The 56,841-nt window shown below is 36.3% G+C and carries 71 protein-coding genes and 1 pseudogene (1 of these 72 only partly in view); 14 read left to right on the top strand and 58 right to left on the bottom strand.

Annotated elements, in window-relative coordinates; genetic code table 11:
• On the bottom strand, positions 1–167 hold the 5' portion of the coding sequence (locus LCM23_RS01175; RefSeq protein WP_224934810.1) for a helix-turn-helix domain-containing protein. 712 nt of this gene lie to the left of the window's left edge; 167 of the gene's 879 nt are visible here — the first part of the coding sequence; it begins with the start codon at positions 165–167; its stop codon lies off the left edge, out of view.
• 386 nt (positions 168–553) lie between these two features.
• Between LCM23_RS01175 and LCM23_RS01170 the strand changes: the two genes are divergently transcribed.
• Entirely contained in the window at positions 554–1,573 is a 1,020-nt protein-coding gene (locus LCM23_RS01170; protein WP_224934808.1) for a beta-carotene 15,15'-monooxygenase, read from the top strand.
• A 62-nt stretch (positions 1,574–1,635) separates the two neighbouring features.
• Here LCM23_RS01170 and LCM23_RS01165 read toward each other — a convergent pair whose 3' ends face one another.
• The 5 genes from LCM23_RS01165 to LCM23_RS01145 all read right to left on the bottom strand — a co-directional run bounded on the left by LCM23_RS01165 (position 1,636) and on the right by LCM23_RS01145 (position 6,668).
• Positions 1,636–2,832, bottom strand: coding sequence for an aminotransferase-like domain-containing protein (locus LCM23_RS01165; protein ID WP_224934806.1), 1,197 nt, complete (start codon positions 2,830–2,832; stop codon positions 1,636–1,638).
• A gap of 35 nt (positions 2,833–2,867) precedes the next feature.
• Positions 2,868–3,644: an ABC transporter ATP-binding protein gene (locus LCM23_RS01160; RefSeq protein ID WP_095370352.1), complete on the bottom strand. Its 777-nt coding sequence runs from the start codon at positions 3,642–3,644 to the stop codon at positions 2,868–2,870.
• Position 3,645: 1 nt separating this feature from the next.
• Positions 3,646–4,443, bottom strand: coding sequence for an ABC transporter permease (locus LCM23_RS01155; RefSeq protein ID WP_224934804.1), 798 nt, complete (start codon positions 4,441–4,443; stop codon positions 3,646–3,648).
• Positions 4,444–4,554: 111 nt separating this feature from the next.
• Positions 4,555–5,544 (bottom strand): ABC transporter substrate-binding protein, encoded by a 990-nt coding sequence (locus LCM23_RS01150; protein ID WP_224934802.1) that lies wholly within the window; start codon positions 5,542–5,544, stop codon positions 4,555–4,557.
• A gap of 29 nt (positions 5,545–5,573) precedes the next feature.
• Entirely contained in the window at positions 5,574–6,668 is a 1,095-nt protein-coding gene (locus LCM23_RS01145; protein ID WP_224934800.1) for an iron-containing alcohol dehydrogenase family protein, read from the bottom strand.
• Positions 6,669–6,977: 309 nt separating this feature from the next.
• Here LCM23_RS01145 and LCM23_RS01140 point away from each other — a divergent pair, with 309 nt between their 5' ends.
• A complete protein-coding gene (locus LCM23_RS01140; RefSeq protein WP_224934798.1) occupies positions 6,978–7,865 on the top strand; it encodes a carbohydrate kinase family protein in 888 nt (295 codons plus the stop codon).
• Positions 7,866–8,300: 435 nt separating this feature from the next.
• Here the strand turns inward: LCM23_RS01140 and LCM23_RS01135 are convergent, their stop codons facing one another.
• The 13 genes from LCM23_RS01135 to LCM23_RS01075 all read right to left on the bottom strand — a co-directional run bounded on the left by LCM23_RS01135 (position 8,301) and on the right by LCM23_RS01075 (position 16,519).
• Positions 8,301–9,077, bottom strand: a complete 777-nt coding sequence (locus LCM23_RS01135; protein ID WP_224934796.1) for a sulfite exporter TauE/SafE family protein — start codon at positions 9,075–9,077, stop codon at positions 8,301–8,303.
• A 68-nt stretch (positions 9,078–9,145) separates the two neighbouring features.
• Entirely contained in the window at positions 9,146–10,273 is a 1,128-nt protein-coding gene (locus LCM23_RS01130; RefSeq protein WP_224934794.1) for an MBL fold metallo-hydrolase, read from the bottom strand.
• 67 nt (positions 10,274–10,340) lie between these two features.
• A complete protein-coding gene (locus LCM23_RS01125; protein ID WP_224934792.1) occupies positions 10,341–10,910 on the bottom strand; it encodes a sulfurtransferase TusA family protein in 570 nt (189 codons plus the stop codon).
• Between the two features lie 50 nt (positions 10,911–10,960).
• A complete protein-coding gene (locus LCM23_RS01120) occupies positions 10,961–11,257 on the bottom strand; it encodes a rhodanese-like domain-containing protein (RefSeq protein ID WP_224934790.1) in 297 nt (98 codons plus the stop codon).
• 71 nt (positions 11,258–11,328) lie between these two features.
• Entirely contained in the window at positions 11,329–11,538 is a 210-nt protein-coding gene (locus LCM23_RS01115; protein WP_289432995.1) for a rhodanese-like domain-containing protein, read from the bottom strand.
• An 18-nt stretch (positions 11,539–11,556) separates the two neighbouring features.
• Positions 11,557–12,036: a DsrE/DsrF/DrsH-like family protein gene (locus tag LCM23_RS01110; protein WP_095370362.1), complete on the bottom strand. Its 480-nt coding sequence runs from the start codon at positions 12,034–12,036 to the stop codon at positions 11,557–11,559.
• 13 nt (positions 12,037–12,049) lie between these two features.
• Complete coding sequence (locus LCM23_RS01105; protein ID WP_224934787.1) at positions 12,050–12,277, bottom strand: sulfurtransferase TusA family protein; 228 nt, start codon at positions 12,275–12,277, stop codon at positions 12,050–12,052.
• A 78-nt stretch (positions 12,278–12,355) separates the two neighbouring features.
• A complete protein-coding gene (locus tag LCM23_RS01100; protein ID WP_095370364.1) occupies positions 12,356–12,613 on the bottom strand; it encodes a metal-sensitive transcriptional regulator in 258 nt (85 codons plus the stop codon).
• A 74-nt stretch (positions 12,614–12,687) separates the two neighbouring features.
• Entirely contained in the window at positions 12,688–13,311 is a 624-nt protein-coding gene (locus LCM23_RS01095) for a M15 family metallopeptidase (RefSeq protein WP_224934785.1), read from the bottom strand.
• A 245-nt stretch (positions 13,312–13,556) separates the two neighbouring features.
• Positions 13,557–14,660, bottom strand: a complete 1,104-nt coding sequence (locus LCM23_RS01090; RefSeq protein ID WP_224934783.1) for a threonine synthase — start codon at positions 14,658–14,660, stop codon at positions 13,557–13,559.
• Positions 14,661–14,732: 72 nt separating this feature from the next.
• Positions 14,733–15,107, bottom strand: a complete 375-nt coding sequence (locus tag LCM23_RS01085; RefSeq protein ID WP_224934781.1) for a RidA family protein — start codon at positions 15,105–15,107, stop codon at positions 14,733–14,735.
• Positions 15,091–15,768 (bottom strand): helix-turn-helix transcriptional regulator, encoded by a 678-nt coding sequence (locus LCM23_RS01080; protein WP_224934779.1) that lies wholly within the window; start codon positions 15,766–15,768, stop codon positions 15,091–15,093. Before LCM23_RS01080 ends, LCM23_RS01085 begins: the two co-directional genes overlap by 17 nt.
• A 187-nt stretch (positions 15,769–15,955) precedes the next feature.
• Positions 15,956–16,519 carry a DNA-3-methyladenine glycosylase I gene (locus LCM23_RS01075; RefSeq protein ID WP_224934777.1) on the bottom strand — a complete coding sequence of 188 codons (564 nt, stop codon included), beginning with the start codon at positions 16,517–16,519 and terminating at the stop codon, positions 15,956–15,958.
• 251 nt (positions 16,520–16,770) lie between these two features.
• Between LCM23_RS01075 and LCM23_RS01070 the strand changes: the two genes are divergently transcribed.
• A complete protein-coding gene (locus LCM23_RS01070; RefSeq protein WP_224934775.1) occupies positions 16,771–17,151 on the top strand; it encodes a hypothetical protein in 381 nt (126 codons plus the stop codon).
• Positions 17,152–17,212: 61 nt separating this feature from the next.
• Here the strand turns inward: LCM23_RS01070 and LCM23_RS01065 are convergent, their stop codons facing one another.
• Together LCM23_RS01065 and LCM23_RS01060 are read right to left on the bottom strand one after the other, a co-directional pair.
• The gene (locus tag LCM23_RS01065) at positions 17,213–17,851 is read right to left on the bottom strand and encodes an O-methyltransferase (RefSeq protein ID WP_224934773.1); all 639 of its coding nucleotides are present in this window, start codon (positions 17,849–17,851) and stop codon (positions 17,213–17,215) included.
• Entirely contained in the window at positions 17,838–18,158 is a 321-nt protein-coding gene (locus LCM23_RS01060; protein WP_224934771.1) for a hypothetical protein, read from the bottom strand. Before LCM23_RS01060 ends, LCM23_RS01065 begins: the two co-directional genes overlap by 14 nt.
• A gap of 170 nt (positions 18,159–18,328) precedes the next feature.
• Here LCM23_RS01060 and LCM23_RS01055 point away from each other — a divergent pair, with 170 nt between their 5' ends.
• Positions 18,329–19,144 carry an STAS domain-containing protein gene (locus LCM23_RS01055; protein WP_224934769.1) on the top strand — a complete coding sequence of 272 codons (816 nt, stop codon included), beginning with the start codon at positions 18,329–18,331 and terminating at the stop codon, positions 19,142–19,144.
• A 120-nt stretch (positions 19,145–19,264) separates the two neighbouring features.
• Here LCM23_RS01055 and LCM23_RS01050 read toward each other — a convergent pair whose 3' ends face one another.
• A complete protein-coding gene (locus LCM23_RS01050; protein WP_224934767.1) occupies positions 19,265–19,681 on the bottom strand; it encodes a carboxymuconolactone decarboxylase family protein in 417 nt (138 codons plus the stop codon).
• A gap of 126 nt (positions 19,682–19,807) precedes the next feature.
• Between LCM23_RS01050 and LCM23_RS01045 the strand changes: the two genes are divergently transcribed.
• Positions 19,808–20,242, top strand: a complete 435-nt coding sequence (locus LCM23_RS01045) for an Lrp/AsnC family transcriptional regulator (RefSeq protein WP_224934765.1) — start codon at positions 19,808–19,810, stop codon at positions 20,240–20,242.
• A 30-nt stretch (positions 20,243–20,272) separates the two neighbouring features.
• On the opposite strand, the gene LCM23_RS01040 is transcribed toward LCM23_RS01045, so the two are convergent.
• From LCM23_RS01040 to LCM23_RS00945, 21 genes are all read right to left on the bottom strand, one after another.
• Positions 20,273–20,560, bottom strand: coding sequence for an SDR family NAD(P)-dependent oxidoreductase (locus tag LCM23_RS01040; protein WP_224935711.1), 288 nt, complete (start codon positions 20,558–20,560; stop codon positions 20,273–20,275).
• A gap of 315 nt (positions 20,561–20,875) precedes the next feature.
• Positions 20,876–21,223, bottom strand: coding sequence for an NUDIX hydrolase (locus tag LCM23_RS01035; protein WP_224934763.1), 348 nt, complete (start codon positions 21,221–21,223; stop codon positions 20,876–20,878).
• A 36-nt stretch (positions 21,224–21,259) separates the two neighbouring features.
• Entirely contained in the window at positions 21,260–21,382 is a 123-nt protein-coding gene (locus tag LCM23_RS25795; protein ID WP_263624086.1) for a hypothetical protein, read from the bottom strand.
• Between the two features lie 31 nt (positions 21,383–21,413).
• Positions 21,414–21,824, bottom strand: a complete 411-nt coding sequence (locus LCM23_RS01030; protein ID WP_224934761.1) for a hypothetical protein — start codon at positions 21,822–21,824, stop codon at positions 21,414–21,416.
• 150 nt (positions 21,825–21,974) lie between these two features.
• Entirely contained in the window at positions 21,975–23,228 is a 1,254-nt protein-coding gene (locus LCM23_RS01025) for an acyl-CoA thioesterase/bile acid-CoA:amino acid N-acyltransferase family protein (RefSeq protein ID WP_224934758.1), read from the bottom strand.
• 8 nt (positions 23,229–23,236) lie between these two features.
• The gene (locus LCM23_RS01020; protein ID WP_224934755.1) at positions 23,237–23,443 is read right to left on the bottom strand and encodes a hypothetical protein; all 207 of its coding nucleotides are present in this window, start codon (positions 23,441–23,443) and stop codon (positions 23,237–23,239) included.
• Positions 23,444–23,840: 397 nt separating this feature from the next.
• Complete coding sequence (locus tag LCM23_RS01015; RefSeq protein ID WP_224934753.1) at positions 23,841–25,100, bottom strand: collagen-like domain-containing protein; 1,260 nt, start codon at positions 25,098–25,100, stop codon at positions 23,841–23,843.
• Between the two features lie 144 nt (positions 25,101–25,244).
• The gene (locus LCM23_RS01010) at positions 25,245–25,892 is read right to left on the bottom strand and encodes a cupin domain-containing protein (protein ID WP_224934751.1); all 648 of its coding nucleotides are present in this window, start codon (positions 25,890–25,892) and stop codon (positions 25,245–25,247) included.
• A gap of 108 nt (positions 25,893–26,000) precedes the next feature.
• Positions 26,001–26,213: a hypothetical protein gene (locus LCM23_RS01005; protein ID WP_224934749.1), complete on the bottom strand. Its 213-nt coding sequence runs from the start codon at positions 26,211–26,213 to the stop codon at positions 26,001–26,003.
• Positions 26,214–26,629: 416 nt separating this feature from the next.
• Positions 26,630–27,220: an ankyrin repeat domain-containing protein gene (locus LCM23_RS01000; protein ID WP_224934747.1), complete on the bottom strand. Its 591-nt coding sequence runs from the start codon at positions 27,218–27,220 to the stop codon at positions 26,630–26,632.
• A gap of 47 nt (positions 27,221–27,267) precedes the next feature.
• Positions 27,268–28,089, bottom strand: coding sequence for an SPL family radical SAM protein (locus LCM23_RS00995; RefSeq protein ID WP_224934745.1), 822 nt, complete (start codon positions 28,087–28,089; stop codon positions 27,268–27,270).
• A 22-nt stretch (positions 28,090–28,111) separates the two neighbouring features.
• Positions 28,112–28,717 (bottom strand): ABC-2 transporter permease, encoded by a 606-nt coding sequence (locus LCM23_RS00990; protein WP_224934743.1) that lies wholly within the window; start codon positions 28,715–28,717, stop codon positions 28,112–28,114.
• On the bottom strand, positions 28,710–29,579 hold the full coding sequence (locus LCM23_RS00985; RefSeq protein ID WP_224934741.1) for an ABC transporter ATP-binding protein: 870 nt from the start codon (positions 29,577–29,579) through the stop codon (positions 28,710–28,712). Before LCM23_RS00985 ends, LCM23_RS00990 begins: the two co-directional genes overlap by 8 nt.
• Positions 29,579–29,956 (bottom strand): GntR family transcriptional regulator, encoded by a 378-nt coding sequence (locus LCM23_RS00980; protein ID WP_224934739.1) that lies wholly within the window; start codon positions 29,954–29,956, stop codon positions 29,579–29,581. The genes LCM23_RS00985 and LCM23_RS00980 overlap by 1 nt, the downstream gene beginning before the upstream one ends.
• Positions 29,957–30,146: 190 nt before the next feature.
• Positions 30,147–31,211 (bottom strand): helix-turn-helix domain-containing protein, encoded by a 1,065-nt coding sequence (locus LCM23_RS00975; protein WP_224935710.1) that lies wholly within the window; start codon positions 31,209–31,211, stop codon positions 30,147–30,149.
• Between the two features lie 169 nt (positions 31,212–31,380).
• Positions 31,381–31,836, bottom strand: coding sequence for a fumarylacetoacetate hydrolase family protein (locus LCM23_RS00970; protein ID WP_251162714.1), 456 nt, complete (start codon positions 31,834–31,836; stop codon positions 31,381–31,383).
• Between the two features lie 38 nt (positions 31,837–31,874).
• Positions 31,875–32,174 carry a DUF2437 domain-containing protein gene (locus LCM23_RS00965; protein WP_224934737.1) on the bottom strand — a complete coding sequence of 100 codons (300 nt, stop codon included), beginning with the start codon at positions 32,172–32,174 and terminating at the stop codon, positions 31,875–31,877.
• Positions 32,175–32,193: 19 nt separating this feature from the next.
• Positions 32,194–32,805 carry a L(+)-tartrate dehydratase subunit beta gene (gene ttdB / locus LCM23_RS00960; protein WP_224934735.1) on the bottom strand — a complete coding sequence of 204 codons (612 nt, stop codon included), beginning with the start codon at positions 32,803–32,805 and terminating at the stop codon, positions 32,194–32,196.
• Positions 32,802–33,716, bottom strand: a complete 915-nt coding sequence (gene ttdA, locus LCM23_RS00955) for a L(+)-tartrate dehydratase subunit alpha (RefSeq protein WP_224934733.1) — start codon at positions 33,714–33,716, stop codon at positions 32,802–32,804. The genes ttdB and ttdA overlap by 4 nt, the downstream gene beginning before the upstream one ends.
• A 569-nt stretch (positions 33,717–34,285) precedes the next feature.
• On the bottom strand, positions 34,286–35,560 hold the full coding sequence (locus LCM23_RS00950) for an SLC13 family permease (RefSeq protein ID WP_224934731.1): 1,275 nt from the start codon (positions 35,558–35,560) through the stop codon (positions 34,286–34,288).
• A 487-nt stretch (positions 35,561–36,047) separates the two neighbouring features.
• A complete protein-coding gene (locus LCM23_RS00945; RefSeq protein ID WP_224934728.1) occupies positions 36,048–36,224 on the bottom strand; it encodes a hypothetical protein in 177 nt (58 codons plus the stop codon).
• A gap of 106 nt (positions 36,225–36,330) precedes the next feature.
• Here LCM23_RS00945 and LCM23_RS00940 point away from each other — a divergent pair, with 106 nt between their 5' ends.
• The gene (locus LCM23_RS00940; RefSeq protein WP_224934725.1) at positions 36,331–36,645 is read left to right on the top strand and encodes a hypothetical protein; all 315 of its coding nucleotides are present in this window, start codon (positions 36,331–36,333) and stop codon (positions 36,643–36,645) included.
• A 35-nt stretch (positions 36,646–36,680) separates the two neighbouring features.
• Here LCM23_RS00940 and LCM23_RS00935 read toward each other — a convergent pair whose 3' ends face one another.
• The 3 genes from LCM23_RS00935 to LCM23_RS00925 all read right to left on the bottom strand — a co-directional run bounded on the left by LCM23_RS00935 (position 36,681) and on the right by LCM23_RS00925 (position 38,297).
• On the bottom strand, positions 36,681–37,295 hold the full coding sequence (locus LCM23_RS00935; RefSeq protein WP_224934723.1) for a DedA family protein: 615 nt from the start codon (positions 37,293–37,295) through the stop codon (positions 36,681–36,683).
• Positions 37,296–37,399: 104 nt separating this feature from the next.
• A complete protein-coding gene (locus LCM23_RS00930; RefSeq protein ID WP_224935708.1) occupies positions 37,400–37,879 on the bottom strand; it encodes a GNAT family N-acetyltransferase in 480 nt (159 codons plus the stop codon).
• The gene (locus tag LCM23_RS00925) at positions 37,872–38,297 is read right to left on the bottom strand and encodes a VOC family protein (protein ID WP_224934721.1); all 426 of its coding nucleotides are present in this window, start codon (positions 38,295–38,297) and stop codon (positions 37,872–37,874) included. The genes LCM23_RS00930 and LCM23_RS00925 overlap by 8 nt, the downstream gene beginning before the upstream one ends.
• A 137-nt stretch (positions 38,298–38,434) precedes the next feature.
• Here LCM23_RS00925 and LCM23_RS00920 point away from each other — a divergent pair, with 137 nt between their 5' ends.
• Entirely contained in the window at positions 38,435–39,277 is an 843-nt protein-coding gene (locus tag LCM23_RS00920) for a hypothetical protein (RefSeq protein WP_224934719.1), read from the top strand.
• A gap of 299 nt (positions 39,278–39,576) precedes the next feature.
• On the top strand, positions 39,577–40,896 hold the full coding sequence (locus LCM23_RS00915; RefSeq protein ID WP_224934717.1) for an alkaline phosphatase: 1,320 nt from the start codon (positions 39,577–39,579) through the stop codon (positions 40,894–40,896).
• A gap of 40 nt (positions 40,897–40,936) precedes the next feature.
• Here the strand turns inward: LCM23_RS00915 and LCM23_RS00910 are convergent, their stop codons facing one another.
• The 5 genes from LCM23_RS00910 to LCM23_RS00890 form a co-directional block, all read right to left on the bottom strand.
• Entirely contained in the window at positions 40,937–41,317 is a 381-nt protein-coding gene (locus tag LCM23_RS00910; protein ID WP_224934715.1) for an SLAP domain-containing protein, read from the bottom strand.
• 600 nt (positions 41,318–41,917) lie between these two features.
• Complete coding sequence (locus LCM23_RS00905; RefSeq protein WP_095370390.1) at positions 41,918–42,127, bottom strand: hypothetical protein; 210 nt, start codon at positions 42,125–42,127, stop codon at positions 41,918–41,920.
• 163 nt (positions 42,128–42,290) lie between these two features.
• Positions 42,291–43,151 (bottom strand): helix-turn-helix domain-containing protein, encoded by an 861-nt coding sequence (locus tag LCM23_RS00900; RefSeq protein ID WP_224934713.1) that lies wholly within the window; start codon positions 43,149–43,151, stop codon positions 42,291–42,293.
• 1,044 nt (positions 43,152–44,195) lie between these two features.
• On the bottom strand, positions 44,196–44,654 hold the full coding sequence (locus tag LCM23_RS00895) for a DUF3888 domain-containing protein (protein ID WP_224934712.1): 459 nt from the start codon (positions 44,652–44,654) through the stop codon (positions 44,196–44,198).
• Between the two features lie 55 nt (positions 44,655–44,709).
• On the bottom strand, positions 44,710–45,126 hold the full coding sequence (locus LCM23_RS00890; protein ID WP_224934710.1) for an NUDIX hydrolase: 417 nt from the start codon (positions 45,124–45,126) through the stop codon (positions 44,710–44,712).
• A 413-nt stretch (positions 45,127–45,539) separates the two neighbouring features.
• On the opposite strand from LCM23_RS00890, the gene LCM23_RS00885 reads away from it, so the two are divergent.
• The 4 genes from LCM23_RS00885 (at position 45,540) to LCM23_RS00870 (ending at position 48,502) form a co-directional block, all read left to right on the top strand.
• Positions 45,540–46,097, top strand: a complete 558-nt coding sequence (locus LCM23_RS00885; RefSeq protein ID WP_224934708.1) for a copper resistance CopC family protein — start codon at positions 45,540–45,542, stop codon at positions 46,095–46,097.
• A gap of 3 nt (positions 46,098–46,100) precedes the next feature.
• Positions 46,101–47,201, top strand: coding sequence for a copper resistance D family protein (locus LCM23_RS00880; protein WP_224934706.1), 1,101 nt, complete (start codon positions 46,101–46,103; stop codon positions 47,199–47,201).
• Between the two features lie 397 nt (positions 47,202–47,598).
• Complete coding sequence (locus LCM23_RS00875; RefSeq protein WP_095370398.1) at positions 47,599–47,883, top strand: autorepressor SdpR family transcription factor; 285 nt, start codon at positions 47,599–47,601, stop codon at positions 47,881–47,883.
• Positions 47,864–48,502 carry an SdpI family protein gene (locus LCM23_RS00870; RefSeq protein ID WP_224934704.1) on the top strand — a complete coding sequence of 213 codons (639 nt, stop codon included), beginning with the start codon at positions 47,864–47,866 and terminating at the stop codon, positions 48,500–48,502. Before LCM23_RS00875 ends, LCM23_RS00870 begins: the two co-directional genes overlap by 20 nt.
• 48 nt (positions 48,503–48,550) lie before the next feature.
• Here LCM23_RS00870 and LCM23_RS00865 read toward each other — a convergent pair whose 3' ends face one another.
• From LCM23_RS00865 to LCM23_RS00850, 4 genes are all read right to left on the bottom strand, one after another.
• A complete protein-coding gene (locus LCM23_RS00865; protein WP_224934702.1) occupies positions 48,551–50,200 on the bottom strand; it encodes an SLC13 family permease in 1,650 nt (549 codons plus the stop codon).
• A gap of 153 nt (positions 50,201–50,353) precedes the next feature.
• Entirely contained in the window at positions 50,354–50,683 is a 330-nt protein-coding gene (locus LCM23_RS00860) for a DUF3870 domain-containing protein (protein WP_224934700.1), read from the bottom strand.
• Between the two features lie 66 nt (positions 50,684–50,749).
• Complete coding sequence (locus tag LCM23_RS00855) at positions 50,750–51,859, bottom strand: muconate/chloromuconate family cycloisomerase (RefSeq protein ID WP_224934699.1); 1,110 nt, start codon at positions 51,857–51,859, stop codon at positions 50,750–50,752.
• A 571-nt stretch (positions 51,860–52,430) separates the two neighbouring features.
• Complete coding sequence (locus tag LCM23_RS00850; protein ID WP_224934697.1) at positions 52,431–53,012, bottom strand: TetR-like C-terminal domain-containing protein; 582 nt, start codon at positions 53,010–53,012, stop codon at positions 52,431–52,433.
• A 160-nt stretch (positions 53,013–53,172) separates the two neighbouring features.
• Here LCM23_RS00850 and LCM23_RS00845 point away from each other — a divergent pair, with 160 nt between their 5' ends.
• A complete protein-coding gene (locus LCM23_RS00845; protein WP_224934695.1) occupies positions 53,173–53,925 on the top strand; it encodes an SDR family NAD(P)-dependent oxidoreductase in 753 nt (250 codons plus the stop codon).
• A 123-nt stretch (positions 53,926–54,048) separates the two neighbouring features.
• Here LCM23_RS00845 and LCM23_RS00840 read toward each other — a convergent pair.
• A pseudogene (locus LCM23_RS00840) lies at positions 54,049–54,469 on the bottom strand (cytidine deaminase).
• A gap of 101 nt (positions 54,470–54,570) precedes the next feature.
• Here LCM23_RS00840 and LCM23_RS00835 point away from each other — a divergent pair.
• Positions 54,571–55,092 carry a P-loop NTPase family protein gene (locus LCM23_RS00835; protein WP_224934693.1) on the top strand — a complete coding sequence of 174 codons (522 nt, stop codon included), beginning with the start codon at positions 54,571–54,573 and terminating at the stop codon, positions 55,090–55,092.
• Between the two features lie 297 nt (positions 55,093–55,389).
• On the opposite strand, the gene LCM23_RS00830 is transcribed toward LCM23_RS00835, so the two are convergent.
• Together LCM23_RS00830 and LCM23_RS00825 are read right to left on the bottom strand one after the other, a co-directional pair.
• Positions 55,390–55,713, bottom strand: coding sequence for a nucleoside triphosphate pyrophosphohydrolase (locus tag LCM23_RS00830; protein WP_224934691.1), 324 nt, complete (start codon positions 55,711–55,713; stop codon positions 55,390–55,392).
• A gap of 97 nt (positions 55,714–55,810) precedes the next feature.
• The coding region (locus tag LCM23_RS00825) for a coiled-coil domain-containing protein (protein WP_224934689.1) at positions 55,811–56,841 on the bottom strand (1,031 nt) is incomplete at its 5' end.

Raw genomic sequence — 56,841 nt, 5'->3', positions numbered from 1 at the left:
AAACGAATATATTCACCAATTGTCCGACCCGTTTCTTGTTTGAATACCCTTATGAGATGAAACTTGGAATATCCTACATTCCTTGTTAAATCATCAAGTTGGATCTTATCTAGTAGATGCGTCTCTATAAAACAAATTGTTTTTTGCGTCGTTTCACTATACTGCACACTCACTCACCTCCCCTTTATTTTACGATAGCTGATTGAGGTTTTTTTGATGGGGATTGCTAAAATAATTATTTATTATCCTACAGGGGGAATTTATTCGATGGTTACTTGTTGCTCATAATGGTATTGTAAATAAATGTTTAAAAAGTAAAATCAATATGAACGTCTTTTATAGAAATCCTTCCCCGTCCGAAAACGCGAAACTCAAAGACTCCTGATCAAACACTTTGAATGACAAAAATGCATTAGTCCCTTTATTTTACGGCTCTGTTTTCTTTTGTACTTTCCTTTCACATCCGTACTTCAATTATCCTGCTCATTCATTTTTTATTTGGAAGCCCCTTCTGTTCATATGGTATAATTTAACTAAATGGGAGTGATAAGACATGAAAACCATAAACAAAGGGAAGTATCTGTGGCTTTTTTTATTACTGGCGGTTCTCTTTTTCAATACCCTTCTGTATCAGACCTCAGTTGGTGCATTGATTCTACCGGCAAATGCGCAAGACGTTGTTTTGGGTTCATTGATTGACTTCATGATCATGTTGCCATTATTTTTCATGTTATATAAAGGGAAGTTTTCTTTAAAATCTGCATTGTTACTTTGTGCGAGTGGCTGCCTTTTGGCAAGATTGATTATACCAGCGGAATTGCTCGCGCCGTATTCCTCTTTTGTATGGGGCGTTATTTTAATCGAGGTTATATTTATTTCTTTAGAACTTTTACTTATTGTAACCTTTATAAAGTATATGCCACAAATTATTAAGGAAGTAAAACAAAGCTCATTACCAACTGTGTTCTCATATTCATATGCTGTTGATCACTACACGAAGAAGTATCAGATTATTCGTATTGTTTGTTCAGAATGTTTAATGTTCTATTATGCTTTTGCTAGTTGGAAAAAAACACCGCGAGAGGGCATAACACTTTATAAAAACTCCAGTTATATTGCTTTTCAGATTATGCTTATCCATGCCATCCTTATTGAAACTATCGCTATTCATTGGTTAATCCATCAGTATTCTATCGTTTTATCAATAATCCTATTTATCAGCAATGTGTATGCTGTTATTTTTTTCATTGGTGACATACAAGCAATGAAATTAAACCCTATTTATTATCAAAACGGCACTCTATACCTATCACTCGGATTAGTGAAACGAGTGGTTATTCCAATTGAAGATATTAAAACACTGATGGAGGAAAAGTCAGTACTTCAAGGGAAATTATCAAAGGATACCGTTGAATTTATGACTAGAGATTTAGAAAAAGTGTACCCAGATATCATTCTAGAACTAAAGGAACCTGTTCATGTAACTTATTTTATGGGATTTAAGAAAGCCTATAAAAAAGTAGCGATTCGCTCTGATTCTCCTTTACAGTTGAAAGAGTGGCTCACTTTATAAATCATCTTCACACCTTCAAACCTAATAAGAGCGTGCACCTCAGGATTGTGCACGCTCCTACCTTATTTATTGATTTCTTCTGCCACTACATGACTTAGAATTTCGATTCCCTTTTTAATTTCCTCTTTACTCGCATAGCTAAATGATAAACGTAAGAAGCTTTTGCCCTCGTCTTGGTGTAAGAAGAAGTATTGGCCCGGTACGTATGCTACGCCTGCTTGTTTCGCTTTCGCAAGCATAGCCGTTGTATCGACCCCAGGCACTTCAATCCACATAAAGTAACCACCTTCTGGGCGGTACCATTTCACACCCTCAGGCATGAAATGAATCAATGCTTCATATAAAATGACTGCCTTTTCTTCATATTTTTCTGTTAGTAAAACAGAACGATGGGCTAAATTCACTTTTTCTAGATAAGCAGACATCACCGACTGGGCAAAGGGATGCTCTAAATCTTTCTTGAACCAGAAAAGCGCTTCTATCCACTCACTATGTGCAGCGATCCAGCCAACACGCATGCCTGGAGCGACTACTTTTGATAGCGAGCCGACATAAAATACACGATCCTCTTCATCTAATGATTTTAATGTTGTTGGACTTTCTCCAAACGCAAGCTCACCGTAGGCATCATCTTCAAGAATGAGAAAATCATACTCTATTGCTAGTTTGATTAATTTCTCCCGCCTAGCGAAAGATAACGTCGTGCCTGTTGGATTTTGGAAGGTTGGAATTGTATAGAGAAGCTTTGGAAGAGGTTCTTCCTTCTTCGTCCTTTCGATTAATATCTCTTCCAATTGTTTCGTGTCCAAACCATCTGCATCAATAGGGATTGTGATGATGTTTTTCGTGTAATTTTGGAAGATTTCCAGTGCCTCCATATAAGTCGGTGACTCGACGATAATGAAGGCATTTTCATCTAATAAAATACGAGCAATAAGATCGATGGCCTGACAAGCACCTGAAGTCACAAGTACTTCATCCTCTTGCACTTCCATCTTTCGTTCGTTCATACGCTCGATCAATTGTGTTCTTAATTGATCAATTCTTGGACTACCAATATAGTGAAGCGGCAAATCTTGTTCTTCTGTCAATAATCGTTCTGTAGCTTCCTTTAATTCAGTTGACGGAACAAGGTTAGCAGCCGGATAACCCGAGTTCAGGCGAATACATCCTTCCGGTACTGCTGACATCCATGACCCTGGAGGTATATTGCTGAGGGCCTGCTTAACGACCTCAGGGAAATAGGCTTCTCTCTTCAATTGTACCAAGCACCTTTCTGTTTTCATTTATAAAATTAAATAGATTTTAAGCTTTCTTCTCGTATTAATGATAACAGTTCTTCTTTGTATTGTGCGAATTGATTTGTCGCTTTCACACTAAAGTCTCTTGGTCTAGCAATATCAATCGGTACCTTTTTCTTCAGCCTTCCTGGTCTAGCTGTCATTACATAAACCGAATCGGCTAGAAAAATTGATTCATCGACATCATGCGTAATAAAGAGAATCGTTTTCTTCGACTTTTCCCATGCCTTTAATAAAACCTCTTGCATAATATTTCTTGTTTGCGCATCAAGTGCACCAAATGGTTCGTCCATTAATAATACCTTCGGGTCATTTGCTAACGCACGAGCGATGGCCACACGCTGTTTCATCCCTCCAGAAAGTTGAACAGGATAGTGATTCTCAAATCCCTCTAATCCAATTAATTGAAGATAATGACGAGCGAGATCATCTCTTTCCTTTTGTTTTGCTCCCTTTAATTTTAAGCCAAAAGAGATATTTTCTTTTACCGTCAACCAAGGATATAGAGTATACGATTGGAATACCATGCCTCTATCTGGGCCAGGCCCATCGATAGGTTGGCCATCTAATAATACCTCACCGGTTGTCGCTTCCTCTAAACCAGCAACAATTCTTAATACGGTTGATTTACCACAACCGGAGGGACCAAGAATCGTAACAAATTCACCATCATCAATGGTAAAGGATGTTTTTTGTAGTGCGGTTGTGTCGCCGCTTTTTGTTCTAAATATTTTATCCACATCTTTAATTTCAAGCTTCGGTGTAGTCATATTACAATCCTTCCTTTCTCATCCATGAAAAAGATTTACGGTAAATCCATTTAAAGATGAGGTCAGTCAATAATCCTAATAAACCAATGATCAAAATACCAACAATAATTTTATCAGGTTGTAGGAATCTTGATGCCTGCATAATCATATAGCCGATTCCACTGGAAGCACCAACAATCTCTGCCACAACTAAATAAGTCCACGCCCATCCAAATGTAATTCTTAATGTATCCACAATCCCAGGCATGGTTGCCGGGAGTATCACTCTCGTAAATACTTGTAACTTAGAGGCACCTAATGTATAAGAAACATCAATCAAATCATTATGCACATTCTTTGTTACATCCATGATCATTAACGTTAATTGAAAGAATGTTCCGAGAAAGATAACACTCATTTTTTGCGTCTCTCCAAGACCAATCCATAAAATTAATAATGGAATAAACGCTGAAGCTGGCATATAACGAATAAAACCTATGAGTGGCTCAAATGCGCCTTGCATAATTCTTAGAGAACCCATTAATATCCCAAGAGGTACACCAATTAAGGCCGCCACTAAAAAACCGACTAATACTCTTGAAAAACTAATGCCTATATCTGAAAGAAGATTTCCATTGCTAAATAAATCTATGCCTGTGGTTAATACCGCTGTAGGTGTTGGTAAAAACAACGGGTTAACGAGCCCAGTATAAGTAATTCCTGCCCATATTCCTAATACAATAAGAAAAGTGATAATGCCGACTGATGAATAAAGGGACTTTGGAATTTCTTTATTCGGGGTTAATAATTTTCCTAACATTTTTTCTCACCCATTTTCTAATTTTTCCTTCTTCAACCAATTACCAGAGATAAAAATAACCTGAGCCTAACCGCTGACTGCTTGCGGTTAGGCTCCGAATAATTCATATCATTACTTGATAAAAGTAGGGTTAATAATATCTTCTGCTGCTGGCTCAGCTGTAATAATCTCTTGTTCTTTATAGAACTTTGCCGCGTTTTCAGTCGATTGGTAAATGCCGCCTTTAGCGTCTTCTGTACCAAATAATTCCTTATTCGCCTCATTATCCAAGAACTTTAATCCTTCTGCCGTTGCAACAAATTCTTCTACATCAATTTTTAAGCCTTTTGCCATTATTTCATTCGCTTCATCTTCGTTTTCTTTCCAGTAGTCCATTGCTTGACCCATGGCTGTTACAAATGCTTGTACATCTTCAGGACGCTCTTCAATGACTTTTTCCGTGAAACTAACTGTATCAACAATAATACCAGGAAGATCTTTCGTAGTTAGTAATACTTTACCGTTAGCTTCAGAACCGTTAGATAACCAAGGCTCCCAAGTAACTGCTGCGTCTACTTTACCAGCCGCAAAAGCCGCTCCTGCATCCCCAGCAGACATTGATACAACTTCAACATCTTCTTCAGTTAAGCCCCCATCTTTTAGTGCGGTTAAAGCTAACATATGACTTGTAGACCCGACTTCAAAAGCAACTTGCTTGCCTTTTAAGTCACTGATTTCTTTCATATCATCTTTGACTAAAATACCGTCTCCACCGTAAGAATCATCCAATAACCATACCACATTTAAAGGAATATCTGATGCAGCTAATGATACTTGCACATCAAGTGCAGTAGCCATTCCATCTATTTGTCCGCTTGCTAGGGCTTGTTTTCTTTCTCCAAGACCTTCAACAATTGAAAGTTCAACATCAATTCCATTTTCTTCAAAGTAACCTTTTTCCTTTGCTAAAAATAGCGGTCCATAACCTGTCCATGTGGGTAAAGTAACTTTTAATGGTTCTTTGTTTTCGCCAGAACCCTCTTCAGATTCACCTGATCCGCCGCAAGCGGCTAATGTCACAGCAAGGACCATCATTGTGATTGCTAAAAACCATTTTTTCATGACTCATTTTCCTCCATTAACCATTCTATTTATTTTCTTAACATGTCTTTTCCATATTCATCTGCTTGCTTGACAGCTGTGATAACCATATCTGGTGTAACAGCAAATGGCATATTCTCCATATCTTCAATAGTCACTGAAACGTCTCCAAGTTCCTGCCACTGTGATTCAGACAATTCAGGCACATTCATTTGCTGTAGTGTATATGGTAGATTCACTTTTTGATAGTAAGCTATTAACTCTTTGATTTCGCTTTCTTCTTCATTTTCCATTGCTAGCATCGCTAAAATACCAAAAGCAACAATTTCACCATGATACGTTTCATGTATTTCTGGGAAGATTGTCAATCCAGAGTAAATGGCATGCGCACCCGCAGTTCGACAATCATCTCCGCCATACCCACTCACACTTCCACTGATTAACAGAATCGCATCAATCATATCTTCAAGCTCAGTTGACAATTCCTTATTTTTCATAGATGCAACTGATTGCTCACCGATTGCTAACATCGTTTTGTATAACTGATTAGCAATAGCAATCGCTGTTTGGTTCCTTGCATTTGGTGTTGCTTTTTTAACTGATGTCTTCGTTTCAAACCACTTAGCTAACGTATCACCAATTCCAGCAATTAAATATCGAACAGGCGAGTGCAAAATAACTGTTGAGTCAACAACAACCATTTCTGGCACCTTCGCATCACGACTGATGGCAAGAAATTCACCTTGTTCACTATATGTAATCCAAATAGGAGTCGTTGCTGCGCATGTCGCTGCAATCGTCGGGAGTGCAACAAGAGGTTTATTTACGTGTGCGGCTACTGCCTTAACAGTATCAATCGCTTTCCCTCCTCCACATACAAGGATGACATCATAGTCGATTGTACTGAGTTCTTCTATTAATCTCTCAACATTTTCTCTAGAAGATTCTCCACCGTACCAAATGGAAGCAGCTAGTGTCATTCCCTCATTATTGAAACTGTCTCTTACATGACTTTCTACTATTTCACGACTCTTTATCCCACCAATAAGGACGACTTTTTCTCCATATTTCTTTACATTACTGCCAATTTTCATAAGTGCGTTTGGCTCTCTTATATACTCTGGTGTACCTACTGTTATTTTCATTAGAAAGAACCCTTTCTATCCAATTGCATAGATATGAATATTTATTAATTTTATTTAATCAATATACGACTTTCCACCTAAGCTGTCAATGAAAAATTGCGATTTCACCCTGATAATATTTGTTGTACCAGTTAGTAGTTAATTAATATAAATAAAGTGATTTTTCTAAGTTCTTATAAAGATAACTTTTTGAAAATAAAAACGAATGGTTTGTGGAAAAAGAGGAGGACATTTTGTGACTTGGAAGGCAGAGATAAATACAAAGTTATAGTATAATCAGCCTTATCAAAAACGATGGGAGACCTGATTGTGAAAAGTAAAGGTGTGATTTCTTTCGGTGAAGTAATCATGGACCGCATTATTTCACCTAATAGCCAATCATTCATGAAAGTAGGAGGAGCAACCGCCAATGTAGCCATCCGTCTAGCTAGGAAAAGTGTTCCTACCTTTTATATGACAAAAATAGGTACTGATGAGCATAGTCAATATGCCAAACAGCAATTAGAAGATGAAGGCATCGACCTGTCTGGTACCATTACATCAGTTAATAAAAAGTTATGTATCGTATCAATTGTGCAAGAGGATGGAGAGCGTGAATTTCAATCTTACGAAAATGACACCCCTCATATATGGTTAGAAGCAAACGAGTTGAATGAAAGCATCTATCAAAAAACGCATATCTCCTATTTCGGTTCCGGAACGCTTTTTCATGACATTGCAAAGAAGACAAGCTTTAAAGCACTTAAACTAGCAAAGAAATATCAGCATTTCATCGTCATGGATGCAAATATCCGTTTAAAGAGATGGAAGAATGAATCAGATTGTAGAAAGACAATCAATGCCTTTTTAAAAGAGGCAGATCTAATTAAAATGACAGAGGAAGAGCTGCTATTTCTTTGTAAAGCCAAAGACTATAGAACAGCATTACAACAGCTTTCTTCATGGTCGAATCAGTGGATAATGATTACAAGGGGCCGTTTAGGTGCAACATTACTTCATAAAGAGAAGAGTATAACCGTTGAAGCACCTACCGTAGATGTTGTTGATACAACTGGAGCAGGAGATGCCTTCTTATCGAGTATTTTGCACGATATTTATTATCACGGGATTCCATCAGACGAGCTGGAATGGAAACATGTACTCCTTCGAGCAAATACAGAAGGAGCACATGCTGTTTCTATTTTCGGTGCTTATTAAATAGTCTACCATTTAAAGCAAAGACAATCATAAGCTGAGGCAGAGTGGGTAATGCCTCTTCATTTATATTGAACTTGGGATGATGGTTTAGGATAGCGACTATTTTCACTTCATCCCAACATTTACAAACGCAACAACCTTCCCTTTATATAAATCCAAAATCTTTTAGCTCCCGTTGAAGGTTCTAGCTCGGAAAAAGTATCCTTTCAAACGGTTCATCAACCATTTCCTTTACCTTTAGAAACTTTCGGCATGATGATATACGGGAGGCTTCCCTGGTATGAAATGACATGTTTAATAATTGATGAAATGTTAGTTCGTTATCTACTCAAATTGCGACGCGCTCAGCTTCTACTTTTCCTTCGAATGCGGCGATTCCCTACTCAATCTCGTATCAATATGAAAGCAGTGATTCATCGGCTCATCACTACCTTTTCAAAAAATATCTACCCATATTTTCACCGCTGTAGCTAGTATTAATAATGCGAGAATCATTTGCAACACTTTTGTATTCATCTTTTTACCAGCCATTGCACCTAAAGGTGAAGCAATTAAACTAGCAATAACCATGATGATTGCAGGATAATAGTCAACTTGCCCAGTAGTGACTTTCCCAACAGTTGCACCAATGGATGATATTAAGGTAATAGCAAGAGAAGAAGCAATCGTCATTTTTGTTGGGATTCTTAATACGGTTAACATGATTGGGACTAATAAAAAGGCACCTGCAGCCCCAACAATCCCTGCTGCCACACCGACGACAAGCGCAAGAGCTGCTGCTAACCATTTATTAAAAGTGACCTGATCAAATGGGATATCATCTATTCCTTTTTTAGGTATAAACATCATAACTGCAGCAATTAAAGCAAGTATACCGTATACGAGATTAATGCCACCTTCTGACATGAGCTTCGATCCATAACCGCCTATAAAACTACCTATTAAAATACTAGCCCCCATATAAATGATTAATGTTTTATTCAAATATCCACCTTTACGATATGCCCAAACCCCGCCAATCGTAGCGAAGAAAACCTGGACAGCACTAATACCTGACACTTCATGCGCAGTAAAAGTCGCGACACCTAGTAATGGTGGAATATATAATAGCATCGGATATTTAATGATAGAACCACCGATACCTAGTAATCCTGATAAGTAAGAGCCAATAAAACCAATTAAAAATATCGTCACAATAAATGCTAAATCCATTATGCTCATCTCCTTAAAGCTGACCTAAAAAAGGGACCCATCTCCGGTCCCTCTATATGAATATTTCTTTATCTCACCGCACAGCGATTGGGTCCAATCTCCATCTCTCTTTGTTTATCATTATCTGGAGTGATTTTCCCCATATTTGTTTGACGTATTTCTTGATACGCATTGGGTTGCGGTGGGAGATTTTCAGTGACAATCTTTCTAAATTCACTTTCATCCTCAATATTTAACCCATGGTTCTGTTTAAAAAGCACACCTAACTTCCCGGCCACACTGCCATCATCATTCAATTCATCAATCATCATAAAATGGGCAGGTAAAACGATGAGTTCACTTGATAGTTGTTTATATCGCTTATATAAACTCTCACGTAAATCTCCAACCCAGTCATCTGCAAGCCCAGCTAAATCGGGTCTACCGATAGAATCAATAAACAATATATCACCTGTTAATAAATAGCGTTCATCTACGACAAATGAAGTCGAGCCAATGGTATGTCCCGGTGAATAAAGGGCATGAATATTGATAGATGTTTCTCCAATTTTCACTTCACTACCATCTTCTAGTTTGGCATAATTGAATGTTACTTCTTCTGCATCTTTGGGTGGTAACCAATAAACAGCGTCCATCTTTGCTGCGATGTCACGTCCGCCAGAAATATGGTCTGCATGTAAATGCGTATCAAAAACATGCGTAATTTTCACCTTTTTTTCTTTGGCAAAATCAAGATATACATCTATCATTCTCGTAGCATCGATAATTGCTGCTTCACCATCTGAAATGACCATATAAGAAAGACAGCCTTTACCCATACGAACGAATTGATACATTTCTCCTCCTGTACTCAATTCCCCTACTTTAACAGGCTCTAAATGCTCACTCCATGCTTTCATTCCACCTTCTAAATAACTGACTTCCAGCCCTTCATCTGATAGCATTTCCGCCACCATTATGGAAGAGCCTTCTTTCGCACATACAACTAAGATAACTTGATCTTTAGGCAGCTGCTCAATAATGCCTTCTACACCGTCTAATAGTTCAAAGTAAGGTATATTCAAGTAGTTAAAATCATGACCTTCTACCTTCCAATCTTGAAAATCAGCTTCATTACGAACATCTAGAATAAATAATGGCTCTTTATTAACTATCATCGTTGTTAATTCACTTGCTTTCATTTTTTTAAAAGACATCATTATACCCCCAATGGTATTTATTATTTCAAAATTTTTTGTGTTACTACCATGATTCATTGATTATTTAAATTCCTTCCACTTTCCCACTCCAGCTATTCATACCTGGCACAACATTGACTGCTTTAAATTCCTTACTTTCTAAAAGTTGTGCCGCCATATCACTTCGGTTACCGGTACGACAAATAACATAAATAGGCTCATCTTGATTAAGTTTATTTAGTTCTTGCTGCAAACGTCCAAAAGGCACAGATAGCGCACCAGGTATGTGACCAAAAGCATACTCTGCTTCTTCTCGAACATCTAGAATCTGTAAAGACTCCCCCTTAGCGATTTTCTCTGTCAGCTCATCATTCTTAATGACATGTGGATGGTGCCGTTCTGGTTGTTCCTCATATTCAGAAGCCTTACGAACATAATGCTTTAGTACTTCCCCTTCCTCTACAGTACCTAGATATTGATGTCCTGTACTTTCAGACCAAGCTTTGAGGTCAGCTTTAGACCCTTTGTCAGTTGCTAGAATTTCCATTACCTGCCCTGCCTCTAATTCCTTCATGGCCTTTTTTGTCCGGACAATTGGCATCGGACAAGCTAACCCTTTTGCGTCGACTGTTTGATTTGCTTTCACTTCATTCATCTTTGGCCCTCCTTATATACCTACATGGGTATATTTAAATGTAAAAAAAATTATATTACCTTGCCATCCCATGCGAGCATTCCACCTGACATGTTCTTCACACGATAACCATGTTGTTCTAATAAAGCTGTTGCTTGCCCACTTCTTGCCCCTGAACGACAAACCATTATATAATCTTTTGATTTATCTAATTCATGCATTCGGAACTCCAATAATCGTAATGGTATATGAATGGCTGATGGAATTTTTCCTTGTTCTACTTCTTCCACTTCTCTTACATCCACAATGCTCACATCATGGTTGTTTTGTAAGAGGTCTTTAACACTTTCTGGTGATACTTGAATCATAATAAAACTCCTCTCTTACCAGGCATTCATCCCGCCCTTTATATTTGTGATTTTTGTATACCCTAGTTTCTTCAATTGCTGCAACGGATCTTTTGGAATGAAGGAATAGATCTACCTTTAAACTCTGAATGAGTTCGTACATCAACAAACTGTTTTTCCTTATCTTTTAACACCATTCGTAAATCGGCAGTTGAAATCTGCTTTATTCCTTTCACTGAAATAAAACGTGTAAGAAAAAAGGCAGTAATAAAGAATAAAAGGACATCATTGATTATTTCCATTTCATATCCCCCTATTGATTAGATAAATAAATTCACATTCCCATCTTCAGCATCGGCTAAATAAGCAGCTACACCTGCATACTCAATACCGTCTAATAGTTCCTCCTGTTGTAACCCCAACAAATCCATTGTCATTGTACAAGCAACCAGTTTGATATCCTGTTCTTGTGCCATTTCAATTAAATTAGGGAGAGGGACTGCATTATGTTTTTTCATCACATTTTTAATTAATTTTGGGCCCATACCTGCAAAGTGCATATTAGATAGCCCCATATTATCGGCACCTCTAGGCATCATTTTTGCAAACATCTTTTCCATAAAACCTTTTTTTACTGGTACTAACTCTTCTTTTCTTAAAGCATTTAATCCCCAAAAAGTGTGAAAAATTGTTACTTCATGATCGTAAGCTGCTGCACCATTAGCAATAATATAAGCAGCCATAGCTTTATCATAGTCCCCACTAAATAAGATAATGGTTGTTTTTTTCTTTTCTACCATAATAGCCTCCTTCTTACCCTTTTTTAATCCAAAATTTAAAAACATTATTTTCTTCAGTATGATCGACTAATTCATGGCCACCAGATTTAGCCCATGCTGTTAGATCACTCTTTGCTCCTTTATCTGTTGCGTGAATTTCTAAAACCTCACCACTTTCCATGTCATTCATTGCCTTTTTCGTTTTCACAATCGGCATGGGACACGCCAGCCCTTTGGCATCTAATACTTTGTTTGCATTCATTATTATTTCCTCCTTTTTGATATACACATACCCCTATAGGTATAATAAAAGATAAAAAAATATATTGTCAAGAGAACTCTATCTACTTTTTACTAACATCGATACCGCCTCTTTTACCATTTCTTCATTACTTGATCCTTCAGTCCCATTTAGTACGCATTCAACTAAATTATTGCTGACGATTAAACCAATCGTCCGATCTGCTGCAGAACGAACAGCTGAGAGTTGTGTTACAATTTCCCGACAATCTTTATTATCTTCCATCATTTTTACGATACCGCGTAATTGTCCTTCCATTCTTTTTACACGGTTGATCATTTGTCGATTATATTTCATTAATGCCTCCCTCCTTACAACAACCATCATATACCCCTACAGGTATAGTGTCAAATGGAAGTAAATGGAAAATATTAAATTTCTAATATCCCTTTAAAATATTTTTTTGCTCCAACCTTATTTGCCCAGCTTTTTGTTCCATATTCATAATGCCACCACTCATCTATATTCGAGATAAAACCAGCATTCAACATCGTTCTTTTTAATAGTTTTCTATTGGCTAGGTATATATTTTCGAGAGAGGTCAATGTTTTTTTTCCCTCAAAATAATCTAACTGCGACCTTTCATGAAATTCATCAAATTCACTTCCCATTGGTAAGGGCCCATTGCCATCAAATAAGGTAAGGTCAACTGCTCCACCACTTAAATGCGGAGAAGGATGATCAATATCTTTTGTAGGCTTAGCCACATATTTTGTTAGTTCCCTTTCTAAAGAAACACCTTGGAACCCCTTTAGCATTAATTCCTTCTTTGTCGCTTCATAAATGGCAAGCTGTGTATCAAAAGAGCGCCACCCATCCCATACGTGTACCCCGATTCCTTCCGGTAGAAAAGTAACTACTTTCAAAAGTTGAGTAGCAATCTCACTTCTCACATAGCATTCGTTATAAGTCCCGTTTAGTCCCATTTTGTAGTAGTACGGTTCGATTTTGATTCTATCCGATAAACGAGAGAGCGGCACCAGTCGTTCGGTCATTCTTTGTTCACCTCTTTTTACGTCTTTTTCTATCTTTAATTTAGTACCTTCACGTCTCTGTTATTCTTTAAGAATAAGCCTCTTTTTTTACGTTATGATAATCCATTTCCCTACCCTAGCCATCTTTTTTTCATTCATTAAATCCTTTCAATTGATTTATTATCTGACCTATTGTTCCACCTGCTGAAAACCCTTTTCCCTATAAAAGCTCTACTTAGTCTATTCATCTTGATAATCGTCTGGTTTTATTTTGATTTAATTCCTGCTCCACAAAGCGGTATGACTATTTTTTCTTCTGCTTTCTTTTTATACTTCATGTATCCCGCATAGTTTACTGCTGATGTTACTTCCACATAAAACCCTTTCTCACTAAGTTTTGCTCGTGCATTTAGAATTTCATCTTCTTTAACTTGAATAAAAGTGCCATTCGTATTTCGTACAGCTTCTAAAATTTGTTTAGAACGAGCTGGAGCAGCAATAGCTATCCCTTCAGCTAAAGTGCCTCTATTTTTTATAGGTTGTGCTGATTCTTTCCCGTTTTGGTAAGCTTTCACAAGGGGTGCACAATTCTCTGCTTGAATGGCAACGATCTTAGGCATGTGATCAATTAATCCATTTTCAAATAACTCCTTAAAGCCATAATAAGCACCAAGGAGAAGTGTGCCGTTTCCGACCGGAATAATTAGTGTATCAGGCACCCCACTAAGTTGTTCATAAATTTCATAGGCATATGTTTTCGTGCCTTCATAAAAATATGGATTATACACGTGGCTTGCGTAAAAAACTTTTTCACTATCTACGGCATTTTGTGCAGCGGCTGCAATTTCCTCACGAGTACCATGAATTTCTTTAATCGATGCTCCATGTGCTTTTATTTGAGCTATCTTTTTGGGTGAAGTCTCATCACTTAGATATATATCACAAGCAATATTACAACGTGCTGCATAAGCTGCAATTGCTGTACCTGCATTACCACTACTATCAGCAATTACTTTTGTAACCCCTAATTCCTTTGCCTTTGCCATCAAAACAACGGCCCCGCGATCTTTAAAAGATAGGGTAGGCATCATATAATCAACTTTTACATACACATTTGGCTCTATAGGATCCAAAACGATTAAAGGTGATTGACCTTCCCCCATTGTAACGGATTCCCATGTCTTTGAATCCTTTGAAAAAGGCATGGTTTCAAAGTAACGCCATAATGAGTTAGGATAATTATTCCAAGCTGTCATATCAACTCTTGGGGTATCTTTTACTATATTTAATACACCACCACATTCACATTTCCATATAGTTGACGTCATCTCATAATTTTTTTCACAGCTGTTACAAATAAATTGTTCCATTAATACTTCCGACCCTTCGAAAATTTTTATATAAAATAGATTTTTTTATATGAAACTGATAAAAAAATATGATTAAATATACGCAATGGCATCTATTTCAACTTTGAATCCGAAATGTAATTCTTTTGTAGGTACTACGGTACGAGCTGGTTTATGTTCACCAAAAAATACCTTATAAACCGCATCTACTTTATCCCATAATTTCACATCTGGAATATATACTGTTAAACGCAAAATCTGCTCTTTTGTACTTCCAGCTTCTTCTACAATCATTTCCACATTCTTAAGTGCCTGCAAAGTTTCTTCTTCAATTGGGCCAAATTCTTTTTCACAGGTTTCTGGATTAACGGCAAATTGTCCTGATATATAAACGGTGTTCTGATGTACCGTTGCTAAAGCATAGTGCCCATTTGATTTTAAATTTCCTACTTCAAAGATCTTTTTCATTTACTTCTCCTTTACTTGATTTATTTTTAATTTCATCTAAATAACTATAAACAGTCACTTTAGAAATTCCTAACAAGGATGCGACTTTCTCAACAGATCCTTTCATTAAAAAAATGCCTTTTTCGTCCATAAACCTTATTAACTCAATTTTTTGGTTGCGTTTCATGACAGGATGTAGACTATTTTGAATGATTTGTTCAATCAATTGATTTACTATTTCTTCCACATTCTCAATATTATCATCCGATTTAGTTTCCTTTTCTGGAACATTAACTTGTGCGGGAAGAAATGTACTCATAAATTGTTGCAGTTGGTTCAATGCTTCCACATCAAAATTTATGCAGAAAGCACCAATCACTCTTTGCTTGGAATCACGTATTAATGATGTCGAAGAACGAATAGTACGTTTATCTTTTGTTACAAATGTATAACCAGCAAGATAATCTTCTTTAAATTCTTTTGATTGTAAAACAGTCTTCACCAGGTGATCAAAAGATTGACCTACTTCTCTTCCTGTTACATGATTATTGGCTGTATACATGACCGATGCCTGAGGGTTCGTCAAATCATGAATAACGACTTCACAGTTTGGTCCAAACATTTTTGCAGTGGATTTTGCTATAGGGATAAAACTCTCTAAAACCTGCTTAAATTCTTCCATATCTAGTACCTCATTTTTAATAATTGTATTTATTATATAATTTTATATATAAATTGCAAATTATATAATTTTTTATATAATTAAATGGTTAAACTCGGTAGTTATTTAAAAGACTTGTTAAAAAAGCATCGCATATTTTGTTATTTGTAAGGAATTCATAAAAAAAGGAATGACAGTCGCCATCCCTTTAGTTTCCTACTGGTTCGTAGCATATACAATTAGTCACATGATCATTAACCATTCCCACAGCCTGCATAAAACTATATATGGTTACAGGACCTACAAATTTAAATCCCTTCTTTTTTAAATCTTTACTTATCTGACTAGATAATTCCGTTTGAGCAGGGACTTGATCTTCGGATTGCCACTCATTCTGAAAAGGTACATGATCAACATAGCTCCAAATGTACGCTGCAAAGCTGCCGTATGTTTTTTGAACTTCCAATAAAACGCGAGCATTATTTCTAACTGATTGTAGTTTGGCTAAATGCTTAATCACACCGTGGTTCTCTTTAATGGCTAATAGGTCGGCGTCTGTTAAACTCGCACAATATTCAATATCAAAATTATGGAACGCCTCATGGTAGTTAGCTCTTTTAGATAGAACAATCTGCCAAGATAGACCTGCCTGAGCACCTTCCAATGAAAGCATTTCAAACAAATAGCGATCATCTTTACTAGGAATACCCCATTCCTTATCATGGTAATTCTGCATTAATTGATTGCTATTTGACCAAGAACATCTATACATATATATGCCTCACTTTTTTTCTTTGACTATAACATTGTTTAATGGTCATTGCATGTATAAGAAAGACAAGATTATTTTACTAAAATATAATTCCAACTTTATACCCTCAATCAAAAGAGGCGTAAGGTTAGGGAGCTAATCCTACTCGATAAAGCAAGTGTGATAACATACGATTCGTCATATTTTCCATAAAATACTGATAGGATAAACAGGAAATTATTTTACAATCCGAACAGAAAAGAGGAATGGCGATGAAGAAAGTAAAAGCTTCTCTATGTGCATTATTAGTTATTTGTCTTATCCCTATTACTGCTACTGCTAGTAGTGGATGGGATTATTTAGGTGAACAGAGTTTATCAAGTAACGGAGCAGAAAGTGAAATTTATGCTTCTACTGGTGGCGACTATATGATTTGCCGTGATAACTATGTTGGTCCAAAAGGAAAAGTGAAAGTAGAGTTATGGGAGTACGATCCCGAAAGCTATAATGATTATGTCGGCTATCGCAATATTGCAAGGGGAGAGTGCGGGATTTTCCGCAGTATTGGTAAATTTGTTGACGGAGGAAATGAAGCAGAATTTTTCGCTAAATCTCGTACCAGTAGTAATATTCATTTGATTTTTTACGATTAATAAGCAGAAAGTGCGCGCCGGCTTACGAGGTAAGAAGCTGGTGAGCACTTTTATCTATGGGTTATTTTTTCACCCTTGAAATGGTTAAACCATCGCCTATTGGAATTAAAGTAGACTCTAGTTGAGGATGACTAGCGACTATTTGATTAAATCTCTTCATATTTTCTGTATAACGTTTAGGCTCACTACTTTCATCCGCTACACTACCATTTGCAAGTACATTATCACAGACTATTAATGCACCATCCTTTGCAAGCTTAATACAAGCAATTAAATAATTTTCATAGTTTTCCTTATCGGCATCAATAAAGAAGAAATCAAATTGTCTCCGTTCCTCTTCAAGTACTGCTAGACTTGTAAGAGCTGGACCTACGATATAAGATACTTGCTCACTAAACCCTGCTTTAGCTAAATTGCCTGAAGCTAATTCGGCAAAGCTTTTTTCTATTTCTAATGATGTTAGTTCTCCCGACTTCCCAAATCCTCGTGCTAAACAAATGCCACTGTATCCACCGAGCGCACCAATTTCAAGAACATTCTTTGCTCCTGATGTTGATACGAGCAATGTTAAAAGCTTCCCTGTAGAAGGAGAAACAGAAATAGCTCTCATTCCATTTTCATTAATTGATTGAAGTACCTCCTCTAAGAGTTCATCGTATTGATAAAACACCTTATCAATATATCGATTAATTTGTTTCATGCTCATCCCCCTTTTCCATATTCAGTTCTGACTCACTCGCTAATTCGTTCAAATGAAAATGATTGATGTATTCTTCAATAATCATATCTATTGCTTTCAACTCTCCCACTAATATAGGATTAATGGTTTGCAATTCTGGTGATGTTAATTGTTTCTTCAAAATTGATTCCTTGAGCCTTAAGCTCTCTAAAAAAGTGAGCGCTCGTCCTCTACGAAATGTTTTAGCCCCCTCTTTATGCGGGCGGTTTCTTTTGCCCCTTCGCTCATCTCTAGGATGATTCTCAAATTCACTTTGTTTATCTTTCATTATCTCACCTCCTTCGCACATTATAATTGTATACAAATGTATACAATTAAGTCAATCTAGATTATATGGGTGACTATAGGTAGCTAGTGGTTGTTCACTTGCCTTTTTCTTGAGTCATCCCTCTCACACATGCTACCATTAAAAGTGACATAAATTGGAGGCTGTGACTATTGACAATAAAAATCGAAGAACACTTACAGCAAATAACTGAAAGAATCATTGCCCAAAAACCTTTATTAGCAGAAAAGCGACATATAGCAGCTAATCAATCCTATACAAATAAAACACAAGTGGATATCAAACTTTGGCGAGAAAAGTTAATAAATATTTATGCTCAATCTATCTCAACATCCGAAGAGCACACGTTTGAAACCTTACAAGAATGGGGAAAAGAAACGGTTAATCTATGGGCAAATCTTAACTTAAATCTTGAAACTGCAATTGAGGAAGTAAGATACTATCGATCACTGATCGGTGAAATCATTAAGAAAACGGCCAATGATTTCGCTCTAAGTATTGATGTATTTTACGATATCATTTCAAAATTTGATGCTGTAGTGGATCGTGCTGTTTATTGGCTGAGTATGTCTTACTCGAAACAGTTTAATCAGCGAATCCTTAGTGCAGAATCTGCAGCCGAGGAACTTTCAATTCCCATTGTAAGAATTACAGAAAAACTCGGGGTCATCCCTTTGATTGGTATTATGGATACAAATCGTGCACAAAAACTGATGCATGTCTCAATAACGTCTGCTTCTAATCTTGAATTAGAGCATATCATCTTTGATTTATCAGGCGTACCCATTATTGACACAATGGTCGCCAAGCAATTATTCGATGTAATTGAAGCACTTCAATTAGTCGGCATTTCAGCGAAAATCTCGGGTATCCGCCCAGAAATCGCTCAGACAATGGTTTCACTTGGCGTTAGTTTTAAAGTAAAAACCTACTCTAGTCTTCACCTCGCTGTAAAGGAAATCCAGTAAATGAGAAAAAGAAGGGGCCACCCTTGGCCACCTCCTTCTTTTATAAATGTGTATAAAATCTTTGACCCCATTTTTTATAAGTTCGCTCATTAGTTAAATAATTTACTCTCTTGACTAAGATCAAGAACGAGAGCCTTCTAAATTCATCATTGCCCCAAAGTACTGAGAAGCTGTTGTAAAGCAAATGAAGGCACAAAGTTCACTTATTTCCTCAACGGTAAATATTTCTTTTAAAACCTCAAAAGATGAATGAGAAATGTCCCCTTTTTTCTTTAAAAATACTTCTGCAAATCCAACGGAAATTGCTGTTTTTTCATTATATTTGTCAGGTTCTGGTCTACCTTTAGCTTTACAATAAGTACAACCATTTCCTTGTGCCAAAGCTCGCCTTACTTGTTCTTTTAATTCGGCAGATAGGAACCCTTTTGTTTCTAGCGTATCACCTAATCGGCTCCAATCATCCAATAATTCACTATTATGTCCTAATAATCTTTGAAAAGGGGTTTCTCCAATATTTGATGCGACAATTCTTGCCATTTAAAGCACCTCCTTGATAATATTTATTATTATAAGAAATAAAAAAGCCCATTTACATTAAATTCAAAATGAAAATGCAACAAATTATTTTAATATTAAACGTTATAGGAGGATTCACTTTTAAAAATGAAAATCGATGATATTGATAAGAAAATCATTAATGAATTACATCAAAATAGCCGTTTATCCATGAGTGAGATTGGTCGAAGAGTGAATTTGTCTTCCCCTTCTGTCACAGAACGCATAAGACAAATGGAGTCATTTGGAGTAATTAAAAAATATACATTAGAAGTAGATCATGAAAGATTAGGCTTGCCGATTCAATGTATCATCGAAGCAACGGTGAAAAATGGTGATTATCAATCTTTTAAAAATAATATTAAGAAATTGCCTAACGTCGCATTTTGTTATCGCGTTGCCGGAAGTGCCTGTTTTATGCTTAAAATGCATTTTGAAACATTTGCGCAAGCAGAAGCATTCATTGATAAAATGAGTCCAGTTGCACAAACAGTTACACATTTTATTTTTTCACAGGTTGAAACAAACATAATGTACGAATAGCATTTACCATTGCTTTGAATTCATTACTATTTACCTTCCCTCACTCGCATTGATTGTTTCGCCTACTATATATTTTAAGGGATCAGATGCGAGGAAGGTGACGCACACTGCTACTTCCATCGGTTTAGCAGCCATTTTAATTGATGTTGTGGCGGACATGCGTTTTAGCCGGTCATCTTTTGGGGCAAATTTTTCATGGAAAGGGGTGTCAACAAACCCTGGTGCCACTCCGTTTACAATGATACCGTACTCTATAAATTCCCTCGACATTCCAATCGTCATTGTATCCAGAGTCCCTTTAGTCGCAGCATAATGAATCCTCTCTCCCGCGCCACCTATGATGTTTCACGCCCAATACCTGAGCTCGCTTCTGTGATTAGAGCCACTTTACCTTTTAGATTACCCATCATGACCCCCCCTGTTTTTATTTCTTCCATAAAAAAAGGTTGCGATTGCAACCAAATGTTTTGTAAAGCCTATCTAATGCTTGTTCGCCAAAGTTTTTTTCTCCTTCTTTCGCAAGTTATCTCTATTCATCTACTAAATTTTCTTTCGATACAATAAGCAAGTTCGTTGCTATTTCATACAGTATATTAAAAATCCCCTATCCTCTGGAAAAGATAACGATAGACTTTACATTTCATCGATGCCCTTCCAAGCAATATCATAAATAAGATGATCTGGGTCTTGAATACTCATTTGACCTGCAATAATCTCCACTAAATAATAGTGGACTTCAATGATTATATTTAATTCTTTAAGCACATCTTTTTTGACCTTAACCTTACCACAGATCTCACCAATATAGCCCGTCTCCTCCAGTAGTTCACGCAAACAGCAATGTTCTAAATCTTCATTTGCCTCTAAACCACCAGACGGTATAGACCATGTCTTCTCTTCTTCTGGTTTGCCTTGAAGCACCATTAGTAACTGACTTTCTTCATTTATACAAATTGCTGCTGCACCGACCCATTTTTCCACTGACCTGTTATCATCCCTTCTTTTGAAACAATGCTGTTAACAAACCTGGTACGCCAAATAAGCAATTAAGTTGTTCAAATCACTTCCATGCTTCTTATTTCTATTAAAATCTAGCATCTTTAATAAGTCTTCGTGATTATAAATAACCTCTTTCATCATTATTTCACTCCCCAAAAACAATTGATTAACTCTAGTCCTTCATCCAAGCAACAGAATTAAGAGAAAATATGTATATTGGATAGACAAAAAAGCCTGCAAGAATAAATAATCCTGTAGAGGGATTAGGGCTGTCTCCAGGATAAGTAATAGGAAACAAGACGTTGTTTACATAAGAGAAAACAACTAGATAAGGAAGCCACAAGAGAAGCGACCAATAATGAATCTTTCTCTTTTCAAACCATTTAAGAATAAGAAAAATAAGCCATACTGTGATAGCAATAAAGCCGATTAAAATAGCACTTATAATAATGATATTCATTGTTCTAGTTTCAAAACCTGATAACCGTGCAAATCGATAAACGTTTGCCATTAGTGTTATTGGAAGATAGAATACCAGAGCTATACAGAAGCTAATGACATTTATGCGGAAAAAGTTTTGCAAGAATTGCACTCCTTTTCTGTAAATATATAACTGTATATTACCAACATATTTATCGAATTTCAATAAATAATATTCCTAATACAATAAATATATAATAATTCCGACCCTCCAGCCACTGGCTAAGTCAACTTAAACCGACAAACATATTGATTATTCATCCCCCAGTTTTTTCGCGAAACTTCTCCTAAAAAAATCGATTGTTTCTTCCCATGAGTGCACGCTCGCTTTTGCTGTTTGTGCTTTTGTCCCACCGGTAAAGCCATTGGCTACAATCGGTAAATACGGTATCCCGATTTCATGGCCTGCTGCTTCATAAAAATGTTTTTGAATATTTTCATGTGTACATACATCATGAAAAACAGAAGAACGAAAATTAGCGTCTTCTTTTCCAGATATCAATAAGTATTCCTTTTTGGTTTCTTCGATAGGGATAATGGCTTTATTGAGTTCATACAAACAATCGTACCAGTACGATAATGGATTCCCTCCTCTCATCCATTGTGCCCTACAATAGGATGCTACCTCTACAGGGTTTTCTTTAGAGGCATATGGTAAGGCTTGTCCGCGAAAATGCCAAGCAGGCGGTAACGTTCTTGCTTCAGACCATGGCACAATGCCTGCAAAAGAAACGGCTGAACCATTAAGAGAGACAGCTGCTGTGATTTCATCAAACAAGACAGACGACCACAAAGCTAGCTCACCACCCCTTGATGTTCCATGGATTCCTATCCAGTTCGGATGAGCATCCCTTCTATTCGTCAACCAAATAATTGCATTTCCAATGAGTTCTAGAGGGACCTCTACCAATCTGTCATTTAATCCTTCTTCACCAAAATAAGCTAAAGCCAATGTGTTAAAGCCATATGCAGTTAATGCACTCGCTGCAAAATCGTTTGTCCCCCCTTCAGAACCTGAAACGACTATAATGGAAGGTCTTACTTTATAATCCCGATGATAATAATATCTCCCAATCAAACCATCACCATTAATTGGAATACTATCCACTTTTTTATCTTTATACCATTTCCTCACTATTATTTTCTTATCTAAACAAATATTATCTCTATAAAGAGCAATTTCATATTCATGAGGATTTAATCTTATGTACGGCTCGCTTTTATTTTCTGTTTGTTCTTCTATTTGCATCGACCAAAAAAGACCCATTGCGTCCGTTTCAGTATAAGTGCCTTCATATGGCTTTGCGCTTGCTAAGTCAATTTTCCCATGTTCATCTGCAATAAATTGAGCATAAGAAACTCTTTTAATGAATTTATTCTTCGTTACTGAATGCCTAATAAGCTCTACTTTATACCGCTTGCCACTTTGTAAGGGATAGAAGCTTAAATGAAGTGGCTCAGCAATCAGTGAAATCCAGCGATTGTTTTTTTCATGAATTATAGTCATCTCTTAACCTACTTTTCGATATTTTGTTGCTTCATTTCTCTTTCAATTGAACGAACCATTTCTTTTAGCTCTGCTATCTCCATCAGCAATTTCTGCTGATCTTGTACTTTTGGTTGAAAAAACAACCGATAAAGCTGCGAAATTCCCCAATATACCATACATAAACTAATACCAAATACAAGGAATATAATCGCAATGGGTATGATATTCTCCATTAACAATACACCTCCATTTGTATTTCTTTCCTTTATCATTCTCTCTTTAGAAGGTTTTTCAGATAACCATATTATATATCACCATTTACTTTTTTTGTATTTTTTTACAAATAAACCATAGTTTTTTTCCTACTTCTACTCAATTAATTATAAAATAATGTAATATACCTAACTTTTGAGTGTTAAATTGGTATCGGTGCCGTGTAAAGTATAAGGGATTGCTTGTCTTATATATTAAGTAAGAAAAGAAGTTCTATATGGGCATACAAGTTGAGCTGTAACCCTTAGATGAGATGGTAATTAAGAAAATAACAAACTACCATTAAAAAAAGAACAAAGACTATCTTAGCTTTGTTCTTTGAATTCATAGCATATAATTGTTTCATTCATCATTTCTTTATTGAGCTGCAACCCATGGTGATAGTTGTAGACTAACATCACTTGTATTGATGTTTTGACCAATAAAAAACCCTTGTAAATTTTGTGCTCTAAAATTAATTGAAGGGGCATCTTGTGTACTAGCATAACCGGCCGTTTCTGCACCAATATTACATCCATTTACTTGATTATATACAGCTAAATAATATTGTTCTTCTGCTAGTAATGTGACTGGTGAAACAAGTGGTAAGTTAAATACTCCTGGTGTGATTGTATTAACAAGAGGTGTGACCGCAATTACTGTTGCGTTATTATTGCCTACAGGACTTAAAATAGCCATTTGAAAATCACCTGTTACGTTGCCATCTTGAACAATGTAACACGAAAGTTCTGATACCGTTTGCTCTGTTTGATTAAATACTAATGCACCTACTGCCTGAAAATTCCCTCCACCTGCGTTAAATGGTAATTCTGCATTGATACTACCCATTGTTAATGTTTGAAGGAAGTTTCCACCACCTCCACCACTTGGACCGGTGGCCCCCGTCGGACCTTGTATACCTATTCCTGTGGGGCCAGTTGGACCAGTTGGACCAGTCGGACCCGTTGGACCTATGGGACCAGTTGCTCCTGTCGGACCTGGTGGACCGCCTGCTGGACCGGTTGGGCCAGTCGGACCGGTTGGGCCTCCTGCTGGACCGGTCGGACCCGTTACTCCTGTTGGACCAGCAGGGCCGCCTGATGGTCCTGTGGGGCCTGTAATTCCTATTCCTGTCGGACCGGTCGGACCCGTTTGTCCTGTGGGACCAATCGGTCCGGTTGCTCCTGTTGGTCCCGGAGGTCCTCCTGCTGGACCGGTTGGACCAGTAGGGCCTGTTGGACCACCGAATGGACCAGTGGGACCTGTGACTCCTGTTGGCCCTGGTGGTCCTCCTGATGGTCCAGTTGGACCGGTGACTCCTATTCCTGTCGGACCAGTGGGGCCTGTTGGACCGGTTGATCCCGTTAAACCGGTGACTCCTATTCCAACTGGACCGGTTGCACCCGTTACACCAGTCATACCGGTCACCCCAATTCCCACTGGACCGGGAGGACCCGTTACACCAGTCATACCAGTCACCCCAATCCCAACTGGACCTGTGGGACCTGTTACACCAGTTATACCAGTTATACCGATGATGATTGCCCCAGGACAACATATATTACATTTATCACAATGGGAGTAGTATCTTTTATTACATTTACGACAATATTTCTTTTTCTCTCTACTAACTAACACGATGAAACCTCCCTTTTTTTAATCTATATAATTATGTTATTTGTACAACTTCCTTTTGATTGTATTCTTGCCTATAGCTAATACTTTGTCATATCAATCCACAATAAAAAAAGCTGCCTCAGCAGGCAGCTAATTCTAAAAGCTTCAATCATATGGTTGATACTGAATAGGGTGAAATTGTTTTTGTTGAGTATGTTGAGTTTGAGAATTAGGTTGGTAATAGTGTTGATGGGGATTTTGATGTTGGGTTGTTTGTCGTTGACAATCCGCCGATGGGCCAATGATTACTGTGTTAGTAATAGGTGAAATCGCTTCTTCCCATTTATCCTGATCAAGACAATAGTTATCAGACATCACTTTACTTGGAGTTAATCGCAATATATCTGAGCCATAAATAGCTTGTGGATAAGGAGCATCAAAAATAGCTAATAAATGCGTGTTATCATCGGTCGCTACCTCATAATGCCAAAAACCTTGAGGGACATTTGCTACTTGTCCTGGTTTAATTGGTATATTTTTCAACTCATTTGTAAAGGGATTAATAAAGGAAACGACCGCAGAACCACTCACACAATAGACCAGTTCTGAAGCATTTTGATGAATATGAGGTTCTACATATTTCTCTTTACTAAGAAAAATATCTAACATTGACACATTCCCAAGCGTGTTTAGCTGATCCCTCCCTAAAGCATTAATATAGTTTTGGTTGTCCCTTTTGAAAAGTTGGTTATTTCGTAAGTCATACATATATTGGTTATTAGGTGATTGATAATCTATATATGATACAGCCATACCATTCACTCGCCTTCCTTAGATCTCATTCGCTTTAGTATATGGTTTGGGCTGTGAGAGGTGAATACTTTTTATTTTGCGATTCGATTCCAAGGAAATTCTCTAGAATCAAGTATCATAAGGTATTTGAAGGTTCTCATACGACAATGAAAAAGCTTGGTTATTATAAGGAGCATGATTACTTAATACATCCCTCTTTCCGTTATCAGTCGTCAATACAACGTACGTGGCAGTTAAACTAAAACTATCCCCTAAGAAACTCGGATTAAGGATATGTCTGTTCATCACCTTTGAAAAGATGGTAAGGACGATGATGCCCATGGATCATCATCTCTTCCTATCTATCATTGTATATCTTCTCTATATTAGAAAGTGAAGACTCAACAATCGAGCCAAAGATCACCGGGGCTATTTCCATCAATTCTCTGCCTTTTCTAATGACCTAATAAATAAAAAACCCCAGTGATTTCTTCCTCTATCCATCATGAAAGAGAGTTTAACTTGGGAATAAATGATGGTTGCACATGTGAAAGTAACCATTGATGAGGTCAAAAATGCAGATGACTTATTAGATAAGCTTGTCTATTGGCTAAGACTAAGATCGCCTCATCATCATCCCCATTGACCATAAAAATATCCTTTCGCAGGAAAAAACAAATAAAACTGACACCTTTTGAGGAGTCAGCTTATCGTTTTATTTTATATTATCTACAATTTTAAGAGAGTAATTGACTAACTTACTTTTTCACCTTTTCCAATATCTCAATCATCTCTCGATACCCTCTATCCCTCGCATGTTGCAAAGGTGTTACTCCATCTTTGTCTGTAATCGTAATGTCTGCTCCATGATCAATGAGCAATTGAACAATTTCTTGATGTGTTTTGCCACCATCACTTAAAATGATGGCCTCGAGTAATGCTGTCCAGTGCAAATCATTGATATGGTTCACATTCGTATCAGAATGTGTGAGCAGTTCCTTTACAACTTCAATATGCCCCCGTTCACATGCCGGAATAATGGCAATGCCACCGTAGCGATTGGTGATTGTTGTATCGGCTCCTGCTTGGATAGCTAATTGAACAATTTCAAGGAGTCCTTCAGCACCTGCGTATAAAAGCACATTATCTAATCGTTTATTTCGAATATTGATATCTGCACCATGCGCTATTAGCACTTGCACAATTTCCATTTGATTTTGTTGGGTCGCTGCCATAACGGCTGTATTCCCCTCGTCATCTTGTGCATTTATATTCGCCCCGATATTTAACAATGTTAATAAATGATCTTTATCTCCCTCTCTAGCTGCCTTTATTAATTGTAAACTCACAATCACTAACCTCCATCTTTAAAGTGTACCTCTATATATGTTTATAGTTATGAGGGGGCAAATCCTGCTTGACTGATGTAGATTTGTTCTGGTGGGAAAACTTTTTTAAATCTTTTCTCTACGCAAGTGATAACAGACGGTTGATACCATTTTTCCAATCCTAATGCGTGATACTTCTTTTCAATCCCTAAACGACTTGTCCGTTTTCCACCACTGCCATCACCCATAAAATAATCATCGATACATACACGATCAACATATTCTTTTAATTTTGTGGGAAATTCCTCACTGCTAGGCAGTATGGGGGCAACTGCTACTTGTGTGGGGATATTGGCATCTGCTAGTTTTTTTAAGGCATTCATTCTCGCCTGAATAGGCGGTGCTTCGTTTGCAAACCGCTTACGTATTTCCTCATCATCGGTCTCAATCGTCATACTGACTCGAACACTGTTTCCTAATTTCTTTAGTAAATCAATATCCCTTGTAACAAGCGGGCTTCGTGTTTGAATAAGGAGAAAATCTGCTGGATTGCTAACAAATACTTCTAAAAGTGACCTTGTGACTTCTTCCTTATACTCCACCGGTTGATAAGGATCCGTACTGGAAGACATGAAGATTGTGACGGTTCCTTTCTTCTTTTCCCTGTTCAATTCTTTGTCTAACAACAGAGCAGCTTCCTTTTTTACATCGACCCACTCACCCCATTCTCCTTTTCGAAAAAGGGAAACAGGCATTTGCCTTACATAACAATATGCACAGCCAAATGTACAGCCCGTATAAGGATTCAGAGTATGTGTGTAGCCTGAAAGATAGCCAGTTCCTTTATTAAGAATCGTCTTCGGTTGTTTATAAAGATACTCTTTTGTCATCTTCCGAACACCCCATTATGAGTTAGAATACTTTACGACTATAAATAGTCAATGAGACAGCCCAAGAAATCAAATAAACGAAACTCACTAATACAGCGAGGAGCAGTATTTCATTACCATTTAATGAAACCATATACTCAAAAGTAGACATTAAAGTCCCAGCCATATTCAAGTCGAAAATCCTCGCTACTACCATAGTTACCCCAAATAACCCTAGTGTACCAATTAATAAATATTGACTCTTAAATTGATAAGAAAACGGAAATAGGAAAGAGATAGCCAACATTACAAGACCAAAAATAAGTAATGCCTCTTTCCAGCTTGTAAGCGTCGCATGAATTGAAATATTCCAAACAAATACTACCAGAACGACTAACGCGGTGTATAAAAGTGTACCAAAATATTTTGAGCTTACGATTTCTTTTCTTGTATAAGGTAATGCATTGAGCATTTTGTTAATCTCCGGTTTTTCATCAATGGCAAATGCATTCATCGCCAAGGCAATACTAAAAATGAGCGCATTCCATATGCTAGAAGAATTTTGGGTTAAGAATAAGATAAAAATTGGTAGCAAGAAAATCATCGTGTTCTTTTGTAAGATAAAATCTTTTTTTAGCAAGTTAAACATACCTCTCTTCCCCCTTTTTCGTATAAAACATTAAATCTTCAATTGTTGGCTTTTCAGTGACGACTAAATCACCAAATACGTCATGTACTCTTCTTTTGTTCGCTGTTAATCCTTCAAAACCCGATGAGGATTTGCGGAGGCCAATGAACTCTTTTTCCGTATCGCGATCTAATAACTCGATGCTACCCTTAACAATAGCGTAATCTTCTTCAATGCGATAAGCTTCTTTTGTGAAAATATGTTTACCATTATGAATGAAAGTAATATAATCTGCTATTCTATCTAAATCCGAAGTAATATGAGTAGAGAAAAAGATCGTCTTCGTCCCATCTTCCATAATTTCTTGTAAAATATCTAATAATTCTCGCCGAAAAACTGGGTCTAAGCCAGATGTCGGTTCATCCATAATAATCAGTTCAGCATGATGCGACAATGCAACTGTTAAAGAAGTCTTCATTAACATGCCTTTGGAGAATGTCTTAATTTTTTTCTTTAATGGTAGCTCAAATTTTCTTACATATTCATTAAACAATGCATCATCCCAATTACGATAAGCAGGGCGCAGAAGTTTGCGTAATTGAGCAAGAGTAATATGTTCATAGTAGACATTCTCATCAAAAACAAAGCCAATCCGTTGTTTGATTTCTTTTTCAAATTGTTTATATTCAAGTCCAAATACCTTCACGTCGCCTTTGTCCGGTTGCAGTAAATTCATCATCAAATTGATTGTTGTAGATTTCCCTACCCCATTTCCCCCGATAAACCCAGTAATAAACCCTTTTTTCACAGTTAGGTTCATGTCTGTTAATTGAAAACTCCCGAATGATTTATGGACACCTTTTAACTCAATTACATTCTCCATTAATTTTCCTCCCTGTATAGTAATGAAAGTAATTCGATTAATTCAGTAAGTGGAATGCCTATTTCCTTACTATTTTCCACGGCAGACAGTAATTGTTCTTCGATTACCTTCATTTTTCGTTCTTTCATCATTTCATTATTTTGTTCGGAAATGAAGGATCCTTTTCCAACTACAGAATAAATAAAGCCATTCTTTTCAAGCTCTTCATAAGCACGCTTTGTGGTAATGACACTGATGCCAAGATCCTTCGCTAACTGCCGCATAGAAGGCAAAGCCTGCCCTGCCCCAAGCTCGCCTTTCAGTATTTGCGTTTTCACTTGCCCACAAATTTGTTCATAAATCGGTTCTTTCGATTGATTAGAAATGATTATTTGCATCATTACCCCTCACCAACATATTGTATATATACTTTATATACAATATACACAAATAAATAAAAGTATGCAATACTTTTTATCAATACAAAAAAGGAAAAGCCTCCCCTACTTAATAGAGCGCTTTTCCTTTCAACAATACGACTATTCAATTACTTTTCCCAAATATTAAACGCAACTTTCCAACTAACCATTAAAGAAGTTTTTCTTCTATTTTTGTTATCTTTTTGAGTGTAATATCAAGCTCTTTTCGTATTTCTTTAATTTTTTGATAATCTTCTTTATTCAATAATTCTTTTACTTCCTGTCTTTTACGCTGATAAAGAAGGTCAGATGATATTTCCGTTTCTTTCTTACCTCTTATTAATTCTTTAAACTCTTCTTCATCGAGATACCTTTTTTCCGTTAATAGACTTTGCGAATGCTTTTTTTCTGAAAGTTGTTTTCTGTACTCTGAGGGGGTTTTACCAAAGCTGTTCCTAAAGGCTGTATTAAAGGATTTCACTTCGGAAAATCCATAGGATAAAGCAATATCAGATATTTTTTCTTCCAAATTAGATAGGGCATATGTAGCTTCCCTAAGCCTTATTCTTGTCAGATACTCATAAAAGTTGATCCCAAGATTAAGCTTAACAATCTGGGAAACATAGCTCTTATTATATCCAAATACCTTGGAGAGCTCCTCTAGACTGATTTTACTTCTATAATTTTTATCAATATAGCGAATCATTTGATTCACTGCATCATTTTTTCTTTTATTACTTGCCATTTCTGTCGATGAAATCTCTTCTGGAGGAAAGTATTTGACTAAAGTTGCTGTAAGCTCATGAAGAAGACTTTCGCAGCACAATTTTTCTGTTGGTGAGTCTCCCCCCATAAATTGTATCATTTCCACAGCAAGCCTTCTTATTTTTTTAAAAGGTTCAGCATGTCGGTTTTTAGAACTTGCTATGCATCTAAACTCAAGTAAATGGTAATCACTAAAATAGGAACTAAAATAAATTGGATGGAGATGAATAACCATTGCAATAGAATTCTGTTTTCTAGCAAGTGTTGCGTGCCCTACGTTACTATTTATAATCATCATATCATTTTCTTCCAATATATTATTCCTACCATTAATGCTAACTTCAATCTCTCCCTGAAGTACAATTAACAGTTCCATGGCATCGTGCCAATTGTAATGATAGGATCCAATATAGTATACATATTGCTTTACATCGATATCTCTTTTGTGATTTTCCAAAGTATAAAACATTCGACCCATTTAATTACCAACTCACTTTTGTATAAATTTATCATCTAAATATAATTCAAATTATACCAAACATAGTAATTATCGTTTTAACCTTGTTTTTGACTCACAAAAAAAGCAATGCTTTTCATAGCATCGCCCTTGTTATAGATTCTTATCTCTTAGTTTCTATTTATTTTACATAATTGGTGAGTTTTCCAATATTGTCCACCTCAACGACTACAGTGTCTCCCGAATTCATTGAACAACTCCCGGAAGGTGAACCAGTAGCTAGAACATCGCCTGGCTCGAGTGTCATTACCTGTGATATCCAACTAATAAGAAAAGGAATGGAAAGTGACATCTGATTCGTATTTCCTTCTTGGACAACTTCCCCATTTAATGAGGTAACAATCTTTAGGTTAGTTGGATCTATACCTTTTACAATACATGGACCCAATGGCCCAAAAGTATCAAAACCTTTGCCCCTTGTAAACTGAGGATCTGATTTAGTCAGGTCCCTTGCTGTTACATCATTAAATATAGTGCAGCCAAAAACATAATCTAACGCCTCTTCTTCTTTTACATCTTTCGCACGTTTTCCAATTATGAGTGCTACTTCTCCCTCTAGTTCTACCTGTTTTGTCAAATTAGTTGGTGGAAGAATGATGTCACCTTGATCCGGGATTAGTGAAGAAGTCGGTTTAAAAAGAGAAAAGGTTCACATAGATTAGCCGTGCCCCCAGTTTCTTTTGCGTGATCTGCATATGTCCAACCAAAATTAACGATTTTCGAGGGGCTTACTGGCTCCAAAATCTTTACATCACTATATTTTACTCTTACTCCGTCATATTTTAAATCGTTGTTAACAACTTCAATGAAATCACCAGACAGTTGAATAATCTCGTTATCTTCGACAATTCCGTAATAAACCTTACCCTGGTTCAGATAGCGAACTATAGTTTGTGCCTTTAGTAATGTCTTCATTTCACAAGAACTCCTTCACTTAGTTGATAAATCCAACCTGCTTGCTAATGAGTTCATATTGTTCTTCTTTCTTCTTATTGAACTCTACCTTATTTTGCTCAAACACATTGCTTCCTTCTGTATCAATTGAAACAATAAGAGGACCAAATTCTTTTACTTCACATACCCAAAGTGATTCGGGCATACCAAGGTCTTTCCAGTGGACTTCTTTAATACGTTCAACCTTTGTTGCTGCTAATACTGCATTCCCAGCTGGAAATACAACATGAAGTGCTTTATGCTCCCTGCACCCCTCTTCCGTATTCTTTCCCATACCACCTTTTCCTACAATGACTTTCACACCTGTTTCTGCTATGAATTCTTTTTCAAATTTCTCCATTCTCATGCTCGTTGTCGGACCTACAGAAACAATCTCATAGTTTTCATTTCCATTATCTCTAACAATTGGACCAGCGTGGAAAATTGCATTCCCTTTAAGATCTACAGGTAGCGGAACTCCTTTTTCAATCAATCTTCTGTGGGCAACATCCCTACAGGTAACTAGTGTACCAGTTAGGTAAATAAGGTCCCCTGTTCTTATATCTTTAAGATCTTCGTCTTTTATTGGTGTGGTTAATACTTTCTTTCTCATAATGTTACCCCCTCGTGCGTACCAATTTCGTAGTTTAAGTTTGCGTCAAATGTAATTTTGCCTCTTCTGTGAGACCAGCAACCTGTGTTAATTGCCACTCCAATAGTCGATGGGTGTCGTGCTGTATTTACAACATTTACACCCATTAGGGACTTAGAACCTTTTAACCCTTGAGGTCCAAGACCAATTGCATTTATTCCATCTTCAAGAAGTTTTTCCATTTTAGCAGCATTTTCGTTAGTATTTTTGCTTCCGACAGGTCTCATAAGTGCTTTTTTAGAGTTCATTGCTGCTGTTTCAACAGATGTTCCAATTCCGACACCTACTAGAAGTGGGGGACAAGCGTTAAGTCCATACGTTGTCATTCGATCAAGTACAAACTTTACGACACCTTCATATCCTTCACCAGGCATAAGAACTGTAGCAGTTCCAGGAAGAGTACAACCGCCCCCAGCCATGTAGGTATAGATCTCCACTTTGTCACTATCTTCTTCAATTTCCCAGAAGATACTTGGTGAACCATTTCCAATATTTTCGCCTGTATTATATTCATCAAATGTCTCTACAGAATTATGACGCAATGGCGTTTCTTTTGTTGACTTATATACACTCTGTTTTAAAATGTTATCTAGTTGACCAATTAATGGAAAATTATCTCCGCACTTTACAAAATACTGTAGAACTCCTGTATCCTGACAGGATGGCCTCTTTAATTCACTAGCTAGCTTTTGATTTTCTTCCATAGTTTCATAGATTATTTTTGCAAGGGGATTTGTCTCCTCAGCACTTAGTTCTTTTAGTTTAGTTTCTACATCTTTTGGAAGCTTATAACTAACGAGAGTAATAAACTTTGAGATAATGTCTGTCATTTTTTCTACTTCCTGCTTCTTATTCATTTGCACCTTTTCCATAGTAACTCTCCTTTTTCTACTTTATTTTATGTTTCAATAAAAATAATTCTTATCGTGTCGAGATAATCTCGAATATTTCTAAAACTTAACTCAGGGATAATGAGCTTTTGGAAATAATGCTCTAAATATTACCTCATATAGAATTTCACCTAGTGTATATTTCTTACAAACATATTAAACTTTCAAAAATGTAAGCGCTATTCGATTATTTTAAGGTTGTGATTTTATTTTTTATAGTTATCTTAGACCCTCAAGCGTTTATTGATTTGAAACATATAAAAAATAACCATCTCATTAATTTTTTTAAAGCTTTTTATAAAGGGAATCATGTGTATACAATCTAATTTTTCATCTTTTAAAAGAGCCTTTCGGTTCTAAATTAATACCTTGGTAAATACTTTGGAGTTTTTTCAAAAAATTTTTTAATGATTATTGAATGAGCTAAGATCTTCTAGAATCATCCTTACTCATCCGTACCGATTTACAGATGTTTTTCATTGCACTCTCTCAGTTTGTTTAAAACTAAGAGAGATTTTCTTTTATTTGCGTTCATAGTAACTCGTTTTCTATTATGGATAGAATGGAAATAGAATTGGTAACAAAATCATTCCTACAACTATTGAGATAAGAAGCAAGGGTGCACCTGCTCTCACATAATCTTTAAATGCATACCCTCCTAAGCTGTACACCATTGTATTTGCAGGCATTCCAATAGGGGTTAAGTAAGCACAAGATCCTCCAATTACTGTTGCCATTAGAACCGCTTTAGGGTCTGCCCCCATTACATTGGCAATCGAAAGACCTATCGGAACTAAAAGTGCTGTAGTTGCAGTATTGGACATGAAATTTGTCATGATTGCAGATATCATAAATACAACAAATAACAAAACATAAGGTGAAGGATTTTCTCCTATACTGCCAATAATAGTACTGGCCAATAAGTCCCCCGCACCCGATTTCACCATTGACTGTGCAAGTGCAAGTGACCCAACAAATAGCAAGATTGTATTCATATCGATAGATCTCATTGCGTTTTTTTCAGAAATAACCTTTGTAGCAACTAATACCAATGCCCCTACCCAGGCAGAAATATATAATTTCACACCAATTAGATCTTCAAATATCATTGCCAATATTGTTAGAACAAGGACAATTAATGCGACATTCTGCTTCCATTTTGGCACCTTCGAGTAATCAGTATCTTGATTATATACATTGTCTGAATCTAGTGGATCATCCTTTCTATCTGGAAGAAGCTTATAACCAAATAGCCCAAAATAGATAATCCCAATAATAAGCATCGGTAAACCAACTTTTGCATATTCAAAGAATCCAAACTCCAACCCCATATCCTGGAGTGCTGACTGAGCTATCATGTTACCTGGAGCCCCAATTAAACTAAGATTCCCTCCCATTGCTGAAGCCATAACCAATGGCAATAGTAGTTTAGAACGTGCAAAACCAGACTTTGCAGATATACCAATTAGAACTGGTATAAGAACTGCGGCGGTTCCTGTATTAGAAAGAACTCCAGACATTAAACCTGTAATAATCATCACAGCAACTATTAACTGTCTTTCTGTTTTAGCAAACTTAGTAATAACACCCCCAACTTTCTGAGCCATACCAGTATCAAAAAATGCAGCACCCACAATAAACATCGCCATAAAGAGAAGTACGTTACCATCTACAAAACCGGAAAAAGCTTCTGATGCGTCCAGAACCCCTGTAATTGTAAGCCCCACTGCAACAATCATAGCTGTAATCGAAAGCGGGATTTTCTCCCAGGCAAACATAATAACAGCAAAAATTAAAAATAATAGTGTAATAATTTCTGGACTCATATTAATACCCCCATCAGTAATACAACAGTTAGTGAAAACGCTTTACACACAGAATACTAAATTATTCAAAAAATTAACGCTATTCATTTTTTTGAAAGCGTTTTAATTTTTTTCTGTTTATTTATTTACTTTAAATCTTGATTAACCTGAAATATATAAAAAATCCCCCCTTTTCAAATAACCACAAATAGCTATTTTTAAAGGAGGGAAGCATTAATATTTTTCTTAAATTGTATTTTTTATTTAAATTTCATTTAAATAATTTACTAGGAAGAGATTTTATATTATAAGTTCAAAAATATTTTTAATATAAAATCTAGAATAACGTAACAACAATGGCGATCTTAAACTGCCTTCTCTATTGCTCGGAAGTTCTTTCTTTCGAAGGGTGATAATTATAGAATTAAGTAACAAAATTTTTTCGCTACTTGCCGATTACATTGGGGATATGAAAAGAAGACCTCTCATTATAAGAGGTCCACAACGTCTATTGGTATTTTGTTTTAAAATTGAGCATTCGGAGACTGCCGAAAAATACAGCACTACTAATCATTAGAATAATAAATGGAATACCACCTTCTCCATTAGTAGATAATAGGTAAAATGTATATATAAATAAGGAAATCAAAAAAAGCAAAAGCAAAATAATCCAAGACTTTCTCATTGTAATCCCCCCTAAAGTAGTTATTATTTTATATAATTCACCATTTGAAAGGTTATCATTCGCTCTGAGTAAATGTTCTTTTTGGAAATCATTTATTTCCCTCAAAGTGAACATTGATTGGGAAGGAGAGCTTCGTTATATCATACTGTCAGACGAACGTGGAGAGTATAAGCTTACGATTAAATATAAGGGGAACCCAGAAGAATTAAAGAATGTTTTAGATTATAGCTTTAGCTTCGAGACAAGTCAGTTTGCTGGTGGAAGAACGAGAGCTTTCGATGAAAATGAAGATATACCTAATCCGCGGGTATTTAGAGATAGTGGTAGTTTAGACAACAGATTGCATTTACTAAAAGATGAAAGGATTGATGTAACGGTCAAGTGGGGAGAACAAATAGAGGCTTTCACCTTAACAAACTAATAAAGAGTAAGGTTGTTCCCCCTCTCGTAACAACCTTACTTTTTATGAAAAACTCTCTTTTTTAAAAAAATCATCACTATAACAATAAACACAAGAGCAATGGCGCCATAGACAATATAGGAATACACATCCATATAACCGACCACGGACTCCCATGATTCTCCTACCGCAGCACCAATAAGGACGAGAACGATATTCCAAATCAAGGTCCCAGCTGTTGTCAAAATAAGAAAAACAAGAAAATTCATATGCCCCATCCCTGCCGGTAAAGATATTAAACTCCTAATCAAAGGGATAAAACGGCAAAAGAAAACGGTCCACATTCCGTATGTTGAAAACCAACCGTTTGCTTTATGAATATCGTTTTTGGTTAGTCTTAAAATATGACCCCAACGTTCTACGATTTGCTCCACTTTTCTGATGTCAATCAGCAAGCCAACACCATAAAGAACCACTGCGCCACCTACTGACCCTAAGGTCGATGTTACAACAACGCCAGCTACACTTAAATTCGTAGTAGTCGTCATAAATCCACCAAAAGTTAAGATCACTTCAGATGGAATGGGCGGAAAGATATTTTCCAACATAATCAACAAAAAAATCCCAACATAACCAAACTGCTCCATCACACTTGTAATCCAGTTCTCCATCTGCCTTTCACCTACTACTCTATGATTCTATTACCATACCCTTTCTTTGGTGAAATATCCAATGAGTTGGAGCAATCTGATAAAATATTGCATAAAAAAGGGTGCTATATAAGCATTTTATATAATAACCACTCATCTCGGATAGGAATACCATTACTTGCCACAAATGGTATGGAAGGTTTTTCAGTTCGCGCTTTCTCTACTGCGTTTGGATAAAGTGCTTTTAATACATAACCGCGTTTTTGATAAAAAGATAATGCATGTAGATTATCATTGGTTGTGATGAGTTGAACCGCCTTTGCCCCCAAGTCTTTTGCCTTTTCTTCAATAACACACATCAAACTTGAACCAATCCCCTGCCCTTCATAGACACTGTCTAACGAAATGACTTCACATATATCTTCATTATGCCTAATGTAAGTCACTAGGCCAACAATCTCACCTTTAGTACCCTTATATACATAGCCATCCAGCTCATCACAATGATAGACGCCAGAGGAGAGAACCATCTCTGTCGTGCCCCAATGTTTCGAAAAAAAATCACTCACTTTTTCTCTATTATCCTCGTCTATCATCTCAATCATAGATAACATCCGTTCTCCTTTGTTTAAACGCTGGACTTAACTCACTCCAAACATCAAATTGATTGCCATTACAATCGTAGAAAATAAAGTTCTTGCCCGTATGACCACGATCTTCCATTGCTTCTACCAACACATCTTCCTTTATAAAAAGTGCATGCAATCTTTCCAGCTCAGCTAACCCGTCCACTTCAAAAGTAACAGAAAAATGTTCTCTGCCTTCTATGTCAACAAATTGGGAACGCTCTCCACCTTCTGCTTTTACTAAAAAGATACTTTGATTCGCTAAATCTAGAATAGCTTTATGTTGATCCTTATAATTAACAGTTGCACCCAGATGTTTCTGATACCACTTTGCGGATTGTTCCACATCTATTACAGGTAGATAAGTCGTTCCTATTCTTACTAGACGTTCCTTCATTTCTTTATCAGCTCCTTATTGCTAAAATATTCGCCTTTGCTCTTAGATTTCCTTTCACTTAATGAAAATGGAAGGATTCTAACAGTTGAGAAGCGAACACTTTATTAGCATTAAAACTAATAAGGAGGCAGCATCATTTGAGAATCATTGATACAGTTGGAGATTTTGTGAGCCATTATCAGCCAACATCCGAATACTTAGAACAGTACTATCATCAATTTCAAGCAGACTATGATGTTTATTTTGCCCATCATTGTTTACATATTGAAACAAAAAAACGAGCTGCATTGAAGAAACACTCACCTAAGCTACCAGAACTTTTACCGATGAGAGACTTATTTCTTGAACACATACCAAAAATACTTCAACGATATGAAGAGATGTTTGATGTGAAATATACTAAAACAGTCCGCTTGCTCGTCGGCTTATACGGTAGCAATGCCTTTGTGTATCAGCAATATCATCCTGATGTAGCCTTTTGTCTAGAAAAACTCCCCTATAACGAAACCTATATTAAACTTATTATTGCCCATGAGTTTGGACATGTCATGCATTATTTATATAATGACATCTATTCGCAAGATTGGCATCTTGTCAATTGGACTCATCCCTATACATGGCTCTTACAAGAAGGCATCGCAACGACCCTTTCCACGCTATTAGTAGAAGCACGATTAGACGAACATTTCGCCTTTGAAGAAGACAGAGAGTGGCTTGACTTCGCTCAAAAAAATGAAAGTTTGATCGCGAAACAGTTTCTTTGTGATATGAAGACCATTAACGATAGTCATACAATTTATAAAGAATGGTTCTCTATTAATGGAGGGAAAAACTTCAAGCAGACCCGCTTAGGCTATTACCTTGGCTATCAAATCGTTATCGCATTATTAACACAGTATGATATAAAAGAAACATTCACCATTTGGAAAGAAGATGACTTTCTTTCTATAATGGAACAACAGCTTACAAATATGACATGACAGACATCGCGATTTGTAGTAGTCCCCCTTCTACTAATCGCGATAAGCAATCATGTGTGTAAAAGCCCTTTACACCCCCTTCACGCAACTTTTACATAAATTAGAACAAAAGTGCGATTGCCACAACAAGTTCAGCAAGCATTCTTTTCTTTCATTCGTAAAAACCCTTCTAAATCACTCCTTTCTGCCACTAATTACCCATTTTTTCTTCTTTACTCTTTTTTCACCCTCTCTTTATCAAGCGTTAAAAATTCCACCTTATAGTTATCTTGTACAAACCATTTTAGGGGGGAAGAAACATGTTGAAAAAGACTTGGAAAAAGAAACTATTGTCACTCGCACTTGTATCTACCATTGCTGTCGGGGGCATCTCTACCGTACTACCTGAGCAAGAAGTAGAAGCGAAAGGGAAGCCAAAGGGGAAAGATAAAGCACAAAATGTCATTTTCCTTATTCCTGACGGTTTTTCCGCAGCCTATGCAACAAACTATCGTTGGTATAAAGGTGAGGATACCGTTCTTGACTCGATGAACATAGCGATGCAACGTACATACTCAGCGAACTCCAATATTACAGATTCAGCAGCTGCCGGAACAGCGATGGCAACTGGCGTAAAGACCAATAATGGTATGATAAGCACCGATCCGACTGGTAAAGAACTAAAAACGATTTTGGAAGAAACAGAAAGAAAAGGGAAATCATCTGGGCTAGTTGCCACTTCAACGATTACCCATGCGACTCCAGCAGCCTTCGCTTCACATGTCGCTTCTCGTGCAGATGAAGCAGATATTGCTCCTCAATTACTCGACAATGATGTGGATGTCATCTTAGGTGGAGGACAAAAATACTTTACTGACGAATTAATGGATGAAGCAAAAGACGACGGATACCAATTAGTTACAAATAAAAGAGAATTGGATCGTGTGAAGAAAACGAATAAAGTGCTTGGTTTATTTGCCGAAGAAGGAATGGCACCGGAACTTGATCGCGAAGGCACACAACAGCCTAGTCTAGCAGACATGACGGAAACGGCTATCGATACATTGAAAAAGAATAAAAACGGCTTCTTCTTAATGGTGGAAGGAAGTCAAATTGACTGGGCAGGGCATGCGAATGATGCAGCATGGGCAATGAAAGACAGCGAAGCTTTCGAAGAAGCTGTCATTGAAGCAATGGATTTCGCTAAGAAAGATGGCAATACGCTTGTTGTTGTAGCTGGAGATCATGATACAGGCGGAATGTCTGTTGGCGGTTACGGAAATGGTAGTGCTAATGTGGAAATGCTACGAGATGTGACGGCTACAGGTGACTATATGGCATCCAAACTTAATAAGAAACGGACAAACGCTAAGAAGGTGCTAAAAGAATATGCAGCGATTGATTTAACGAAAGCTGAAGTCAAAGCAATCAAAAATGCTGATAATCCAGCTTCATCCATCAATCAAATCATTTCAGAAAGGGCATCTATCGGTTGGACAAGTACCGGCCATACAGGAATTGATATCCCCGTTTACACTTATGGCCCAGGATCAGAACTGTTTACTGGCACAATGGAAAATACAGATTTACCAGTAAACATGGCAAAAGCGATGAAAATGAACTTTAAGCCTGGAAAATAAAAATGAAACAAGCCATCTCCAATCAGTTGGAGATGGCTTTTTAATCTACTAAAACTAACCTTCCCGCGCCTCTTTCTAATACATCCCCCGCACCCGGAAATATAAACGTCCATGGCATTGACGTATTTGGCTCAACAAGTATTTGATTCGTTGTAAAAATATGTTGAGCAAGTGAGGTTCCATCCTCGGCTAAATAAGACACAGCAGTATGCTCTAAAACAAAGGCTTCTTTCGTTGTATTTTGAATCAGTACCGAAATCAATAAGTCCTCTCGGTGATTTTTTGCTTGCCAAATAGAGGTAAAACCAATCATTCCCTTATGTAGATGAGGAACAGATTGACTATAAATCCCCTCAATCTCTTTACGGTCCTTTTCCGATAAGGTAGAGGCCCATTTTTCTTGAAAAACTAATGAATGCATAGCTTCATCCCTTTCCTAATTAACTTAATATTAGACATTTAACTGGTAGAAGTAAAATGAAATAAAATTACCTTAATTAACATCTGAAAGATTTTATAATAGAGAAGAGGACATACGAAGCTTAACGGACGGTTCGAATAGTAAGAACATTAACAGAATAACCTTGTTTTTACTAGGATTGGACAAAGAAAGTGCTCATGCATGAACTCAATTTAACCTATTAAAAGCAGCTCCATGTTCAATATACTTTACTCAAAGGAGTCCTTATCTTGATTGTAGGTACCATTGATATAACCGGTTCTATATAAGTACAGTGGAAAAAACTCTTAACAAAGGAAACATATAGCGAAAACGCTTGGCTACAACATGCCACAAACCAACTGGCTAGAACTTTATTCACTTTTAAAAGTCCTGACAAAAGCACGTGGACAACAAAGTTGAAAAGTATTGTCATTTTACATTATTAAAGAGGAAATAAATTTAATCACCAAAACAGTCATGACACAGTCATAACCGGATGGATAAAGGAAAAAAAGGGAACCACACAAGATTTGTGTGGTTCTTCAATGAAGACAGATTCATTTGACTAGCTACCGAACATCAATTCACTTTTCTATGTTGCTGATTTAACTTCTGGATAATCGTCTGATAAAACTCCACTTTTTCCTTCTGCAACAAAAACATCTGATGATTAGGGTTCTCCTCTTGCATTGGTCGTAAATCATCAAACAACGTTTTATGAACATTTACAACATCCTTAAGAATATCAATAACGGCATCTAATTCCTTTTCATTCAATCTCTGTGACATAACGAGTCCATCTTTCTATATTTGAATTGAGTTTCTTATTTCCACTTAAAAATGAGTTTAATATATTTTTTTACCTCCCTACTTGGTATAGTATGAGTTTTATTTATTCAATATTTTAACTCAATTTTCTAGGTAGGATAAATTCATGTCATATTTGAAAACACTAATGTTCTAAAAACTTCTCTAAATATTCTTCGTGGTTTACTGCTAATAGGATTGAACCTAAATCATGCATAATTTGTATTGCACTTTTACATTTTTCAATTCCTTTTTCTTTTTTCTGTGTTTTTATATCGTACAAACCTTTTAAGAATAATAGTTTGGTTTTCTCAAAATATAGGACTTTATTTTCAAGCATTTCATCTACTATCTTGATAAAATATAATGATTCTGAAATTCTGTTGCCTTCAATACAAAAAACAGTTGCATTTAACAATATACCTACAACTTCATCTCTATTTACATTTAAATTCATATAAAGTTTAGACCTTTTAAGTATCTCTTTCGAAAACAAAATAACTGAATCAAGTGTTAATATACTCAAAGAATTCCCAAATAAAATATTTTCATAATAACCCCATGTTTCAACAGACAGCAAATAATCACTCAAATATGTTTTATCTTCGGCTGATATATCGTATTGATTTCTCAAATCACAAACTAAGGCACTAATCATTATTGAGTTAAGTTTATATGTATTTCTTTTGGTTTCACTATATTTTGCTAATTCCTTTTTTTTAAGGGTTTCTAATAAAATAATATTATTACTTTCATACGCAGATCTTACGTTATCTAACATTACTTCGTGTTCCATAAGTTTGTAATCATTTGCAATAAAACGAAATTCTTCTAATGTTATATTCATCTTATTAAGTAATGAATAAAACTTAGAAAGAGAAATATCTGATTCATCACGTTCAAATTTTGATAAAAATGAGACACTAATATCTCCTTGTGCTATATCTTTTAATGAGAGGTTTTTTGCCAGCCGTATGGTTCTAAATACATGACCAATTTTATTCATAGTATCCTCCGATTTTCATATATGAAAAAAAACAGGAATTATTATTTATTTATATTATCATTATTAGGAATAAATTCATACAAAGGTGGTATGTAAATTGTTAAAAATTATCTTCAAATTACTCACAACTAGCTTGGGCATAACAGTAATTATCGGTGCGAGAAGCATCATTACTACTTTATAGATTTAATACTATTTTCTCCTAGAGCCCTATCAGGGTTCATTCTTTTTATAGGGCTTCCTACATGTTATTTTACATTTTTTGCACATTATATATTAATGTAAAGTGTATATTATTAAATAAAAAACTATACAATGGACAACCAACAAAGAATTTAACCTTCGTAAGCATCGAAACACACGTTACTTCAATATAAATCTACATTATTATTTAATTTCATTACAAAACCCCTACTAAGGTATTTTCCCTTCAATACAAATATCAGAATACCAGTTTGGCTTAACAATAAGTAGAGGTAACTATCTTTTTATATTTACATTAATAGTTAAATTATAAGAAAAATAGTCCTGAATAAACAGAACTATTTCTTCATTTTTAATATTTAATATGATAGTGTCAAATAGTTTTCATTAGTGTATAGAAGTATTGCCCATTGTTCAGTTATTGGTAAGTTTACAGATGAATGGGCGTGTGCAGCTACTTCATTATTACTATCCGATAAGTCAATTGACCAGCCTGTCGTTAATAATTGAGGCGCATTTTCGAATCTTTATGATTTCCGAAAACAGTTAATTCTGTTTCTGTTCAGTCTTTTATCCTACATGAATACCACATCGACTTTTAATGTAAAATAACAGCAATGAGCATGAAGAAATGATTCGAGAACTTAATAAATATAATAATGAACAAAGCAGGGAGCGCCAACAAGAAGAAGGTTAATAAGGCTGTACCTATTCCTACAAAGTCAGAAGAATAAGGGTTAAAAAAAGTAAACATCCCCAAATTATCATACTTATTAATCCCGCTATGAACCCGACCACTCTAGATATCTCTTTCAACCCAATCTCCTCTCTTCCATTGAACTAACTCCCCTTATACACAGCCTCTCTATGCTTATAATCTAATAACTCAACTTCCGTAGATGCTAAGCTCTTATTGTTTTTCTGTGTGTTTAAGGATTGAGGCGAAATGCCAAAAGTAATTGTATCAACACCCAATTGACTAGACTTATTATTATCATATGGCAATACCGTTAAACTAATCAGAAAAGAATGTCCCAGTTCATTACCTTTCTTCCATTGCTTCATTTCAACAACGTTATAGTCTTTTGCTTGCCAGTCAAATTGGATCACAGTATCCTTTTGATAATAATCATTTACTGCATTCCTTACCTCATCATTCAATATAGCTAATACAAAATGGTCTACCACTTGTTCCTTATCTTTGGCATCATGTTGTTTATATTCTTCAGCATGTACCTTCTCCAGACATACATGGCAAGCAAGTAAATATATAAGCAGAAAAATGGCGAATTTTCTCATGAAAAACATCTCCTTTTTAACATTTTTTGCTAATGGAGATCGTTTTATACGAAAACTAATTTCCCTCAAAATAATAAAGGGCAGATTGTTTTAATAAATAATGAATACCCTTTTGATGATAAGGCATCCAAGTTTCCGCTTCTGCGATACTCATCCATTTCACCTCTTCTATCGTCTCCCTATCATTTATTTCAATCTCTCCACCAATGATTTTCGCCTTAAAAGTAAAGAAAATCGCATGAAAATTTTCCTTTTCCATAAAGGCTTCATTAATTGAGACAATATCGCCAAGTGCAATATCCAAACCTGTTTCTTCCTTTGTTTCTCTAATTGCTGCCTCTAACAATGTTTCGCCTTTCTCTACCCCTCCACCAGGTGGGGACCAATTATTATGTTTAATATTCTTTACCATCAAGATATTTTCTTCGTTTTCGTCGACAATCAGTGAATAAGCTACATCTACTCGATTCATTAACTTTTCTCCTTTTGTAAATATTTTTATCATTTAGATTTTAACGACAAAAGATGATAAGAACAATATTTTTAATTGGCGAGAAATATATATGAGGGATTTATGGAAAGATAAAACGGATTCGACGTTCAACCTAAGGTAATTAGATACAGGATATTTACATACAAATTCCATATTTTCTACACATTAATGTCATGAATCTAACATTTTTTCTACAGTGGTGTTCTCTTTTTTAATTGATTGTGTTTAATTGTTAAGTGAAGGGGCCGCCTTTCGCTACTTAAGAGACTGTTTAGTCATAACAGTATTTTAGAAATTCACAAAAACGACACCAATCGTACACAGGTAAAAGGTTGTATCTCCTTTCTCAATTTAGTACGCTAATTACGAAAAAAAGTTTTGGAGGTCATGATATGAAAAAATTATCTATGCTACTGTTCGTAGTGACATGTTTATTTATTAGCACCAATACCGCATTTGCACATACTCATTTAGATGGTTCAAACCCTGAAGATGGTGCGACTGTTACAGAATCAATTGATACGATTCAATTATATTTTGACACTGTTATAGAAGATAACGCTTCTTTGCAAATTGAAAATAGTGAAGGAGAAGTAGTCGAGGCGAGTGACATCACTGTTAATGAAGATGAGTTAATTGCTACTTTTTCTGAACCAATCGCTAACGGTAATTATACGGTAAGCTGGGAAATCATCGGAGTAGATGGTCATATTATGCAAGAATCTTATGGCTTTGAAGTCAATGTTCCTGAAGAAGAGGTAGAAGAAGATACAGCGGAAATGGCTCCATCTACAGAAAATGAGGAGCCAACTGTAGAAGAAGACGAGACAACACCATCCAACGACACAGCGGATGAAACGGAATCAAACTCAAACGGGTTATTGATTGGTATCATTCTTGTTGCCATTGTTGCGATTATTGCCATCATCTTATTAAAAAGGAAAAAATAATCGATGTTTTTTCTAACCATTTTGAGTGAGGCACTTCTCTATTTATGTTTTGCTCTTCTTGCAGGCACCTTTATTTTACGATGGGTGCCTGCAAATTCTAAGCCACCTGTGAAAGTATCCATCTCAATACAATTAGTGGCGACAATGGGGATTGCCTTATTATCTTTCATTCCCTTAATACAATTAGTTACCCATCTCGCCAAACTTGATGGGCTGGGTTCTGCCTTTGAAAATATATTACTCAGTTTCCGCGTAGGGAATGCTTGGCTTTTCACATTCATCATTTGTATCGTTCTGGCATTTTACATTACCCTTTTTGGTGAGGATAAAAGAAAGGTTTCCATTATTGGAGAAATGATTCTTCTCTTCCTTCTTACCATCGGTGTCGCCTGGTCAAGCCATGCTGGCAGTATGCAAGGAGTTTATGGGATTGGAATTCATGCCCTTCATCTAATTGCCGTTTCTGCTTGGGCAGGGGTATTACTCGTCGTATCCTGGTTTTCACGGCAAACAACTAGTTGGTTGCCTTTTCTAAAATGGTTCCATCTAACAGCCATTATCTGCTTTTTACTGATTGTTTTAAGTGGTATTCTTCTAACGAATGTGACGACTGCTGAAACAGATTATAAAGATGCCTTATTGGTTTCATATGGTCAAGGGCTATTGCTAAAACTGCTTTTTGTTATGCCTTTAACTGTATTCGCTTTGATCAATGGGTTTTGGATGAAACACCGCCTAAAAAAAGAGTCTTCGTTCAACCCGAAGCCATGGGTTCGTGCAGAATTTCTTATCATAACCATTATCTTTATCCTTACAGGTATTTTTAATGAGCAGTCTCCACCAATGAACATCGACAATCTAATTGCTCATAGTGGCTATGCACCGATATTAAATCTTTTCTATCAAGGAACACTTGAAGGAATTTCAGTTTCATTTATTTTCACTGAAGTGAGCATCATATTCGGCATCCTTGCCCTTAGCTGCCTTGGTGGAAGCTTAGTCCTCTTTAAAATGAAACAACATGTTGCACTTTCGTTTTTAGCTTCTGTTTTATTTGTATTAATGGCATACTTCGCAATGATACAAAGCATCGCAGTTAATTAACATTGAAACTATCTGTAACACGAAAAAATGTTGGTTTAACATTAACATTTTTTCGTGTTATTTTTTTTCGTTTCTTTCAATTTCATATGGTTAAAGATGTTCAAAGTATGTCCTCAATTTTTTGGCCTTTTTACTTCTTCTTATTCAGGTCCTTCTCCTTAATACACTTCCTTTTCAATAATGAATGGATACATAGCCCCCTTTTACATTCACATATATAACGATTATGATTCATTCCAAAACGATCTATACATTCATAATGGGGGATGAATATTCCTAAACCTAGAGCCCATCGCAAACCTATTTAGAAATTTTTCGAAACAGATAGTGATTTTTTACATATCATGTTATATAATCTATTTAGAGATATTTCTAAATAGATTAAAGAGGTGTTATCGTGGGGTTTCCAGATACATTTAAGGCTCTTTCAGACCCTGTGCGTAGAGAGATTCTTGTCTTACTGAAAGATAAAAAGCTATCTGCCGGTGAGATTGGGAAGCATTTTGAAATGACAGGAGCAACCATTTCTTATCACTTATCACAGCTAAAAAAGGCAGACCTTATACTTGAAAGCAAGTATAAGAACTTCATTTACTACGAATTGAATATTTCCGTATTTGAAGAAATTATGCTGTGGTTTACACAATTTGGAGGGAAAGAAAATGACAAGAAAAATGAATAGGACACTTGTGATTACGACGTTACTTTGTTTACTTCCTATTATTCCTGGCTTGATTGTATATCCTGATTTACCTGATCAAATCGCCATCCACTGGAATACAGCAGGTGAAGCTGATAATTTCACCTCCAAAGCCATTGCTGTGTGGGGATTGCCCCTATTAATGGCCGCCATTCACTTATTTACTATTTTTATGATAAATAATGACCCAAAGAAAGAAAATACCGCTAAAGCACTCAAACAATTAATTATATGGGTAATTCCAATTATGACGCTTATCATCGTCCCCATCACCTTATTCAAAGCACTCGGCTATGACATCCGTATTGAATCTATTGCCCCTATTCTGGTAGGACTCATTATCATCATTTGTGGAAATTATATGCCTAAAAGTAAGCAAAATTTCACGGTAGGAATCAAGCTACCTTGGACACTTACAAGTGAGGAAAATTGGAATAAAACCCATCGATTAGCCGGTTATTTGTGGATTATTGGTGGGCTTGGTATGATACTCACTGGATTTATCAACTTTGCTCAGATTCTCATCATGATTATTTTAGTTGTGATGATTGTCATCATACCAACTGTTTATTCTTTTGTGCTCTATAAAAAAGGGATATAAGTAGAACAAAAGCCTTCTCCTATACAAGGAGTAAGGCTTTGTTTTATTTTATTTCAAAGCTGATGGATATTCGAACAAGTTCAGATTAAATACCATTGGATAAACGAAGTAAACAAATAAGATGATAAGAACGATTGCTAAAATAGAGACTAATGTTCCTCTTCTTAACATATCAACAATCGTTACTTTCCCTGTACCAAAAATAATTGCTTGAGATGGTGTACCAATCGGTAGCATGAAAGCAAAACCAGCACCTAAAGCAACAGCTGTCATTAATGGTAACGGATGTGCATCAATTGCTAACGCAAGCGTAGCCGCAATAGGTACAAATATAGTTGTCACAGCAGTATTAGGGGCAATCTGAGTAATACCAATTGCTAATAAGGTCGATATAGCCAGAATGACAATATATGGCGTTCCTTCTAACAATAATAGCTGACTACCAACCCAAGATGATAAATCGGTTTGACTGAATCCAGCCGCAATGGCTAAACCTCCTCCGACCAAAAGCAAGACATCCCAAGGCATTTTCTTAAGAGAATCCTGACCGAGTAATCTTCCTCCGTGCTTTTTAGATGCTGGGATTAAATAAAGTAATAAGGCACCGGTAATCGCAATCATTGTGTCACTTATGCCCGGAATGATATCTGTCCAGAGGAAAGATCTTGTTAACCACATAAAAGCCGTTAATGTGAATACTAACCCTACTGCCTTTTCTTCAAAACTCATTTTTCCGAGATTTTCCTTCTCATCTATTACGAATTGTTTTCCTGATTGCAGGCTTTTAACATTCATGGGGTAGGCAATTTTAGTTAAATAAAAAGCTGTTGCAATACCTAGAATGAGGATCATTGGAAAAGCAAATAAAAACCATTTAGCAAATGATATTTCTATACCGAACATTTCAGTTACTAATCCTGCCAATATCAGATTCGGTGGCGTTCCAATCAGTGTCGCACTTCCTCCGATAATTCCACCAAAGCCAATAGAGAAAATGATAGATTGAGTGAACTTCTTTTCTTCTGCAAAAGTATACTGTCCCTCTTTTTTCATTAATTCTCCTACTTTGAAAGCAATCGCTGTTCCTATCGGTAACATCATCATTACAGTCGCCACATTAGAAATCCACATAGAAAGAAAACCTGTCGCGAACATAAATCCATATACAAGACCTGACGTACTTGTTCCTACAAGGCTAATGATTGACAACGCGATCCTTTCATGAAGATTCCATTTCTCAATCGCAAGCGCAATCGCAAACCCGCCAAGAAAGAGGAAAATATTAGGATCCCCGTAACTACTTGCTGCTTCACTACCAGATATTGCTCCTAATAAAGGTAATAATACAATCGGTAACAAGGAGGTTAATCCTAAAGGCATGACCTCCAAAATCCACCATGTTGACACCCAGGCTGTAATAGCCAGGACTGCTTTTCCTTCATCACTCAATCCATTTAATGGCAGTATCAACCAGATCATGAAGAATAGAACAGGACCTAATAGTAATCCGATAACCTGACTAGTTTTGTACGAACCTTGATTGTTTTTACGATTATTCTTTTCCCCTTTATCGCTTGATGAGGTTGATATCACACTTGTCTCCTTCACTTCACGTAAACTAGCAAATGTTAATAAATCTTTCGACCGCTTATGCGATTGCCAAAGCGTTTGATTCACTTGTTTAAATAGATTACTCATTTTATCTAACTCCTTTTTAAAAACGCTTTCATTATGGGTAAAAAAATGGCCCTCCAAAAAGCAACACAGTTAATTAGTGCTCTTTTTAAAAGGCCGAATAGTTTATCTAGTTTTATTTCAAGTAGAGTCTTGAAACCGTAAATAAACGGGCAATTATTCAGTTGGTTTTTTTAGAAAAGTATCACGATACTTCTGGTGCGCGACTTTTAAGGCTACAATTAAAGCTTGTTGTGAAGGAATAATACAGTTCATCTCTATATCTAAAATCAAGTCTGATATATCTATACTAAAATCTGTCCCAATAATCATTCTCTTCAAATAATCTTTGGCAAGTCCTGTCATAAAAGTAGAATCGACATTAACAATCGTATGACTTTGTTTATTTATCTCTAGCATGATTCCAATCTGTTTATTATTTTCATACATAGGCGTATTTTGGGGAGCCTTCGCATACGCAGTTAAGAAAGCTGTTGACATCGCCATTTATAACACTCCTTTAACCATACAGTTAATTCTATTCTATCAGAATATTCTGCCCTAACCACTTTTTTATCTTTGGTAAAATTCAACTTTATCCTTATCTATTTCCATTCCAAATCCAGGACCGTCTGGAATAATTAACTCAAAATTTTCGAAGCGCAAATTGTTTACTGTTATACGATCCTTAAATAATAAAGGACCAAACAATTCAGTACCAAATGCAAATTCGCCTATTGTAGAGTAAACCGAAGCACAGACAGCTGTTCCTAATGTTGATTCAATCATTGTCCCACCATAAAGGCTAAACCCAGCACCTTCAGCAATAGCTGCTACCTTCTTCGTTTCTAATAATCCACCATGCTTACACGGTTTAAGGGCAATGCTATTCCCCGCACGCCGTTTAGTAATCTGAAAAACATCATGGATAGAATTAGCTGCTTCATCAGCCATAATTGGAACAGCATATTTCTCTGTTAATCTAGCCATTCCCTCTAAGTTCCATGTGGGTAAGGGCTGCTCTACCATTGAAACACCACCTTCTTGAAGTGCTGCAATACAATAATCAGCAGTTGTTTCATCCCATGCCTGATTAATATCTACCGTTACTCTTGCTCGATCACCCACGGAGCGAATAATCTCCAATACATGGTTCACATTTTTATATGGATCGCCCTTCCCTATCTTCAATTTAAAAATTCTATGACGCTTTTCCTCTAAAAATCGTTCCGCCTCCGCGATGTCTTTAGCTGTATCGCCACTTGCCAATGTCCACGCAAGTGGGAGAGAAGAATGGATTTTCCCCCCAAGTAATTCATATGCTGGTAATTGTTTTTCTTTTGCTGCTAAATCAATTAACGCTGACTCGACTACAGATTTAGCGAAATAATTCCCTCTAACCACTTTATTTAAATCGGCCATTATTTTCGCATAATCACTTGTATTTTTACCAATCAAATGCGGTGTAATGTAAGTATCAATATTGACCTTAATCGCTTCCGGTGTACCTTCTCCATAAGATGCACCACCGATCGTAGCTACTTCTGCCCAACCTTCTTGGCCTTCTTCGTTTTGAATACAAACCAATACTATCGCTTGTTTGGTTATTGTGTGCATCGCCAACTGATGTGGTCTAATTATTGGAATATCTAAAATAAAACTATTAACTGAACGAATCTTCATTCTGTTCTCTCCCTTTGACAATCCATAAAAAACCTTCTAAATAAATGGATAGCAGTACACCATCTATATTTCAAAGGACGGGCGTTTACTAATGGAGATTAAAAAAGGGAATTTTTAATCGTTAATAAACAGGCTGCTTTACAGAAGTTCTTTTTTTAAATCATGTTCCTAAAATTAAATCCAAATTTGGTTATATCATTCATCTCTAACGATTCCATCGTCGGTAACATTTATCTCCTATGCTCTTTTCAATAAAACTAGTAATTGGAGATATGCGTACATACTTCATGATGAAGTATTTCCACTCTGAAACTTTCATTCTAATATATTGACTTTTCAAAGCGCTTACATGTTTATTGTCACAAGCTAACTACTCTCGTTTACCCATACCAATATAAATAGGCTATCTCAAATACAACCGTCACCATACATTTGACAGTTATAGTTTAAGATAGCCATTCGTTCATTAGTTGTTATTACAGAAGGTTATTCTCTAATAGCTAATGAATAGGCATTAAGTTTGATTAGTTACTATTATAATCTCTAATTCTGAATTTTCAAGTACTTTTTTCTATTTTAAATAAAAAGGCCCCTTCGCCGCTATTAAGGTCAATTCTTCTGCAAGTTTTTGCGATGATATCGGAAATCCCTCTTCTAGCCACCATACAATGGACCCAATCGTACCGCTTAAAATATGAACTTCCCTTACTTTTCTCTCTGATTCGCTTAAGGCAGGAGTTTGTGTGACCGTACCAAAACCTTGGTTTGTAAATTTAATCATCCATTCTCTTAAAGCTACTGTAAATAATGGCAAACGATGCTCCACTAATAAGCAATGATAAAGCACTTGTTCACTTTTAATATATTCTAATAATTGCACTAAACCTGGATAAGGCTCTTGTAGTGATTTATGTTCTGGAAGAGAAGGAACACTATTTACGATATCCGACCAATGTTGGAAAAGGCGATTAACATAATAGGTAACAAAAGCTTGTAAATCGGCAAAATGTAAATAAAAGGTCGTGCGGTTGATTTTCGAAGCTTCCGTTAGCTTCTTAATATTGATTTGCTCGATGGCATCTGATTGGAGTAAATTTGTAAAACCTTTGCACAACAAATCAAAAGTTTGCAACACCCTTGGGTCTTTTATCACAAAATCACCATCCTCAACACATACTTTATTTATGTCTATCTTCTTAGAAAATAAGGTTTCTTTGTACCTAACAACATCTCAAATAGTTTATCATTTAAATAGACAAGGTGTCTAACACTGAACTTGTCGACCAATTTTATTCGCAAAAGGGGATGTTTATATGAGTAAGAAAACAGCAGTTATAACAGGTGCAGGTGGAGGAATTGGACGCGCTTCTGCGATTAAATTAGCAGAAGACGGTTTTAACTTAGTCATCGTTGACTTCAATGAAACAATTGCCAATGAAACACTCGATCTAGTAAAAGAAAAAGGGGTGGAAGCCATTTTCATCAAAGCAGATGTATCTAATGCGGATGATGTTAATCACTATGTCCAAAAAGCAGTGGATACTTTCGGCACCATTGATGTATTTTTCAATAATGCTGGAGTTGTACAAAAATTCTCGATGTTCGCTGATATCGAAGAATCCGAATTCGATCGTGTGATGAATATTAATACTAAAGGAGTTTTCCTTGGAATGAAAGCGGTTTTAAAAGTGATGGAACAACAAGGCCATGGACACATCATCAATACCGCTTCTACTGCTGGCGTTCGTTCTGAGCATAGTGCTGCAGCCTATTCTGCCAGTAAACATGCTGTAGTTGGTTTAACAAAAGGGGCTGCACTCGAATATGTATCAAAAGGGATCCGTGTAAACGCCATCTGCCCCGGTGGCGTAGCCACTCCACTGACTAAAGGAGTGGAAGAACAAATGAAAACAACTGGTTATGTCCCTGCTGAAATCAGTGTGATGCGTATGGGTAGATATTCTGAACCTCAAGAAATCGCGAACGTGGTGAGCTTCTTAGCATCTGATGCATCAAGCTACATGACTGGGACAACAGTGATGGTTGATGGTGGCTTGACACTATAATTTTTCACAATAAACCACATCTGAACATAAAATCAATTTTAAAAATGATTTTATGAAGGGTGTGGTTTTATTACTACTTACACAAATAGCTTTTATTTGATTATATTTATACATTAATCCTAATCAACGCAACTTTTCTACTTTGCTATTAAAGCGCTCGATTTCTTCAGCTGGATAAGCATTTGTCCAATGAAAAGGTTGAAGTTCTCCTAAAGGAACAAACTTAAGTAGCTTTTCTTTTGTCGTTACTCCGACTCTTACTTTCGGTCCCCAATAGCGCAAACGCTCTTGACAAATACCACATGGTGAAAGAACCTTGAAGGGGCTATTCTCATTATCGTGTGACATCAATATTAAATTTATGTGCTTCACAAATGGCACCAACTTCAATACATAACTCCGTACTAGCGTTAAACGTGACTGGTGCGACACTAATGAGATAACGTTCATCACCAGTATGAATCACAGCCGCTCCACCCCACCCTTTAGGATAGCGCTCTTCAATAAATGTGATGGCTCGGTTGTACATTTCCTCTTCAATCATTCTCTTTTCCTCCTATTGACAGTTACTATCATTTTAAAGGAAAATGAAGCTCTCTAATAGCGTTAATTAAGCTTATTGTAGAAGAGGAGTGAGTGTGTCGTATGAAGAAAATCATGGTTATAGGTGTATCTGCAGGTGTTGGCAAGTCTACTTTTGCTCGAAAACTTGGCAAGAAGCTACAAATAGATGTCCATCATTTAGATACCTTATACTGGCTCCCCAATTGGAAAGAATCAACAAAAGAGAGATTCATTCACCTTCAACAAGACATTATAAAACAATCTGAATGGATTATTGAGGGGAATTACACTAGTACCTTCCCCATTAGAACAGCAGCAGCAGATACAATCATCTATTTAGAACTCCCTCTCTCCACCTGTCTCTACCGGATTTTTAAACGCCGTATCCAATTTCATAAAAGATCAAGACCTGAAATAGCTGAAGGCTGTCATGAAAAAATTGACTGGGTATTCTTTAAGTTTATCGTGACTACTTATTATAGAAGAAAGAAAAAAATGCATGAGCGGTTTCGTAAATATAAAGATACTAAGCCAAATTTGAAGATAATCACACTTAGAAGTAGCAAGGAAATAGCAGCTTTTTTAACAAAGGAAAAACTCTAGAGCCTTTACCCCTCTAGAGTTCACCTATGCAAATTACATCGTTTTCTCTATTTGATATACTTCTTTTCTCTCTAAATAGGATATCCGTAATTTCACAGATGGCTAATACTTTCCCTCCCTCAAACATCCTCCCCATGATTTAGCACCCAATAGACAGTCTTTCTGTTGTAAAAGACAGCGTCAACGAACTTATAAGGAAATGTGACATAACAAGAAAATCTATGATGCATGCATCATGTGCTTTCTTATGTATCCTTTTGTAGTACCATTGATTTTGCCTTAAACATTATAATAAACTTATTCTTGCACATCTATCAAAAGCACCCTACCCTCGAACCTTCCTCTTTGTTGAGCTTTTGTCCTTCTAATCTCATCTAATTCATCCGTTGACATTTGTTGGGCTTCTGCTAATGCATAAACGACTTCGAGAATATCAGCTAACTCTTCACCTTGATCCTTCAAGTGCCCTGCCTCTAGATATTCATTCACCTCTTCTTGAAGTTTATCTTTAAGTGCCATTGTATATTCGGAGTGAGATAGTATTCTTGTATTGTATGATTTCCCTGACTTTTGGATGATGTCGGGAATTCTATCACGCACTAGTTTGTTATAAGTTGGCAAGAGAAGTCTCCTTTCTATCTATCATAATCGAGATTGACTAACGCTAATACTAATCAAAATTCACGGAACTAGCTTTAGCGCTACTCATTTTGCGAATTCAATGGCAGGGTGGTCTTTTATTAGAAGCGACTTTACTGCTTGTCCTGCTTATGTGACAAATTCTTCTTTGATTAGTAGCGATTTCACTGATTACCCTACTTATCTCTCTAATTCTTCTTTTATTAGTAGCGATTTCACTGGTTGCCCTACTTATCTCAATAATTCTTCTTTGATTAGTAGCGATTTCACTGGTTGCCCTACTTATCTCAATAATTCTTCTTTGATTAGTAGCGATTTCACTGGTTGCCCTACTTATCTCTCTAATTCTTCTTTTATTAGTAGTGATTTCACTGGTTGCCCTACTTATCTCTCTAATTCTTCTTTTATTAGTAGCGATTTCACTGATTACCCTACTTTTCTCACTAATTCTTCTTTGATTAGTAGCGATTTCACTGATTACCCTACTTTTCTCACTAATTCTTCTTTGATTAGTAGCGATTTCACTGGTTACCCTACTTATCTCAATAATTCTTCTTTTATTAGTAGCGATTTCACTGATTACCCTACTTATCTCAATAATTCTTCTTTGATTAGTAGCGATTTCACTGGTTACCCTACTTATCTCTCTAATTCTTCTTTGATTAGTAGTGATTCCACTGGTTGCCCTACTTATCTCAATAATTCTTCTTTTATTAGTAGCGATTTCACTGATTACCCTACTTATCTCTCTAATTCTTCTTTGATTAGTAGCGATTTCACTGGTTGCCCTACTTATCTCAATAATTCTTCTTTGATTAGTAGCGATTTCACTGGTTACACTACTTATCTCTCTAATTCTTCTTTGATTAGTAGCGATTTCACTGGTTGCCCTACTTATCTCTCTAATTCTTCTTTGATTAGTAGCGATTTCACTGATTACCCTACTTATCTCTCTAATTCTTCTTTGATTAGTAGCGATTTCACTGGTTACCCTACTTATCTCTCTAATTCTTCTTTGATTAGTAGCGATTTCACTGGTTACCCTACTTATCTCTCTAATTCTTCTTTGATTAGTAGCGATTTCACTGGTTACCCTACTTATCTCTCTAA

The organism is Cytobacillus kochii, assembly GCF_020171845.1.
GTDB lineage: Bacteria > Bacillota > Bacilli > Bacillales > Cytobacillaceae > Cytobacillus > Cytobacillus kochii.
Note: the sequence above shows the minus strand (reverse complement) of the source record. Positions and strands in the feature narration are given on the sequence as shown.

Coding starts and splice junctions, on each gene's coding strand:
- LCM23_RS00925 (WP_224934721.1), bottom strand. CDS start 38,297: ATGAAGGAACGTCTAGTAAGAATAGGAACGACTTATCTACCTGTAATA.
- LCM23_RS01130 (WP_224934794.1), bottom strand. CDS start 10,273: ATGTCTTTTAAAAAAATGAAAGCAAGTGAATTAACAACGATGATAGTT.
- LCM23_RS00930 (WP_224935708.1), bottom strand. CDS start 37,879: ATGATTGAGATGATAGACGAGGATAATAGAGAAAAAGTGAGTGATTTT.
- LCM23_RS01110 (WP_095370362.1), bottom strand. CDS start 12,036: ATGGTAGAAAAGAAAAAAACAACCATTATCTTATTTAGTGGGGACTAT.
- LCM23_RS01090 (WP_224934783.1), bottom strand. CDS start 14,660: ATGGAACAATTTATTTGTAACAGCTGTGAAAAAAATTATGAGATGACG.
- ttdA (WP_224934733.1), bottom strand. CDS start 33,716: ATGGAAAAGGTGCAAATGAATAAGAAGCAGGAAGTAGAAAAAATGACA.
- LCM23_RS01020 (WP_224934755.1), bottom strand. CDS start 23,443: ATGGAGAATATCATACCCATTGCGATTATATTCCTTGTATTTGGTATT.
- LCM23_RS00995 (WP_224934745.1), bottom strand. CDS start 28,089: ATGACAAAAGAGTATCTTTATAAACAACCGAAGACGATTCTTAATAAA.
- LCM23_RS00975 (WP_224935710.1), bottom strand. CDS start 31,211: ATGTTTTATACTTTGGAAAATCACAAAAGAGATATCGATGTAAAGCAA.
- LCM23_RS01125 (WP_224934792.1), bottom strand. CDS start 10,910: ATGAATGAAGTGAAAGCAAATCAAACAGTCGACGCAAAAGGGTTAGCT.
- LCM23_RS01075 (WP_224934777.1), bottom strand. CDS start 16,519: ATGTATAGATGTTCTTGGTCAAATAGCAATCAATTAATGCAGAATTAC.
- LCM23_RS01045 (WP_224934765.1), top strand. CDS start 19,808: ATGAAAATCGATGATATTGATAAGAAAATCATTAATGAATTACATCAA.
- LCM23_RS00885 (WP_224934708.1), top strand. CDS start 45,540: ATGAAAAAATTATCTATGCTACTGTTCGTAGTGACATGTTTATTTATT.
- LCM23_RS01085 (WP_224934781.1), bottom strand. CDS start 15,107: ATGAAAAAGATCTTTGAAGTAGGAAATTTAAAATCAAATGGGCACTAT.
- LCM23_RS01115 (WP_289432995.1), bottom strand. CDS start 11,538: ATGGAAATAATCAATGATGTCCTTTTATTCTTTATTACTGCCTTTTTT.
- LCM23_RS00915 (WP_224934717.1), top strand. CDS start 39,577: ATGTTGAAAAAGACTTGGAAAAAGAAACTATTGTCACTCGCACTTGTA.
- LCM23_RS00980 (WP_224934739.1), bottom strand. CDS start 29,956: ATGCAAATAATCATTTCTAATCAATCGAAAGAACCGATTTATGAACAA.
- LCM23_RS01080 (WP_224934779.1), bottom strand. CDS start 15,768: ATGGAAGAATTTAAGCAGGTTTTAGAGAGTTTTATCCCTATAGCAAAA.
- LCM23_RS01100 (WP_095370364.1), bottom strand. CDS start 12,613: ATGAAATATAATCGACAAATGATCAACCGTGTAAAAAGAATGGAAGGA.
- LCM23_RS00880 (WP_224934706.1), top strand. CDS start 46,101: ATGTTTTTTCTAACCATTTTGAGTGAGGCACTTCTCTATTTATGTTTT.
- LCM23_RS01005 (WP_224934749.1), bottom strand. CDS start 26,213: ATGGGCATCATCGTCCTTACCATCTTTTCAAAGGTGATGAACAGACAT.
- LCM23_RS01060 (WP_224934771.1), bottom strand. CDS start 18,158: ATGAAAGATAAACAAAGTGAATTTGAGAATCATCCTAGAGATGAGCGA.
- LCM23_RS01065 (WP_224934773.1), bottom strand. CDS start 17,851: ATGAAACAAATTAATCGATATATTGATAAGGTGTTTTATCAATACGAT.
- LCM23_RS00870 (WP_224934704.1), top strand. CDS start 47,864: ATGACAAGAAAAATGAATAGGACACTTGTGATTACGACGTTACTTTGT.
- LCM23_RS00865 (WP_224934702.1), bottom strand. CDS start 50,200: ATGAGTAATCTATTTAAACAAGTGAATCAAACGCTTTGGCAATCGCAT.
- LCM23_RS01095 (WP_224934785.1), bottom strand. CDS start 13,311: ATGACCGAACGACTGGTGCCGCTCTCTCGTTTATCGGATAGAATCAAA.
- LCM23_RS00965 (WP_224934737.1), bottom strand. CDS start 32,174: ATGAAGACATTACTAAAGGCACAAACTATAGTTCGCTATCTGAACCAG.
- ttdB (WP_224934735.1), bottom strand. CDS start 32,805: ATGAGAAAGAAAGTATTAACCACACCAATAAAAGACGAAGATCTTAAA.
- LCM23_RS01160 (WP_095370352.1), bottom strand. CDS start 3,644: ATGACTACACCGAAGCTTGAAATTAAAGATGTGGATAAAATATTTAGA.
- LCM23_RS00990 (WP_224934743.1), bottom strand. CDS start 28,717: ATGTTTAACTTGCTAAAAAAAGATTTTATCTTACAAAAGAACACGATG.
- LCM23_RS00950 (WP_224934731.1), bottom strand. CDS start 35,560: ATGAGTCCAGAAATTATTACACTATTATTTTTAATTTTTGCTGTTATT.
- LCM23_RS00910 (WP_224934715.1), bottom strand. CDS start 41,317: ATGCATTCATTAGTTTTTCAAGAAAAATGGGCCTCTACCTTATCGGAA.
- LCM23_RS01145 (WP_224934800.1), bottom strand. CDS start 6,668: ATGAAAATAACAGTAGGTACACCAGAGTATATAAGAGAGCCAAACGCA.
- LCM23_RS25795 (WP_263624086.1), bottom strand. CDS start 21,382: ATGATGAAAGAGGTTATTTATAATCACGAAGACTTATTAAAGATGCTA.
- LCM23_RS01170 (WP_224934808.1), top strand. CDS start 554: ATGAAAACCATAAACAAAGGGAAGTATCTGTGGCTTTTTTTATTACTG.
- LCM23_RS00890 (WP_224934710.1), bottom strand. CDS start 45,126: ATGAATCGAGTAGATGTAGCTTATTCACTGATTGTCGACGAAAACGAA.
- LCM23_RS01105 (WP_224934787.1), bottom strand. CDS start 12,277: ATGAATGCAAACAAAGTATTAGATGCCAAAGGGCTGGCGTGTCCCATG.
- LCM23_RS00900 (WP_224934713.1), bottom strand. CDS start 43,151: ATGAATAAAATTGGTCATGTATTTAGAACCATACGGCTGGCAAAAAAC.
- LCM23_RS01120 (WP_224934790.1), bottom strand. CDS start 11,257: ATGATTCAAGTATCACCAGAAAGTGTTAAAGACCTCTTACAAAACAAC.
- LCM23_RS00845 (WP_224934695.1), top strand. CDS start 53,173: ATGAGTAAGAAAACAGCAGTTATAACAGGTGCAGGTGGAGGAATTGGA.
- LCM23_RS00895 (WP_224934712.1), bottom strand. CDS start 44,654: ATGAGAAAATTCGCCATTTTTCTGCTTATATATTTACTTGCTTGCCAT.
- LCM23_RS00985 (WP_224934741.1), bottom strand. CDS start 29,579: ATGGAGAATGTAATTGAGTTAAAAGGTGTCCATAAATCATTCGGGAGT.
- LCM23_RS01150 (WP_224934802.1), bottom strand. CDS start 5,544: ATGAAAAAATGGTTTTTAGCAATCACAATGATGGTCCTTGCTGTGACA.
- LCM23_RS00855 (WP_224934699.1), bottom strand. CDS start 51,859: ATGAAGATTCGTTCAGTTAATAGTTTTATTTTAGATATTCCAATAATT.
- LCM23_RS01070 (WP_224934775.1), top strand. CDS start 16,771: ATGAAGAAAGTAAAAGCTTCTCTATGTGCATTATTAGTTATTTGTCTT.
- LCM23_RS01010 (WP_224934751.1), bottom strand. CDS start 25,892: ATGGCTGTATCATATATAGATTATCAATCACCTAATAACCAATATATG.
- LCM23_RS00905 (WP_095370390.1), bottom strand. CDS start 42,127: ATGTCACAGAGATTGAATGAAAAGGAATTAGATGCCGTTATTGATATT.
- LCM23_RS01155 (WP_224934804.1), bottom strand. CDS start 4,443: ATGTTAGGAAAATTATTAACCCCGAATAAAGAAATTCCAAAGTCCCTT.
- LCM23_RS01050 (WP_224934767.1), bottom strand. CDS start 19,681: ATGGCAAGAATTGTCGCATCAAATATTGGAGAAACCCCTTTTCAAAGA.
- LCM23_RS00945 (WP_224934728.1), bottom strand. CDS start 36,224: ATGAGAAAGTCTTGGATTATTTTGCTTTTGCTTTTTTTGATTTCCTTA.
- LCM23_RS00935 (WP_224934723.1), bottom strand. CDS start 37,295: ATGGAGAACTGGATTACAAGTGTGATGGAGCAGTTTGGTTATGTTGGG.
- LCM23_RS00860 (WP_224934700.1), bottom strand. CDS start 50,683: ATGGCGATGTCAACAGCTTTCTTAACTGCGTATGCGAAGGCTCCCCAA.
- LCM23_RS01025 (WP_224934758.1), bottom strand. CDS start 23,228: ATGACTATAATTCATGAAAAAAACAATCGCTGGATTTCACTGATTGCT.
- LCM23_RS01135 (WP_224934796.1), bottom strand. CDS start 9,077: ATGGATTTAGCATTTATTGTGACGATATTTTTAATTGGTTTTATTGGC.
- LCM23_RS00835 (WP_224934693.1), top strand. CDS start 54,571: ATGAAGAAAATCATGGTTATAGGTGTATCTGCAGGTGTTGGCAAGTCT.